Here is a 49,669-nt window from a genome sequence, read left to right on the forward strand (position 1 = left end):
CCGCTGAAGCGCAGCGTGGAAGCGTTGGCCGAAAAATTGTCGAAGCCGGTGAAGTTCTGGCTCTTGCCGCCGGCCGCGAGGTCGGTGTCGGTGACGGTGCCATTGGCATTCGTTCCACTAAACAGCACGTCATCGCGCAGATTGAGCGGATCGACCGCGCCGGAACCGTTGATGATCAGCGTGTTGGGGCCGAGGCCCGTGATATCACCGTCGATCGTGCCGCCGGACAGATCGACGTGGTCTGCGTCGATGCCGCCCTTGATGATGCCGCCGGAAACTGAAACTTGGTCGAAGCCGGCGCCGCCGCTGACGCTGCCGCGGATGGTGCCGCCGGAAACCGTGACGGTGTCGATGCCGGAACCGCCGGCTACGCTGCCCTCGATCGTTCCACCAGAGATGGTGATGATGTCGACCCCATTGCCTCCGTCCACTGAGGCGACACTGCCTCCGCTGATTGTGATATTGTCGTCACCATCATCGCCAAAGATGGTACCCGCTATTGCTCCGCCAAAAATATTAACATGATCCACACCGTCACCGCCGGTGATGGAGCCCAACAATGTCCCATCGGTCATCGTCAATGTGTTACTACCAGTCAGAAATTGGATCGCGTTTTGTCCTTGCGCGGGCGCTATCACAGCCTGTCCGCCTATCGAGACTGTATTGTTGCCACCAAAAAGAAAGAGCTGACCCGTTGATATGTCAACAATACCGGTACCGAAGATAACGGCGCCATCGATTCTTCCGCCGTTAATTTCGAATGTGGGAGTACTAGTAGTTTCGGAGGCGAACAGAACATCACCAACTATCCTTCCCCCACTCATTTGAAAGCTGTAGCTGGAGTCAGAATTACATCCACTGCACAATGGATCGATCTCGACGCCATTGCCGAATCTGTCGCCCTGGATAATCCCGCCCGTCATTGCGAACGAGTTGTGCGCTCCTCCAAACAAGTGAGCCCCATTGAGAATGGTGCCACCGGTCATCTGAAAATCATTAATCTCACCATCAAGCTCCACTCCCTCTTCAAACTCGCTCGCACCGGAAATTGTGCCCCCTGTCATACGAAACAGATTCGATTCAGCGAAACTAAACCACACCGTCCCTGAGATGTTCCCGTCATTCATTTGAAAAATACTATTGCCGAGGGACTCTGAACAGTCATCGCACCCAGCGAATGACACATTCCCGGATATGTTAGCACCTCCTACAACAATCGTGTTGCTGCCCCCAGTGAAGGTGATGGCATCGGCTTGCGTCAGGCCGTCGCCGGAGCGGCCGCCGGTCACCACGCCGGCGGCGCCTATTGTGATGGTCAAGTTCTCGCCGACGATCCCGGCGCCCCCGGCGCCCGCGCTTCCGTTGCTGTTAGCGCCCGCGCCTCCGGTACCGCCATCGCCGCCAGTCACTGCAGCATTGACGGCAAAGACCGTGCTGCCCGAATTTGTGAACAGGAGGCCAACTCCCCCGGTTCCTCCGCTCCCGCCAAATGAATTGATTGCACCGGCCGAACCGCCGTCGCCGCCATCGCCACCGGTCACTGCAGCATTGACGGTAAAAACCGTGCTGCCCGAATTTGTGAACAGGAGGCCAACTCCCCCGGTTCCTCCGTTCCCGCCAAATGAACTGATTGCACCAGTCGAACCGCCGTCGCCGCCATCACCACCGGTCAGCGCGAAATCGAGGGCACCAAGTGAGCCAATGCCAGTGACCACCGCGCCATAACCGCCCGCGCCCCCACCACCCCCGTCGCTACGGCTGAGACCGATGAAACCGCCGCCGCCGTCCCCGCCATCCCCGCCAGGTCTTGGGGCCAAGCAACCATCGCCGCAAATCAACCCAGGCAGGCCAGCCCCGACTGTACCATGCGCGCCACCGCCGCCACCGCCACCGCCACTGAGAGAGGTGGTGGCGTTGCCGCCATCGGTTCCCGCCGGGTCGGCAAAGGTCCCCCCTATGCCTCCCGCCCCTGCGCCGCCGCCCACGTTGCGCCCGTTGCCGCCGTTTCCCCCGGTAGTGCCTGCGCCGCCGCCACCGCCGCCGCCGCCGTTGACGGCGGGGTTTGCTGGGTCGCCGTTATCGCCGGCGCCCGTCGCGCTATCGAAGCCGCCCGCGCCGCCAAACACCATTCCGGCGCTTCCGGCGCCGCCACCCGCAAACGCCGGGGCTGCTGCAAATACGCCGAGCAGGGGAACACCAACAAGGGCCATTATCAGACGCAACAGCACCCTGGTTCGAAGTGAGAGCGAGCGGCGAGCACTCGGCGTTGGGCTGTCAACATTCCGGCTGAGACGCGTCAACTGCTCCCCCCGCTTCCGCGCCCAATCATGGCGCCGATCTCCACAACTCAATTAATTAGGAATGCATGATCTGAGCTAACTAGAAATTTAGGGATGTATGATCTCAGCTTGACCCACTGGCAATCCTTAAATGGACTGACAGAGATCATGATGCGAGAAACCTTGGCCTCTGTTGCTGTTCGGCAACGCCAAGACGGGAAGCTTACCGCCGCGGCCAAACGCCTGCGGCGCGCTACGTCCGCCATCAGCCACGCGATCGACACACTGGAACAACAGCTCGGTTTTTCGCTGTTCGATCGCGCAGCAGTCTCAGTGCGTCCGCCGGCCTTGCGGATATCCGTGACCAGGGCTTCGGCTTCTTTCACGCCACTGCCGTAGTGGACCAGAACCTGCCCGCCCATTCTGGCCGGACTTCGCGAACGATAGGTCTAGGCGTCGTCCAGACCTCGTGAGGCGGACATCGGCACCTGTCGGCACGCAAAACCCACCGATTTGCACGCCATTCTAGGCCATAGCCTTACGCGATACCGATGGTCCTTTATATTCAGCGCTCCACGATTTGATAAGATCAACCTACTTGGAAACGAGTACGAAGGGGCAGACAAGCGCAGCGACGTGGAGCAGAGCAGAAACCGCCGAGACTACGCTATTGCCGCCGCCTCCCCTTACTCCCACTCAATTGTTCAAACAGCATATAACCAGTTGAAATCACTGTTATCTTCCAGCGTCGCGCAGATTCCGTCATCAAGACCATCAAAAAGTCACTATTTTAAAAGGAAAATCGCCACGAGAAATATCGTAAATTTTCGTCAATTATCGGGATCAATCGGACGATTTTTGCCCACTGCCCGACATCATCACCGTTGCGCTGCGCAAAGTACCGTCAGTAGGTCAATCACGCCGCACAAAACAAACTGGCCCTATTTGGGCCGAGATGGAGCGGCAGGCATGGGGCTTCCGTGCCTTCAAATCGTGAAGCCGGCTGGCATACCTGCCTAGAAACCGAAGCAAATCGTCATCGGCATTCCTACTCGAAGGAATAGGTGAAGCCCTCCTTGGAGGCACCGACGGTCACCTTTGTCATTTTTTCGCCCTCGAGCGACCGGTTCAGCACCCCGCGACTCAACTCCGGCAGAAGCGTATTGGTCAGGATGGCATCGATCATCCGCCCGCCGGATTCGATCTCGGTGCAGCGGGCCTTGACTAGATCCATGACACCGTCGCCGATCACCAGTTCCGCGTCGTTGGTTGCACGCAGCCGGCGAGCGATCTTGGCGAACTGGTGACGGGTGATCGCCTCGATCATCGAATCAGAGAGCGGATAGTAGGGAATGGTCACCACGCGGCCGAGAAAGGCGGCAGGGAAGACCTTCAGCAATGGGCTGCGCAAGGCAATGTCCAGATCGTCGAGCCCGGCCCGCAGCGTGCCGTTCCTGGTCCGGTCCATGATGACTTCCGAGCCGACATTCGAGGTGAGCAGGATCAGCGTGTTCTTGAAATCGATGCGCCGGCCCTCGCTGTCGTCCATCATGCCCTTGTCGAAAACCTGGAAGAAGATCTCGTGCACGTCCGGATGCGCCTTCTCGACCTCGTCGAGCAGGATTACCGAATAGGGTTTGCGGCGGACCGCCTCGGTCAGGATTCCGCCCTTGCCATAGCCGACATATCCGGGCGGAGCGCCTTTCAAGGTAGAGACCGTATGGGCCTCCTGGAATTCGGACATGTTGATGGAGATGAGGTTCTGCTCGCCGCCATAGAGTGTTTCGGCCAACGCCAATGCGGTTTCGGTCTTGCCGACGCCCGAGGGGCCGCAGAGCAGGAACACGCCCACCGGCTTTTCCGGCGCGCCGAGGCCGGCGCGGCTGGTCTGCACGCGCTTGGCGATCATCTCCATGGCGTGATCCTGGCCGACCACACGTTCGGACAGGGTAACGGCGAGCCGCAGCGCCTTTTCAGTCTGGCTCGACAGCATCCGCCCCGTCGGGATTCCCGTCCAGTCCTGAACCACCGCCGCCACGGCGTTGCGGTCGACCGACGGCAGGATCAGCGGCGTTTCGCCTTGCGCCTCGGCCAGTTCGGCCATTAGTTCGCGCAGCCGGGCAAGATCGGCGGCTGGATCGAGTGGAGGGGCTTTGGCCGCCGTTGCCTCCAAGTCGGTCTCGGGCAGTTCAGCCTTGGGCGGCTCGGTCTCAATCGCACCTGCTGCCTCGATAGTGGTCTCCTCCGTCTCCACCGCATCTAGCGGCACACCTTCGCCGCGCAGCCGGGCACGCAATTCGAGTATCTCGGCGACCAGGGCTTTTTCCCGGTCCCAACGCAGTTGCGCCGCGGCCAGCGTGACCTCGGTTTCGGCCAGTCCGGTGTCGACGCGTGCCTGGCGCTCGCTCACCTCGATGCCGATCACGGCCTCGCGACCGATGATACCGTGCTCGACCTCCAGCGCCTGGCGGCGACGCATGATGTCTTCGACCTCGGCCGGCGTGGCGTGCTGCGATATGGCGACACGGGCGCAAGCGGTGTCGAGAAGGCTCACCGCCTTGTCGGGCAGTTGCCGCGCCGGGATGTAGCGGTGCGACAGGCCGACCGCCGCCTCGATCGCCTCATCCAATATCTGCACCTTGTGGTGCTGCTCCAGAACGCCGGCCACACCGCGCAACATGAGAACGGCCACCGCCTCGGACGGCTCGTCAATCTTCACCACCTGGAAACGGCGGGTCAGCGCCGGGTCTTTCTCGATGTGCTGCTTGTATTCGGCCCAGGTCGTTGCCGCGATGGTGCGAAGTTCGCCACGCGCCAGCGCGGGTTTCAGGAGATTGGCCGCGTCGCCCGTGCCCGCCGCGCCGCCGGCGCCGATCAAGGTGTGGGCTTCGTCGATGAACAGGATGACCGGCGTTTCTGACGATTGAACCTCATCGATGACGGCCTTCAGCCGCTTTTCGAATTCGCCCTTTACGCTTGCACCCGCCTGCATCAATCCGACATCGAGCATGCGTACGCTGACATCCTGCAGCGTCGGCGGCACATCCCCCTCAGCGATACGCAAGGCAAAGCCCTCGACGACCGCCGTCTTGCCAACCCCGGCCTCCCCGGTCAGGATCGGGTTGTTTTGCCGGCGCCGCATCAGGATATCGATGATCTGCCTGATCTCCGGATCGCGGCCGACGACCGGATCGATCTTGCCGTCGCGGGCGCGCTGGGTCAGGTCGGTGGCGTATTTCGCCAGCGCCGAATCCCCGCCCGGAGCCCGCCTCCGCGTTTCGACTGCGGGAACCACGCTGGCTTCGAGCGAACCTTCCATGACATCGGCGAACCGCGCGATGACCGCGTCGGCATCGATCTTGTCGAACTCGCCGCTGATCTTCGACAGCAGGCTTTCCAGCACCGGCGTCTTCAGGCAGGCAAGGAGAATATGTGCGCTGCGGACTTCCTCGACGCTGAACTCGAGCGTTGCCAGGTTCCAGGCCTCCTGGATGGCATGGAAGATATGGTCGGAAAATTCCTCGATCGACGTTGCGCCATAAGGCAGCTTGTCGACGGCGCGGGTCATATCGGCCGTGAGCCGGCTCGCATCCACTCCCGCATCTGCGATTATCATTTGTACATCCGAGCGGTCGGAAAGCACCAGCTGCTCGATGAAGTGGACGAGTTCGACGTAAGGATTGCCGCGCAGTTTGGCGGTGTCGGCCGCGGCCTTGAAGGCGCGCACCCCGACAGGATTGAGCTTGCCGACGAGTTCCTTGCGTTTGAATGTCTGCGATGACCGGCGCGGTTCCATCGAACGTGCTCCTGCAATCTGCCAGTCGACAACCTGCCACATAAGCGGCCGCTTGACAAAGCATGGGACGGGGGGACCCGATGCCCGGTCAGCCGGCTTCTCGCGTTTGGGGAAAGTCTCGCACCAACGGCCGCACACAACCAACGAATTCGCACGTCGATGCGAAGCATTTCACATACAGGCTCGGCAAATCGCGCCACGGGTTGGGCACTCGTTTAGTTCCTGTTAATTTTTGAGCAGTTGTTGAATTGTGGTAAAGTGCAACGGTGTGATAGCGTAGGGTCACATAAGGTTTGAGGGCCTTCGCTGGGGGTTGGTGTGATTGATCTCGCACTCTGGCTTGCTTCGCTCGACGGTGAGAACCCGTCCGGGGAAGATTTGCGCAACGACCCGGATTTTCATGAGCTGGAGCGCCTGACCGAAGCCCAACTCAAGGTCGTCCACGACGGCAACAACAGGGCCGGCTCGCAAAGCACCATTCCAGTCGACTGGTCCGCTGTGCTGGCAAAGGCGGAGGAATTGCGCGGGCATGGCCGGGACCTGCGCCTGCTCGTCATCGTCACGCGCGCGCTGGCCAATGAAGAAGGGCTGGCCGGGCTCGCGCAGGGGCTGACCCTCATTGCGCGGACCTTCGATCAGCACTGGGAAACCATGCATCCGGCACTGCGGCCCAACGGTTCGCCACGCGATGCGGCCTTGCGCCGTATCAACGCGCTGCTCGACCTCCAGAACGGTCGGGACGGACTGTTGGCGAACCTGCGGGACATGACGTTCTTTGCGCCGCGCACAATCGGCCCGATTCAGGGCAAAGACCTGGAAAAAGGTGCGCTCGACGACCGCGTCATGCTCCAGGAAGCCGCGTTGGGGCTGAATGCGGCGGAAAAGGCCGCGCTGGTCAGTGCGCACGGACAACTCTTGAACCGGGTGCACGCCGGATGTGCGGCACAGATAGATCAAGCCAATGCGGAGATGATCTTGCTGATCGCCGACGCCCGGGCAGCGATTGCGGCACTCGATGCCCTCGAGACCGCCCTCAACGCTCGTCTCGAGGGCGGTGGCGCTCCCGTTCCGGACTTAAAGCGGTTTCTGCAGCGTTTGCTGACGACCCTCGAACGGAATTCGGCAGCCGGCGCGGTGACGAGTGGCGCCGCCAAGCCGCCGATGCCGGCGGAACCGGCAACGCCTGCTCGAAACGGTCATGGAGCCGATGCGATGGCAAGTATGGCAAGCTACGCGGAGCCGAGCACTGGGCTTCCGGACCGGATTTCCTCGCGCGACGACGTCGTGAAGTGCCTCGACCTGGTCGTCGCCTTCTATGACCGCACCGAACCATCGAGCCCAATTCCGCACCTGGCTCGGCGCGTACGCCGGATGGTGCACATGGATTTCGTTGAACTGATGGAAGATCTCGCTCCGTCGGGGCTGAAGGAATTCAGGCTGCTCGCCGGCGTTTCCGATGCCAAGAAGACGGCTCAGAAGGATGAAAGGTAACGACACATGCCAGCCGAAAGCAAAGCCAAGGTCATCGAACGAAATCGCGCGCCGCGAGTGCAGATCGCCTACGATGTGGAAACCTACGGCAGCCCGACAACGATCGAACTGCCGTTTGTCATGGGCGTGATGGCCGACCTTGCCGGTGCATCGCAAACCAAGGAAGCGAAAAAGTCGGTGCAGGACCGCTCTTTTGTCGACACCGACGCGAACCGCTTCCCCAAGTTCATGGAGGCGCTCGGACCCCGCGTTAAGGCCCGGGTGAAGAACACGCTGCCGCAGGCCGAAGGCCAGGAGCGCGACGAGGAACTGGCGCTCGATCTTACATTTTCCAAAATGGGCGATTTCGCGCCGGACAAGATCGCCGAGCAAGTTCCGCAACTGGCCGAGATCCTCAAGATGCGTCGTCAGCTCGAGGAATTGCTCGGCTTCATGGATGGCCGCGTCGATGCTGAAAAGCGCATCGCGCAGCTTCTGAACAACGAACCGCTTCTTGGCAAGATCGCCAGCCAGGCGCTGGCCGACGACGACAAGGTTGGGGAATAAATCATGGCCGAACAGCAAAAAACCGCCGCAGTCGCCGCCGAGGCCGAAGCCATAGACCTTGGAGAATTCAGCGGACTCCTCGAGAAGGATTTCAAGGTCAAGAAGGACGACAGCGAGAAGCTGCAGCAACTCGTGCGCAATCTCGCGCTCGCGGCGCAGTCCCGTTCCGACACCACGACCATCTCGTCCAATGCGATCAAATCGATCAAGTCGCTGATCGCCGGCATCGACAAGATGCTGACGACCCAGGTCAACGAGATCCTGCACGCGCCGGAAGTGCGTGAAATGGAAGGCACATGGCGTGGCCTGTGGTATCTCATCAACAACACCGAAACGGATCAGAAGCTGAAGATCCGGGTGATGAACATTTCCAAGGAGCAGCTGGCCGATACGCTTGAAGACTATGAAGGCCAGATGTGGGACCAGAGCCCGATCTTCAAGAAAGTCTATACGGACGAGTATTCGATGCTTGGCGGCGAGCCGATCGGCTGCGTGATTGGCGCCTACGAATTCTCCAACCACCCGCGCGATGTCGGTCTGCTGCGCAACATCTCCGGCATCTGCGCCTCGGCGCACACGCCGTTTATCGCGGCTGCATCGCCGCGCCTGTTCCGCATGGACAGCTGGCAGGAATTGCCGAACCCGCAAGATCTGCAGCAGATCGTCTCCAACGCGTCCTATGCCTCGTGGCAGTCGCTGCGCGAGAGTGAGGATGCCCGCTACATCGGCCTGACCATGCCCCGCGTTCTGGCGCGGCTGCCCTACGGCACGGACACCGTTCCGGTGAAGGGCTTCACCTTCGAGGAAGAGGTACAAGGCGACCACAACAAATATATCTGGATGAACGCCGCCTTCCCGATGGGCGTCAACATAAACCGCAGCCACAAGCTGTTTGGCTGGGGCACACAGATCCGCGGCGTGGAGAATGGCGGCACGGTGCTCAACCTGCCGGTGCACAGCTTCCCGACCGATGATGGGTCGATAGCGATGAAATGCCCGACCGAAGTCGCCATCGACGACCGGCGCGAGGCCGAACTGGCCAAGCTCGGTCTGATGCCCATCCTGCACCGGAAGAATACCGATCTGGCGGCCTTCATCGGGGCACATTCGCTACAGGACGACGAGACGCGGGCGGGGCGGCTGGTCGACCCCGACGCGCAGTCCAACGAGCGGCTGAGCGCCAACCTGCCCTACCTGTTCCCGGTCTCGCGCTTTGCGCACTACCTCAAGGCCATTGCGCGCGACAAGGTCGGCTCGTTCAAGGAGCGCGCTGAAATGCAGATCTGGTTGACCGAATGGATCAACCGTTACGTGCTGGCCAACCCTGCCTTCGCCGACGACAAGGCGCGCGCCAAGCGTCCGCTTGCCGCTGCGGAGGTCACAGTGGCCAGCGTGGAAGGACGGCCGGGATACTACAATGCCGTCTTCGCTTTGCGCCCGCATTACCAGCTGGAGGGCATCAACGCCTCGCTCCGGCTCGTGTCAGAACTACCGTCCGTGAAGACTTGATTGCAGCAACAACATCCTGGTTTCTTGAACGTGGTGGAGAAAGACAATGCCCACAGCTACGAAGATTGATGGCTTTCTGAAGGTTCCTGATATCAAAGGCCCCAGCACCCGCGACGGCCACGAAGACGAGATCGAAATCCATGGCGTCGACTACAAGATGATCGCACCCTATGACCCGAATTCGATCTCACGCCGTGGCCGCGTGAACATGGGCATGATCAAGTTCACCAAGCACTACGACAAATCCTCGCCCTACCTGAAAAAGGCGTTGTTCGACAACAAGGCCCTTGATGAGGTGGTGTTTTCGGCGCGCCGGACCATCGATGGCGAAAGCAAGGATTATCTGGTCATCACACTGAATGACGCCTTCGTCATGGAATACGACATGTCGCAGGCCGAGGATGAAGAAGACCTGATCCAGGAAGAAGTCAGCTTCGCCTACAAGAAGATCAAGTTCGTCTATGACGGCAACGATGAAGCCGAAATGGATGTCTATGTCGGCAAGTGAGGTTCGGCGGCCCGGCGCGGGCAAGCAGCAGACCACCGGCAGCTTGCGGGCGAAAAGCGAAGCCGTCCAGCCATCGCTTTGGGATCGCTTCGTCAACGACCTGCCGGGTCTGACCTCGGAAATAGACGGGCTGCGCCATGTCCTGCTCGACGAGCTTGGCGCGGACCGCCTCGACACACTCGTTGCCGGCAGTACGCGGGCCATCGACGCCGATGCGGAACTGACACCGGATCAGAAACGCCGTCTGCATCGATTGGCCTTTCAGACCCAGCACCGCGTCGAGATCGAAGGCCGTGGGGTGGTGGTATCGGCCCGAGTGCTCAGGGAAGCGGTGCGGCGTGACATCGAGGCGCTCTTCAACACAGAGCGCTTCGAGGCCACGCCACTTCTTTCCGATCTGGAAAATGAACAGGTTTCGGACAATCCACCTTCGCTCGCCGATTTTCCGGAGGTCCGCCGAAGCGTGGTCAATTATGGCGTGCCTTCCTTCTCGGGCCGCTCGTCCCGCGATTTCGATCGCGACGTGTTGGCGCGTCAGATCCGCACGGTGCTCGCCACCTTCGAGCCTCGCCTGAAGGAAAGCGCAACAAAGGTTACGGTCACGCTCGGCGATAAGACCGTTGGCCTGAAGATCGAGATAGACGCCGTGCTGATCATGACGCCGACGCCCGAACGCATGCGCCTGCGCACCACGATCAATCTCGATAACGGCTTGGCGCGGACCGAAATTAGGGACGCTTGAGATGGATCGGGTCTTCGTCGAATATTACGAGGAGGAACTGACCCATATCCGTGGCCTTGCAGCGGAATTCGCCGACATGCATCCGGCGGTGGCGCGCAACCTTTCCCTCGACACGGTCCCGTGTCCGGACCCATATGTCGAGCGGCTGCTGGACGGCGTCGCCTTCCTCGCCGCGCGCACCCGGCTGAAGGTCGACGCCGAGCGCTCGCGATTTTCACGCAGTGTGCTCGATGTTCTCTATCCGGATCTGGTCACGCCGGCGCCGGCAACGGCGATGGTGGTGCTGAAACCCGGCCAGCAGGTCCAGACCATGCTCGCCGGCCACGTCGTCAAGCGCAACACGCGGCTGGTCTCCAGCCTGCAGCCCGGCCTGTCGACACGCTGTACTTTCTCCACCGCGCAAGAAATGACCCTGTGGCCGATAGCGATCACTTCGGTCAGCTATTTTCAGGATCGCAGTGCGATGGCGATGGCCGGCATAGGGCCGATCGGCGGCGTCGGCGGCGAGGCGGCGCTCCGCATCACGCTGGCCCGAACCGGAAAAGGCAAGCTCGACGAACTGGCGCTCGACCGACTCGACCTCTATTTTGCCGGGCGCACCAAGGCGCCGCTGCTGTTCGACGCGATTTTCGGCGCCTGCACGGCCGCCGGCGCACGACCGGAAGGGAAGACCAACCCGTTGTCGGCCTTGCCGGTACCCGCAATGGTCGGCATCAGCGACGACGAAGCCTTGATGCCGCGCACGCGCCCGACATTCGAAGGGTACCGCCTGCTGCGCGAATACTTCATGATGCCCGAGCGCTTTCACTATGCGCGGGTTTCGGGGCTGCAGCCCGTCGTGCGCAAATGCGCGGCCGGGCTCGAGATCATCTTCCTGTTCAGACGCGCGGTGCCTGAGCTGGCCGATCTGACGCCGGCGGACTTCGAACTTTTCGCGACGCCGATCATCAATCTGTTCGAACGCGAGTGCAATGTCGTCGAAGTCGATGAGCGCAAGACGCGGCAGGTGTTGCATGCGGACCGGACGCGGGCGCGCGACTTCGAAATCTATCGGGTCATCCGCGTCGAGGACGCCGACACGGAAGGCAATGACGCCGAAATCCCCGAACTCTTCAGCCTGGGTCAGAACCGCGGTAGTGGCTGGGTCTATTCAACCGAGCGGCGCCCTCGCCGCGCGACGGAAGAGGAGCGCCGCGACGGCCTGACCCGCACGTCCTACACCGGGGATGACGTTTTCCTGGCCGTATCCCGGCCGCTCGCAAGCCCGGCGACCCGGCCGCTGAAGCGTCTCGACGTCATGGCCCTTTGCACCAATCGTGATCTGCCGATCCTCGATGACAATCCGACCTTGACGCTAGAGGCCGGCGACCCGGTCGAAACCGTAAGGCTTCTTGGCGCGCTGCGTCCGCCGCAGCCAGCTATCCCTGCGGCACTGCCGGCTGGGGCCGACGGTGAATCGCGGGCTGACGATCTCGCCTGGCGGCTGGTGGCGCAGCTCGCGCTCAACTTTCTCAGTCTTGCCAAGGAAGGCCGCGGCATCGACCCCCTGCATGCGCTGCTCGACCTCTATGCCGATCGCGGCGATCCGAGCCTTGCCCGCAATGTGCATTCGATCGTGCGTATCGACTCGCAGCCGGTCATCGAACGTCTGCAAATCGATGGGCCGATGTGCTTCGGACGCGGTACCGAAGTGACGTTGCATGTTGATCAATCGGTCCTGGCCGGCCAAAGTACCTTGCTGCTTTCGGCCTTGCTGGCGCGGCTGTTTGCCCGTCACGCCGGGATAAACGGCTTCGTGCGAACCCGCACGCGGCTGCTGCAGAAGCAGGAGGATGTGCTATGGCCGATGACGCCCGGCAATCGCTACCTGATCTAGACAAGCCCGGCCCGAACAGGGCCGAAGGTTTGTCCGAGACGTTCGACTTTTTCGAACTGCTGCGCCGTCTCGAACAACGGAGCGGTCTGTTCGGCCATTCCGGCCGCCCCGACCGTGAGCCGGCACGGCTCGGCCAGCATGTGCGCCTCGCCTTTTCCGCACGGGACCTGGTTCAATTCCGCGAAGCCAGCGACGGGACGCCGGCCCGGGTCACGGTTGCAAATCTCGGTCTGTTGGGACCCGAGGGTCCAATGCCGCTGCATCTGACGCGCTGGGTGCTCGACCGGCTGTCGCAACGCTGGTTCGCCGGCGCCGACGCACAGCTGACCAGCGACACGACGTTCGTGGACTTCGTCAACATTCTGCAGCACCGTATGATCGCCCTCTACTATCGGGCGTGGGCGGATGCGCATCCGGCCGTACAGGTCGAACGCGCGGTCGGCGGGCGCGTTCGCGCCATGCTTGAAGCCATGGCCGGGATCGGACTTCCCGGCACCCAGGACCCCGATCTCGATACGGTGAAGCTTCGCCAGGCGGCTTCGCTCGCCAATCAGGTCGACGGCCCGGAACGGCTGACGCTGTTCCTGGCGGAAGCGTTCAAGGTGCCGGTACAGATCAAGGAATTCATCGCCGCCTGGATAACAGTACCAACCGGCCTCCAGACCCGTCTTGCAAAGGCCTTTGCAGGGCTCGGCAAGGGGGCGACGATCGGCCCGCGCGTTTTCAGCCGCCAAAGCAGGATTGAACTTCGTGTCGGCCCGTTGGGGTACGAGGAGTTCAAGGCGTTCCTGCCTGGCGGCCAGCGGCTCAAACTGTTCAAGCAGGCCGTTCGCGACATGGTCGGGGAATCGCTCGACGTCGACCTGCGCATCGTGCTTGCGCGTGAAGCCGTACCGCCGCCCCGTGTCGGATCGGTTCAGCTCGGGCGAACCGCCTGGCTTGCGCGACCCGCTGAAAGGGGCGATGCTGACGACATGCGGCTGCGGACAATCGTCGGATGGCGGCCGGAAATGACGGGGGTCGCGGCATGAGTCTGCTGCTGACACTGGAGCAAGGGCCACGCACCCAGGCGGTACGGCAGACCCGGCTGGACGAGGGTGAGCTGGTGATCGGCCGCAGCGCGGACGCGGGTTGGCAGATCAACGATCCCGACATGTTCGTTTCGCGAGCGCATTGCAAGATCTCTGGCGGGCGAGATGGATATTTCGTCACCGACACGTCGAGCAGCGGATTGTTCATAAACGACTCCGACAGCCCGCTTGGTGCCGGTAAGTCGACACGCCTTCAAAGCGGCATGCGGCTGAGACTGGGCGACTACATCGTCCATGTCGACCTGCAAACGCCAGCCACTCAAGCACCCGCAGCCGGCCAGCCGGTTCCTGAACGCGCGCCGCCGGCGTCCCGGGCGCCGGTGAGCATCGGCCGCGATGACTTCTTTTCCGCCAAGGTCGAGGAAGAGCCGCGACTGCCACGTCCGGCCGATCTGCCGAACCCGTTCGAGCAGCCGGTTCCGGGCGCATTCGAACGTGCCAACTCCGACCAGCGCAACTCGCCCGGTTTCGATGACCCGTTCAGCCTCGATCCGGTTTCAACGCCCGTGTCGAAAAATCCCGCCCCTTATCGCGAACCGGGCGGCGCGACGAGCCAGGCGGACCCATTCAGCCTCGACCCGGTGCCGTCCTCAAGCCGCGGAGCCGAAGCCGCTCCTGGAAAGCCGTCCGATTTCAATGATGATTTTGGTTTCGGACCAGCCGCGGCGCCCAGTTCGGCGAACGGCGCCAGTTCGACCGGACAGCGCGAGCGCATCGCCAAACGATCCCAATCCGGCAATCCCTGGGATTTGCCGGTGCAGCCGGCGGATGCCCCTCCTCCACCACGTGTGGGCGCTGCTTCCAAAGCCGCCCGCCCGCCAGCAGCGGCGCAGCCGGAGGAAATGGCGCTTCGCGCCGCGTTCCTGCACGGCATGGGTGTCGAGGAAGCCGATTTTCCCGGACGCGACAGCATCGCGGAAATGGAGAAGTTTGGTCGCGAATACCGGCTGATGATGGAAGGCCTGATGCAGCTTCTGCGCAAGCGGGCCGAGGAAAAGGGAAACGCGCGCGTCGCCCAGACCATGGTCGGGGCCTCCGAAGTCAATCCGCTCAAGTTCCTGCCGACGGTCGATGACGCCATCGTGACGCTCATCGCTGAGCGCAGCCCCGGATTTCTCGCCGGCGAAGCGGCAATCGCCGATGCGGTTCGCGATCTCGCGCAACATCACGTGCGCGCCTGGCGAGGCATACAGGCCGCCTTGCGGCGGATGATCGACCGTTTTGACCCGGCAGCGATCGAGGAAGAGCTGAAATCGAATTCCGCGATCGGCACCCTGCTCTCGGGCGGGCGGGGCGCCAAGCTGTGGGAGCTTTACCAGAAACGCCATCGTGAAATCGCAGAGAGCGCGGAAAAAAGCTTCCTTGGCGAAATCGGCGCTGATTTTCGAGATGCATATGAGGAGGAGTGAGACATGATCGATCGACGTGAATTTGTCGTTGCCCTTGGCGCGACAGGGCTGCTTGCGGCTTGCCAGAGTGGTCCGCCAAAACCATCGGTGATCACCGTCAACATGACCGGCGGCGCCGGCATGAACCCGGGGCCAGGTGGCGGCGACCGGCCGGTGACGGTTCTCGTGATGCGGCTGAAAAGCACCGGCAAATTCAATTCCGCCGACTATTTCGCGCTGCAGGGGGATGCCGGCACGGCGCTGGCAGGCGATCTCATCGGATCCGATCAGATTTCCGTCGGGCCGGGAAAATCCGCATCCAAAACCATCACCGTCGAGCCGGACGCGACGGCGCTGGGCTTCGTTGCACTGATCCGCGAGCCTGGCGGCAGGAACTGGCGGACAACCAAGTCGGTATCGCCTGGATCAAAATTCACGATCAATGTCACGCTTGGCAGCGGCGGCATTTCCGCCTAGCGGCCAGGGCAAGGGGAGCTCTATGCAGAGAGTAGCGGCATGAGCGATGCAAACAGGGTGCTATGGTCCGAAGGGCTTTTCCTGCGGACCCAGCATTTCCAGCAGCAGGATCGCTTCTTCGAGGCGACGGTGCGCGGCGCGTTGCAGGCCGGGCAATTGCATACGTTCGGCTTTCAACAGCTGACGCTGGACCAGGCATCGCTGGAGGCCGGCCAGATTTCGATTCTGTCCGCACGGGGCATCTTTCCGGATGGGACACCTTTTTCCATTCCAGACATGATGGACGCACCGCGCCCCCTGCAGGTCACCCCGGACACGGGCGCCGGGCCGGTGCTGGTCGCCTTGCCGTTGGAGCCTCCCGGCGGTGTCGGCTTCGATCCTGCGCATGCCGCCCCCTCGGGAGCGCGATATCATGGACGGATCGTTTCGGTGCGTGACGCTGTCCAGGGCGGATCAGATCCTGAAGAAATCGAAATCGCCCGTCCGCAAGCGTTGCTGCTGGCGCCCGGCAAGTCGGTCGGTGGCTATACAGCCTTGCCTATAGCTGACCTCAAGGGGGTTCGAGCTGACGGTGGCGTCTCCCTGGACGAGACCTTCCTGCCACCGACATTGGTTACCGGCGCGGTCGCCTGGTATCGGCAATTGCTTCTGGAGGTCGTGACAGGCCTCGATCAGATCGCCGAGGCGCATGGCAAGATGGTCATGGGTGGGCCTGGGCGCAGCGTCGAAGATCTGCTGATGCTCAATCTCGCCAATGCGGCGCGTCCGCGGCTGGCCCACATGCTGGCGCAGGATGTCTTCCATCCGGCCGAGCTTTACCTGGAGCTTGCCGGGCTCGCCGGTTCGATGGCGACATACGGATCGAGCGCACGGCGGTTGGGCGAATTGCCCGCCTACGATCACATGGCGCCAGGTCCCGCCTATTCGGCGCTGGCGGATGCGCTACGCTCGCTCATCCTCAGCCTGCGTTACATCGAGCCGAAATCGCGTGCACTGCCGGTCATGCGGCATTCGACCAATGTCTGGAAAATCCGCATCGACAATCCGAAGCTGCTGGTGGCCAGCCGGATCGTCATCCGGGTTGGTTCGGAGCTGTCGGAGGACGCGCTGCGCAAGATATTCGTCAATCAGGCGACCGTCGGGTCGGCCGACCAGTTCGAGGGCCTGTGGAAATCGCGTTTGCCCGGTATTCCGCTGAAACCGCTTCATTCCCAGCCGCGCGAGATTCCCTACGACGGCGATCGCTTATGCCTCGAACTGGACCAGAAAAGTGAGCACTGGGCGTCGCTGCTCGATGCTCCCGGCTTCGTCATCGGCGTTTCGGGCGTGTTGCCAAGCGAGCCGCAGGTGGACTGTTACTCGGTGAACAGGTGAGTCATGAGCCGCGATGATCCGTTCGGACTGTCGGAGGATCGCGAACGCACTCGCATTCGATTGACCGGCGCGCCGATGCCGCGGCCGATGGCGCCACTCTTGCCCGGCGCCGTGGTGAAACGGTCCCGCACCCATCCGAACGCACTCGTCAACGCATTCGCGCCCCTGCTCGAATTCGCTCCCGAGCTTGAGAGTGCGCTGCCGCCGGACAATCCGGAAGCTTTGCGCACGCGATTGCTCGAAGAACTGGTTCGGGCACGCGACACGGCAATGTCGGGAGGGTCCTCAATGGAGCGGGCGGACCAGGCGGCCTGGGTCGTGGCTGCCTTGCTCGACGACCTGGCTCTGAACACGCCATGGGGCGGCGCCAGCGCTTGGCCGCGGCAGCCGCTCGTGGTCATGCTGCGGGGCGATGTCGATGCCGGCACGCAGTTCTTCACGCGTCTCGACGAACTTGAGCGCCATCCGAACCGGGATCGCGAATTGCTGGAGCTGCAGTATGACTGCATGGCGCTCGGCTTCCGCGGCAAATATCGCGTACCAGGCCGGTCGGGCGACCGCTCGCTCAATGCCGTTCGCGTGGCGGCGGCACGCTTCCTGCGCGATGCCGACGCCGAAGGCGCTCCACTGTCGCCAAACTGGAAAGGCGTGATCGCATCCGACGAGCCGCAGCGCTTCATCGTTCCGATCTGGGTTATGGCGCTCGGCGCGGCGGTTGTCGCCACGGCAATCCATGTCGGGCTCTCGATGGGACTGAGCAGCCAGGCGGTCGAGCTTTCCGCACTTGTTCGCGCGCTGCCGCCGCCCGCGCGCGGCGACATCACCCGCACGTCGCCCAAGGTCGATGCTCCGCCGCCAGAGAAGGTGGATTTTTCGCTGTTGCCGGAATTTCAGGCTGGGGCGCCCGCCGATCTCAAATCTGCCCTCAGCGGCACCGAGAGCGTTTCGCTGGCCAAGCTGATCATTCAGGCCTCCAACCCCGAACTGTTCCAGTCGTCGCGGCCGCAACTGACCGAAGGCTTCGAGCCCCTGATCGGGTCGATCGCCAAGGTGATCCTCGCCAATCAGGAGCTTATCGGAAACATCACCGTGGTCGGTCATACCGACAGCGTTCCCCTGCAAAAGACCAATCCGCTGTCGACCAACCAGCGGCTGTCCGAGGCTCGCGCCCAGACGATCGCCGATATGCTGGTCCAGGACGGAGTGCCACGGGACCGCGTCCATTCCGAGGGCCGCGCGGCCACCGATCCAGTGGCCACCGACAGCACGCGCGAGGGGCGGGCGTTGAACCGCCGCGTCGAGGTGCTCGTCGAAAAGAGGTTGTGAGATGTTCATCCTGCGCTTCCTCTGGGCGGTCCTGACATCGCGCTGGCTGTGGACGCTGATCGGCCTCACGCTGCTTTCACTGGTCATCTGGGTGTTCGGTCCGATCGTCAGGGTCGGTCCCTACCAACCGTTCGCCTCTGACAACGTGCGGATCGTCATCATCGCGCTGCTGGTCATCTTCTGGCTGATCTGGCTGATCGTCGCCCAGCGCCGGGCGATCCGCGCCAACCGCATGTTCGTCGCCGAGATCGCCGCGCCCGTGGTGGAAAAGCCGCTCAGCCCCGGCGAAGAGAATGTCGCCGCCGTCGGTGCCAAATTCGCCGATGTGATGGCCGAACTGAAGCGCCGCAAGCTGGGCGGACGAAAGTTTCTGCGCGAAATGCCATGGTATGTGATCGTCGGGCCGCCGGCCACCGGCAAGACCACGGCCTTGCGGCAGTCCGGACTGAACTTTCCGATCGACCTCACCGACGACCTGCAGGGGGTCGGCGGCACGCGCAACTGCGACTGGTTCTTTTCCGAACACGCTGTTCTGATCGACACCGCCGGCCGCTATGTCCAGCAGGAGAGCCAACCGGATGTGGACGCTGCGGAATGGCTGGGCTTCCTCGACCTTTTGAAGAAGCACCGGGGCCGCCGCGCGCTTAACGGCGTGATCGTCGCGCTTTCGATCGACGTGCTTTCGGAGGGCGATGAAGCCATCAAGGCGCACGGCCGCAAGATCCGCCGCCGGTTGGCCGAACTCAACGACCGGCTCGAAATCCGCCTTCCAGTCTATCTGATGCTGACCAAGGCCGATCTGATCAAGGGTTTCGAGGCTTTCTTCGGCGGCCTGTCCACCGCCTCGCGCGAACAGGTGTGGGGAACGACCTTCGCGCTGGATGCCCGTGTCGATGCCAAGACCGTCGAACGGGAAATCTCGACGCTGGCGACGGAACTCGAGCGGCGGCTGGTGCCGCGCCTGGAGGATGAGGAAAAACTCGCCTCCCGTGCCGAGATCTTCAGGTTTCCCGCCCAACTGGCAAGCCTGTCCGAACCGATCCAGGTGCTGATCGAGGCGATGTTCGGCGAAAGCCGGTATGAAGAGGTCGCCTGGCTGCGCGGGCTCTATCTGACATCGGCGACGCAGGAAGGAGCGCCCATCGACCGGCTGACAGCGGCGCTGTCTTCTTCCTTCGGCCTTCCCCCCCGGCGGGCCCTGCCCGCGCAAAGGGTCGAGAAACGCAGCTTCTTCCTGAAAAACCTGCTCACCGAAGTCATCTTCAAGGAAGCGGGCCTCGGTACGTTCGACCCGCTGGCGCAACGCCGCCGCGCCTGGATCTGGCGGGGTGCGGCGGCTGGATGTGCGGCAGCGGCCCTGTTGGCTGGTGCGGTGTTCACCTGGTCCTATTACGACAACCGCAATGCCATCTCGGCCCAGGCGGGCCAGTTCGAAGCGCTGCAAACGCCGCTGACCTCCGCCGCCGCAACCCCGGCATCGGTGGAGCAGCCCGCCATGGACGGCGCGCTCGATGCGATGGACGCGGTTGCGAATGCCCGGACGGCACCGCCGGGCGCCGCCCAGGACCTGCTGGGGCCATCGGCCTCGGCGGAACTGACGCGGGCACAGACCGACAGCTACGACCACGCCCTGCGCAACATCCTCGAGCCACGCATGGTCGCACTGCTCGAGGCAACTATGTGGCGGCAGATCCGCGACCCGGATTTTATGCTGGGCGCACTGAAGACCTATCGCATGATGACGGGTCTCTCGCAGATGGATGCCGATTTCGCCCAGAACTGGTGGGTGAACAGCCTGCCCGAATTCGCCGCCGCGGCACCATTTCCGACCGCCGATGCCGAACAGCATCAGCTTGCCGCCATCCGCCGGATGACGGTCGACGAAAGCTATGTAGCGCCCGACCAGGCCCTGGTTGCCGAAGCGCTGAAAACGGTGTGCACCATCTCGCTGCCGGCGCGGGCCTACAAGCAGTTGCTGGCCGATCCGGCAGTGGCCGGGCTCAAGGAGTGGATCCCGGCGAATTTCGCCGGGCCCAACGGTGGCAAAGTGTTCGCGCGTCGCTCCGCCAAGACGCTTCGCGTCGGCGTTTCGGGGGCGTTCACCTACGCCGGTTTCCATGATGCCGTTCTCGACCGGGTCGAGGATGTGGCAGCGCAGGCGGCCCTGGATCGGGCAGTCTTCGCTGGCGGCTGCTCCGAGAACTCCGAAACCTCCGTATCGGCACTGTCGGAGGATATCCTGAAGCTCTATTACGACGACTATATCGCGCAGTGGGACAGCTTCCTGCGCGATATGAGGCTGGCGCCGTTGACCGATCTCAATGTCGCCAGTGAGAATCTGAAGGATCTCTCCAGCGCCGATTCAGCATTGAAACGCCTGCTCACCGCAGTCGTTCAGGAGACCGACCTCACCCGGTCCGATGAAGCGCCGGCCGACGACAAGGCTGCGGCCAAGGGCGGCTCGAAACTGCTTGGCAAACTCGGCAAGCTTGGCAAGATCGTGAAAACGGGAGCAAAGCTGCTTCCACGTGCGGGCTCAGCCGACGAAGTAGATCTTACCGGCAATCTGGTGGCCGAGCACTTCAAGCCACTTAAGGGTGCAATCGCCGAGGTCGACGGCCAGCCGCCGGCACTCGACGCCGCAGTGGTGGCTCTGACGGCGCTTTCCAACGTGCTGCAGACGGTCACGGCCAATCCCGACCCCCAGGACGCCATCAAGAAGCAGGGCGGCCTCGCCGAGCTGACGGGGGCGGTCGCCAGGCAAGCGCAGATCCTGCCCGATCCGATCGACGACTGGCTCGGCGGTGTCGCCGGCGACACCAGCGGGTTGACACAAAAGGCGGTCACCTCGGAACTGAACGCCATCTGGCGCGCCGACATCCTGCCCTTCTGCCAGGCGGCGCTGACCGACCGCTACCCCTTCAGCCCCGATAGTGCGGTGGACGTCAACGTCCGTGATTTCGCCCGCCTGTTCGGACCGGCCGGGCTGATCGACGGTTTCATCAACGACCACCTGATCAACTATGTCGACATGACCAGCCAACCATGGAAATGGCGCGCCGATTTCGGCCTCGATGCTTCGGCGCTGGCGGCGTTCGAGCAGGCCAGGCATATCCGCGACGATCTCTTTCCCGGTGGCACCGGGCCGGTGATGAGCTTCACGCTCGAACCGAAGGATCTATCTCCCAACGTCACGCGCGTCACGCTCAATCTCGATGGCCAGAGCCTCGTCTACTACAACAACGCGACGCGGCCGCAACCGATGACCTGGCCCGGCAAGGACGGAACCGGGGTCATCTCACTCGCCTTCCAGCCGATCGACGGATCGCCCGAAATCCTCCTCAACGAGACCGGCAGCTGGGCATGGCTGAGGATGCTGCGCAGCGGCCGTTTCGCCGGCACTTCGCTGACTGATGTCTACAGCCTACGCCTGGGCACGAAGGGAATGTGGGCCGATTTCGAGCTCAAGGCGGCAAGCGTCGAAAACCCCTACAACCTGCAAATGTTCAAGAAATTCTCATGTCCACCGCAGATATGATCCTGCCTGGCTTTTACGGAAAAATGCCCGCTACCGGCGATTTCGTGACGCGGCGGCTGTCGGGCGACTTTGTGCGCCTCTGGGACCGCTGGCTGGCGCAGCATCTGGTCCCGCTGTTTGGCTCGGAATTTTGGCCAAGCACAACCGCGTTGCGCTTCCTGGCTGGCCCGGCTTCCTTCGGCGCGTCGGCAGGCATCATTTTGCAGAGTGCCGACAGAGTTGGCAGACAATTCCCTTTAACCGTCGTCGCGCAGCTGGCCGAAGCTCCCGTTCAGTTGACTGAGGTCGAGGCGTGGTTTGCAAGCATCGAAGAAGCGGCCATCGCCGCCCAACATGGCGAGCTAACGCCCGACGAACTGGATGCCGCACTGGCCGCTTTGCCAGTGCCGACTGTCGAGCTAGGCGAAGAGATCATCAGTGATCTGGTGATGTGGACCGCCCGTTCGGACCTTTTCGACATCGATCCGCAATCGCCGCAAGCGACGCTGGAACACATTTTTGCAGCCAGTTGGGAGACCAGCTGATGCAGATATTGCCGAGACGGTTGAAGGCCCGCTGTTTCACCACTGCGTAAGGATGCGTGGTTTCAAATGTGGATACTGTCCAACCAGACGCCATTTGCCGCCCAGGAAAGCTGGACGCGTGACGAGCGCGGACATGAGGTCTGGCTGATCGCGATCAAGGCGTCGTTCGAGATCGATCCCGATGGCAAACAGCGGCTGTTGAAGGAGCAGACGCCGGTCAATCTGGCGCCCGTCTATGGCGCGGATCCAAATGAGCTTCTCGACGACACGGACCTCAATCTGGAGAAGAAGCACACCGACATCCTGGTCGAAGGGCACGTCTATGCGCCCGGTGGGCGCCCGAGCATCGAGAGTGCCGCCCGCATAAAAATCGGTGACATCGACAAGACGGTGAAAGTAATCGGCGATCGAGTTTTCATGCCGGGCCCGATTTCAGTGCGGATGAGCAGCCCTGAACCTTTCACGAAAATCCCAATCAGCTGGCGGCGAACCTACGGCGGGACGGACATGGAGGCATCGAAGCCGGATTGGGATCAGCGTAATCCGGTCGGCAGAGGGTTCGCTGTCGACCCGCAAAGACTTGTGGGCAAGACCGGTCCGAACTTCGAATATACCGATGCACCCTATCGTGATCACAAGAGCGGCAGGCCAGCCGGATTCGGACCCATTGCGCGCCACTGGCAGCCCCGCATCAAATATGCCGGCACTTATGGTGACGTATGGAAGAAGACGCGGGACCCTCTCCTGCCGGCGGACTTCAGCCGCACCTATTACCAGTGCGCCCCGGAGGATCAGCAGACGAAGGCGCCGCTGATCGGCTATGAAGATGTGCGTCTGGGCAACTTCACAGCCGATGGCTTTTGGCAATTCCTGGTGCCGCGCATCACCTTCAACATCACAACCGAGTTCTACAACCGGCCCGATCGGAGGCACGACGAGACCACCATCCACACGCTGCGCATCAAGCCCGATCTCAGGCAGTTTTCGATTACGTGGATGTCGACATTGCCGGTGCCGTACGACGAGGAGCGGCTGAAAAACACGAACGTCGAGATAAGACCGCGCGTTGGCGTGTCGCCGACAGTTGCAGCGACGGGCGTCTGGCTCGAGGACGACGAATAATGGCGGGCAGCGACACCATCGTCGTGATCGGTGTCGGCGCGCGCACCCCACTTGGCTTCGATGCGGCTTCGAGTGCAGCAGCGGTGCGCGCAGGTCTGTCCGGCATCCAGGATCACCCTTACATGATCGACCGGTTCGGCGAGCGGATGAAGGTCACACGTGATGTCGGTGTAGACGCTGGCTTGACTGGGCCCGATCGTGCCGTCGAGATCGCGGTTTCGCCGGCCCTCGAAGCGTTGCGGCCATTGCTCACGGCTGCCCCAACAACCAAGGTTACGCTGGTCCTCTCAACGGGAGAAGCGAGGCCGGGGCAGTTGGAAGGCTTTGGCGCGCAGGTCGATTCGGGACTGCGGAAACGGCTAGGGCAGTACATCATCTTGGAAGGCGGCGGCTCGACGGCGGGCGGCCACGCTGGCGGCCTGCTGGCAATCTACCATGCCTGCAAGTTGCTCAGGGAAGGCCGCTCCGCGGCGTGCCTTGCCGGCGGAGTCGACACCTATCTGGAACCTGAAACTCTTGAATGGCTTGATGAGAATGAGCAGCTCCATTCCGAAGGCAATATTTACGGTTTCTGCCCGGGCGAGGCTGCCGGTTTCTGTCTGCTAGCAACGATGCGCACGGCGCGAAGCTTGGGGCTTCAGCCTCTGCTCGAGATCGTTGGAACGTCGACCTCCAGCGAAGAAAACCTGATCAAAACCGAAACGGTCGTGCTGGGGGAAGGCTTGGGCGCTGCCTTCTGCGATTTGTTCGCGACCGCGCCGATAGATCCGGTCGACCGCATCATCTGTGACATGAATGGCGAACGCTATCGCGGCAACGAGTATGGCTTTGCGGTGATCCGCAACCCTGGCCGGTTCAAGGACGCTGCCGATTTTGAGACGCCTGCGGATTGTTGGGGCGATGTCGGCGCTGCGTCGGGACCGTTGTTTGTTAGTCTTGTGGCCGAAGCGGAATTGCGCGGCTACCAGAACGGCCCGCTGTCGCTGATCTGGGCAAGTTCCGAGAGCGGCGCCCGGGCAGCGGTGCTGCTCGGCGGACCCAGGAGAGCCGCCTGATGCCTACTCATATTACGGTCAACGGCCTCGGCCTGACTTACAAGGGCTCGATCGGGCTCTCGATAGCCACAATTCCGGACGTCTGCAAGACCCCTAGCCCCGGCGGCCCGATTCCATTGCCGTATCCAAACATCGCAACGCAAAGCACATTGAAGAGTGGCACCACTACCGTCCTGGCAAAGGGCGGCAAGATGATCGCGGTCAAGGGCTCACAATATGGGATGAGCTCGGGCGATGAGCCTGGCACCGTCGGCGGGGTTAAATCAAACGTCTTCAAGAAGGCCACGGATTGGATAACCTATTCCTTCGATGTGAAGATGGACGGCAAGAACGCCTGCCGCCACACCGACAAAAAGTTTCACAATGACAAGAATACCGTGAACTTGGCGGGGGACGTAGATCCACTCATTCCTGCGCCTGACGCACGAGCGATACTCCAGAAAGCATGTTGTGAATGCGATGACGAGGTCAAGCCGGGGCCTTACGATTCATGTGCAACACTAGGTGAAAAGAAACATACCTGTTGCGAGGCAAAACTTACCACCCAGCACGGAGTCGGAGGCGAGCGTGGCTACAACAGAGATGGAACGCCATTCACCAATGGCCCGCGAGCCCGAGTGCCCGGGGAAACCTACGGCGATTTCCGCGGTCGAATTCACGGCACCTGCTGGCCTGATGCTTGTGCTTTGGACACGAACGGAAATCCATGCAAGTTTTACGATTTCAAGTTTGGTTGCGAAAAGGATGTCCCCATATGGGTCAGTAGACAGACAGGCGCAAAGGGACCGCTTGCTAGTGGCATGAGCCGTCCTGATATTGGCCCGAAGCAGAATCGCAAGTATCGCGCTCTCGCAAGTAGACTCGACATGCAGGACACTGAGCCTGAAGCCATCTCAAACAAAGACTGCTGAAACAAATATTCTTTGGGAGTATCAAGTGGAGTTTGATTTTTCAAAACTAACGCAGACGCTGATCAAACGCGGAGTTAGAGAAGAGTCCGTTCGGCCGGTCATGATGTTGTCGTTGTATAGCGAAGTATCGCTTCACAAACTCGGTCCATCCGCTGCGACGGCACTGCGCAGCTATTTCGATCTAATTCCAAACAAAACGCTGCGCTCCGCGCAGCTAGATAACGGAGACGCGGGCAAACTGTCACCCCAAAGAATTGCACGCGATCTCAGACATTTGGACAACCCGTCAAAAGATGAGGATATCATCGGGCTGCTTTACTCCTCAGCAGAGCTAGGGCCTCCCGGAGATTTCGGAATAAACTTCATCGTGGAAGATATAACTGACCCTGATTTCATCAACACGTCGAACTTGCTGCGTTTCGAGTTTCCTGTGTCGCTAGCGGGATCGCCCGAGCAGATGGTTCAAACTGCATTGCGTTTGACAGAGGGTGTACCATTTTCAGTGGGAACCTGTGGCTTCGGTTTCAGCCACTGGCACGGTGATAGATTTGCAGTCGATCAAGTTTATCGCCTCCTTCCACGGTATTTGGGCTTCGACCATTCTTCAAAGACCCCGCGCGAATGGATCAAAGGCCAAACGCCTTCGCCGAACTGGCTGACATTTGTGCATTCGGCACTTTGGGAAGAGCTTGGTGGAATGCAAGCGCTTGAGACTCACGCGCCAGATGCGAAGGTTTCCAAGCTTAAGCACGGTTTTGTGGTACAAGCTGCCAAGGCTCCACCAATTGGTGATGTAAATAGAGGTGGGACAGATCTTGGGGCACTGCCAGGCGTGGCGCGCTTTCTCAAGCCAAAGCGCACCAGGATTCCGTTCTTGAGGGGGGCACAGGTGGAGTTAGATGTATCGGCATGGCTGTCGAGGTTCGACGACCGTGACAATCAACCTTGGGACAATGAGTGAGCATGCCATTCGTAACAACATGGGGAGTTGGTACCGACGAGTGGACAATCGACGTTCAAGTCACAGTTGCATCGGAGGAAGAACTCCAGCGCCATCCACCAACCGCTATTTTGTCCCCGATTGTAGATTTGGCTAATCTTGCGGCTTGTGGAGGCTTAAGTGGAAGCAAGAACGATCCACAATTCGCAGAAGCGCAAATCCTCACTCAGAATATCGTCGCTCAGCGTGTGCAATGGGTACTGAAGGTCAGAGGTGTGGCCCTCAGTATCCTCAAGAACGTGGAAGGTGCTCTCTTATATTTCGATAGCGCGATCGCGCGCGTCCAGTCGGCGTCGATCCAGGCGCCTGCAGCGTATTTGTCTGCGAAGGACCAATTGCCGCAAAGATTCTTTGTGCCTCCGCCGTTTCAATTTGTCGACGACCGTCAAGAATTCCGCAGCCTCGTGGTGGAGATAGCGTTTGAACAAACTCCTCGGGAGCTTATGGATCGCGTCGAAATGGAGGCGTTTGGTATCTGGATATGCGCCGCAAGCGCAGGCTGCTTCTGTGACAATTACTTCCCGCCTCAGATTTGCAAGGTCTACCTTGGTGACCATCGGTACAGCCGTGACAGTCTTATTCTTGGACTAGATGAGATGATCCTTCCTGAGCCAGTCGCTATTGACAGCTTGATAAATACGCTGACGTGGTCACATTACAAAATTACAAAGATCTCAAGCGTAGAGCTTTATGACTAGCATTTTTTATCACTGCAGTCCCTATGCCCCCACTCTCTCACCTTGTCTGCCACCGGAACTCTCGCGCCGAAATCGCCAAAATGATCCTCGAAAGCTTGGCCGAGTTCGGTCGGGTCGAGAGTGAAGAGATTCGCCTCGCGCGCCTCGGGGAAAGTCTCCAGCAGCGCGCCGCCGGCCGCAACTGCAAGCGCTGGGTTGCGCATCTGGTGGATCAGCCAATGCAGGATCGTACGGTCTCCCAGCATGCCGGAACCGCGCACTGCAAGTGCCGCAGTTTCAGGGGCCTTCAGCAAGCCGCCCATCCAGGCGCGGACGTCCTTGTCCGGTCCGATCTTGACGATCGCGCGTAAGGCGGTCAGCGCTTCCGGACCGCCTGACGCCACGACCCTCTTGAGTTCGGCCATTGCGAGGTCGCCCGAGCCGAGTTCCGTCAGCGCCCATGCGGCCCAGGTGCGCGGCTGTTCGTGCTCGTCCTCCAGCCTGCCGACAATGTCTCGCACAAGGTCGGTCCGCTTCAGTTTGCCGGCGAGGTGCAAGCTGTGGGAGCGCACACGCGGATCGGGATCGTGGACCAGTCGCGCTAGCATTTGCTTAGGGTCGACGCCATGTCCAGCGCAAGCAGCAACGCTCAGATAGCGCTTGAAGGCATCAGGCGCACCGATCCAGTCGCGCACTAGCGGCCGAATCGTTTCCGGCGAATGCCACGCCAGTGCGCCCACCGAGCCTCGCACATTGTCGTTGGAAACTTTTCCGAACTCGACAGCCTGGGAGATGCGTTCCTTGTCCGCTTGCTCGATCGCCATCCAAGTGAAGAGGAAGAGTTCACCTTTTTCCGGGAAATCCTCATAAGCCGCGACGATGAACGGCCAAGCGGCCGGTCCAGCGATACGCAGACCATCCAGGTTGGCTTCCAAGCGCCGGTCGATGCCGGCGACGACATGAAGGTCCGGCGGATCATCCTCCATAAGCGTGTCGCGTTGCGCCCAGAAGAACGCGGCCTGCTCGGCGTGCTGTCTGACGACATCCGGTACTATTCGCCGCAGCTCCGGCGCGCCTTCTGGTTTCGGTTTCCCGGTTGCTACCAACATCAGTTGAGGTCGATCGAGCCGCCGCGGATGCGATTGGCGGCGCTCGCCTGGCTGGTGACATAGGTGCCGCGAATGGTGATGCGGCCATCTTTTTCCATGAGGATCGTCGCCTTGCCGCACCGCAGTTCGATGCGCTCTTCGCCGATGATGCGAACGCGCTCGCCGTCGCGCACGATTTGCGGCGCGGCGGTCTTGCGCGCCGGCTCGACTATGCGGCCGACGATAAGCGGCTTGGCGGGATCGCCCTCCTGAAACAGCAAAGCCACCTCGGAGCCGACCATATCGGACGTCAGTCCGGTCAAACTGCGCGCGGGCAAGGCTGTCTCTTCGGGGTTGCCGGGGAATACCACCAGCGGCAACGAGGCGTCATCGAAACCGAGAAAGATACCGATCACCACACCGTCAATGCGTTCGCGAACGTCACTCATCGCTGCCCCTTAATTCTCCGCAATCTTCGAGCCCTTCATCGTGATGTCGCTCGACGCCTTGATGCTGATCTTGCCTGACCCCTTGACCGAAATGTCCTTGCCCTCGATCGCGATCGTGCCGTCTTTCTTCATCATGATCTTGGCCGAGCCCGTTGTGATAAGGATTTCATCACCGGCATCGATGACCAGCTTCTTGCCTATTTTGATCGTGCCATTGCCGGTGACCGAAATGGCACTGTCTTTGCCGACGGAAAGCGAATGCGCGCCGGCCACGGATGTCGAATCGTCCTTGCCCACCGAAGCGGTGCGTCCGCCGCCGACTGTCGAGCCTTGATCCTTCGCGATGCTCTCGGTGTGGCCGCCGCCTATGGACACGCTCTGGTCGGAAGCGATCTGCCAGCTGTCGCTCGCTCCTATGCTGTGGTCCTGCGCCGCCCCAACCGTTACAGACCGGGTCGCGCCGATCGTATTGGCCTGCGGGCCACCCACGGTTCGGGTTTCGGATGCTCCGACCGAATCGACACGCGCTGCGCCAACGCTCACCGTCTGGACGATCGCCACAGTCTGGGTATGATTGGCGCCAATCGTTTCAGTCGAATTCGAACCGATGCTGATCGTCTCGTTCGACCCCACCGTCAGCGAGCGATTGGCGCCCACCGTCTCGGTGTCGTTCGAGCCGATATTTGTCGTCTGGTCGACGCCGACTTTGACCATCTTGTTGTTACCGACGTCCTCGTCCAGGTTGTGGCCGACGGAGTGCTTGGTGTCGTGATCTATGCGGTCGGACTGATCGTGCTGGACCAGCTTGGTGCGGTCGTGCTTGATCAGAAGGTGGTGGTCCTTCTGCGCCTGGAAATTGACCAGTTCGGAACCGGCCTTGTCCTCGAACATCAGCTCGTTGTAGCCGCCGCCGCCTTTGGAGGAGTCCGACTTCCAGCCGGATTGCGTGGCGCTACCGGGCAGGCCGTAAGGCGGCATCTGCGAGGCGTTATAGATCCTGCCGGTGATGATCGGCAGGTCCGGATCGCCTTCAATGAAATCGACGATCACCTCCTGGCCGATGCGCGGGATCTGGATGAAACCCCAGCCGCTGCCGGCCCAGGTCTGCGAGACCCGCACGAAGCAGGAGCTGTTCTGGTCCTTCTTGCCCAGACGGTCCCAATGAAATTGCACCTTCACCCGCGCGTATTTGTCGGTGAATATTTCCTCGCCGGATGGACCGACCACCGTCGCCGTCTGGGGGCCGCGCATGATCGGCCGTGGCGTGATCCGAGGTGGACGATAGGCTAAGGCGGTCGGCGCCAGGCCGAGGATCACCTTGAAGTTCTCGCTGTCGACTTCGGCATGGGCTCTGTAGCCCGGATCGAACAGCCGGTATTCGGCGCTGACCACCAGATACTCCTGGTTCTGATCCTCGCGCGGAAAGCTATCCAGCTTGAACGTGCAGCCCGAATAGAGGCCGCGCACGGTGCCGACAGCGGCGATGCGCTGGTGCACAGCCTGAATTTCCTCGCGCCGGATCGCGGCCAGGCGGTCGCCCCGGCCCGTTTCGAGATGTGCGCCGGGCTGGCGGTAGTTCTCGCCCGCTGCCTCCTTGTGGCTGAACGGCTGGGCCGACTTGGCCATGAGGTCGGCGCCCGGCTTCGTGAAATCATAGTCGGTGTGGGCATAGGCGCCTGGGCGCACCGAACTGCCCGGTATCCATTCGGTGATGTATTCGACATCGCGCCGCGAACCCTGACCTTCAAAATTATAGAGCACTTTCTCGTAGCCTGGCGCAGGCTTCAGCTTGCTCATTGCATCGGCCAGGACAAGCGTGTGCTTGCCGTCATCGTGCTCGAAGAAATACAGGATGCCTTCATGCTCCAGCAGCCGCTGCACGAAATCCAGATCGGTTTCGTCGTACTGCACGCAATATTCGCGCGGGGGATAGGACCCGTGCAGGCGCAAATCGAATTCCGCGATACCGTATTTCTTGAAGATGTCCTTGACGATGTCGACGACGCTCTTGTTCTGGAAAATACGGCAATCGGTGGTGTTGCCGAGAAACCAAAACCACGGCCTCATGACCGCCTCATAGTAGGCCAGCCGATCTTCCAGCCGGCTGAGCCGGAACTCGGAGACGATGCCGCTGAACCAGCGTTTCGGATCGGATTCACCTTCAATCGAGAGCGGCCCACCCAGCATCTTCAACGGATCGATGTCGGAGTCGGTGCTCACGAACCCGACCGTGTAGGCAAAACAACGGCTGATCTCATCGCGTCCGACAAGATGCGTGAAGGTCAACAGCTCGGAGCCAACCGGTGTCCGGACAACGGTGGCACGTTCATTCGGCATGGGTCGAGCCCCCTCCTGGACGCGGCCGCCAATGTGATGGATTTGAAGTTCCCGCTATATTAACGGCATCACGTTCAGGAACTTCTTAAATCCGCCACGCCAGGCCATGTTGAGCCTACCACATGTTTTCCCGCTGGCCAAAGAGGACATGGGGCGACAGAAACCTAAAGCGTATCGCGTTTGATCGGATTCATGCGCCGCGCTTTAGGGATCTTTGTTTCATGCATGTCGTTCTCCCAAACCGAGGTCACTTTTGGGCGACATGCATTAACCAGCCGATTCATCGGCTTGAAACGCTGCTGTCCTGTTTTACCTGCAAGCTGCTAGAATGGTGGAGTATCGATCAACGATCGACGGCGATCTTGGATGTACATCAGTCTGCAAATCAGCAATGTCGACGCCTTGCCCGCTGGTACCTCGACCAGCTACGCGGCGCGTGACCGCAGCTTCGAAATCGGACGCGATGGTTGTGACTGGACCTTGTCGGACCCCGACAAGTTCATCTCGGGCCGGCACTGCGAGGTTCGATACGAGGCCGGCGCGTTCTGGCTGCACGATATCTCGCGCAACGGCACCTTCATCAATGGATCGAGCCAACGCATGACCAACCCCCATCGGCTGGGCGATGGCGACCGGATGCTGATCGGCCGCTATGTCGTCTTGGTGTCGATCGACGAGGAGCGCGCCACGGCAGGCTACCCCAGCCACGGTCCGACGCAGCGAGACATGCCGGTCGCGACAAGCCGGTCGCTGGAATTCGGCGAGGGGCCTTTCTTCGATGCCGCGCAGCAACGGTCCGGCCAACACATTCCAGCGCCGACATTCTCGTCGCCCCCCACCCCCCTGCCCTCGACCGGAAACGAGGTGCTGCGGGAGATCGCGATCGGAGCCGGCATTTCGCCGGAATTGCTTCAATTGCGCGATCCGCACGAAGTTGCCGCCGAAATCGGCGCGGTCCTGCGGGCGGTGGTCGAGGAACTGACGTTGCTGCTGAAAGCACGCGCGGCAGCGAAAATGCTGGCCAAAAGCACACAACGAACGATGATCAGCGCCGCCGACAACAATCCGCTGAAGTTCGTTCCAGGAACCGACGACATCCTCGAAATCATGTTCGCCCGTCGCAGGGCCGGCTATCTTGATGCCAGGCGCAGTATCGAAGATGCATTCCGCGATCTTAAGACGCACGAATTCGCTACCTATGCCGCCATGCAAGCCGCGCTCTCCCGGCTGCTTGACGACCTGTCGCCCGAGGCGATCGGCAGGAAACTCCCGCCTACCTCGTTTACATCAAAGAAGAGCCAAGCCTGGGACGCCTATGTCGCGACATGGCGGACCATGGAGGAGGCACATGAAAACGGCATGCTGGACATCTTCCTGGCGTATTTCAGCGAGGCCTACGCCAAAGCCGACAAGCAAAAATAGGCGATCCCAGGAAACGCTTGGCACGGCAGTCGGCGAAGAAAAGTCTCTCCGAGGCTCGGCATCCGGTTCCAATCGACAATTTCTGAGATTACGATCGCATACGACAGTTCGCCAAGCGGGTAAGACTCATTGACCTGGGGGTCTGCGGCAAATGTCATGCTACGGCGGGATCGCGTTTTCTAGCCAATCCTCCTCCGGACACCGCCAAGGCCGGCCGGGGCTGCCTTTCCTTTACCGGACCAGAAACCGTCTTGCGCCTGTCTCGCCCAATCGCAGGCACCCCGCCTGCACGGACGATCGGCGATGAGCTCGAAGGACGACCCCTTCGGCCCGGCGGGCAAGACCGTCATTCGCGCAAATCCACGGCGCACGCAAAAATCGCCGCCAGCTCCTGAGCGACCCGTCGCGGACGGAGACCAAACCTCTAGGGTCAAGGATTCAACCGTGTTCGATCCTGGTGTCGTGCGGCCGCCGGGCTGGGCATCCGGAACCGTCATCTATCAAGGTCCAGCCTTGGGTGCCGCGGCAGGCACCAGCTCTTCCGCCGCCGCGCCAAAGCCAGCCATCGAGCAGGCGATGCTGCTCGGCGCCGCCGACATCGTCAAATACTCCGCGGCAAACCCTATTCTCGCCGGGGCGGCACCTTTGCTGATGCTGCTCGGGCAGTTCAGGCTCATGCCCGTCGAAAGACAGGCGGAGCCACTGGCAGAACATGTCACCGAGGCGATTGAAAAATTCGACCGGACAGTGGAGAAGTCAGGCGTTGCCGAAGAGGATGCGCGGATTGCGAAATTCGCCCTCTGCGAAACCGTCGACGATCTCATCGGCAACCTACCCTGGCCCAGGAGTGACGACTGGGCGCAACACAGCATGCTGGGGCAGTTCTTTCACACCGAGCGCACCGGCACAGGCTTTTACGAAGCACTGAACAAGATACTGGCCAATCCCGAGACGCACTACGATCTGCTCGAACTGATGCATGCCTGCCTGTCGCTGGGTTTCGAGGGCCAGTATCGAGGCGTGAAGCGCGAAGACAACAATCTCGAGCGCGTTCGACGCGACGTCTACGAGACGCTTCGCTACTTCAGGGCGCATGCGGGTGAAGACATCTCGCCGCACTGGCAGGGCCTGGCGGCGACGATGGCACAGTCATCGGCCCGTTTGCCGCTTTGGGTCGTCGCGGCGGCGGCGGCGGCGCTGCTGGCAGCGGCGTTCTTCGCATTGCGGGTCTTCATCACCAATGAAGGCGACGCCGCCGCGGGTGAATTGCTGGCACTCAACCCATCGACGTCAGTCGCCATCGAGCGCGCCAGCGTGGCGCCGGTGGCCGAGTCGGCGAAAGTCACCCCACCCGCGGCCACCGGGCAGATCGACCGTATTCGTGCAGCGCTAGCCAAGGACGTCGAAGGCGGCGGGCTGACCATCGGCACGAAGGGCGACTTCATCGTGGTGGAAATCAACAATCTGCTGCTGTTCCAGTCCGGCAGGGCCGAGACGAAGCCGGAATTCCAGCCCATTGCCACCGACATCGCCGCGGCTCTGGAGCACGAGCCTGGACCAATCCGGATCGTCGGCCACACGGATAATGTCAAACCGCGAAAGTCGAGCGCCTTCAAATCCAACTTCGACCTTTCCGTCGCCCGGGCGAAGGCCGTGGAAGCGTTGATGGCAGCGAAATTCAGCGATCCCTCGCGACTGACTGTGGATGGCAAGGGCGAGGACGAACCGATCGCCGACAATGCGACGCCGGAAGGCCGCGCCAAGAACCGCCGTGTCGACGTGATGATCCCCAGGGAGGAAACATTGTGAGCACGGTCTGCTGGAAACACCCATGACGCGCTGGCTGCTGCGGATATTCAGCGTGACGGCGCTGGCCGGCTTCGCGGCGGCAGTGTGGTTTGCCGGGCCATTGATCCGCTTCGCCGATATCCGCCCGCTGGGACCTGCGTGGCTGCGCGCCACGATTATTGGTGTGATCGCGGCGACGCTGGTGCTTTTCTACGGGCTGCGTTTCTGGCAAGCGAGGAGGGCGCAAAAAGCACTCGAAACCGTCGTTGCGCACAATGACGACCGCGATGATGATGCGCGAGTGCTCGAAGCCCGCATGAATGAGGCCGTGGCGGCGCTCAAACGGTCCAGCGGCAAGCGCAACTTCCTCTACGAGATCCCCTGGTACGTCGTCATAGGCCCGCCGGGTGCCGGCAAGACAACGGCACTGGTCAATTCGGGTTTGAATTTTCCGCTTGCCGGTTCGGGGGACGCCCAACCGGTGGCTGGCGTTGGCGGAACACGTTCCTGCGACTGGTGGTTCACCGACCAGGCCGTGCTGATCGACACCGCAGGACGCTACACGACGCAGGACTCTAATGCCGAGAGCGACAGGAAGAGCTGGCTCGCCTTCTTGTCGCTGCTCAAGAGATACCGCACCAGACAACCGATAAACGGCGTCATCCTGGCCATCAGCCTTGCCGATCTGATGAGCTTCGACGATCCGCAGCTTGATGCCCACCTCACCGAGATACGCAGCCGGCTGAGGGAAATCCACGAGACGCTGAAAATCCAGTTTCCAGTCTATCTGCTTTTCACCAAGGCCGATCTTGTCTCCGGGTTCATGGATTACTTCGGCGGTATCGACGAGTCACGCAGGCGCAAGGTATGGGGCGCGACATTCCAGACCGCGGAGCGCGACAGGAACATGGCCGCCGGGACCACTGCCGAATTCGATACGCTGGCAAAACGACTGGCGGACGAGATGGCCGACCGCCTCCAGGAAGAGGCTGATCCGGTCACGCGCATCTCCATCTTCGGCTTTCCGGCACAGTTCGGCGCGCTGAGGAGTCGAATTACCAGTTTTGTCGCTAGCCTGTTCGATCCAACCCGCAGCCAGGTGAATGTCAGCCTGCGTGGACTGTATTTTTCGTCAGGCACGCAGGAGGGAACGCCTATCGATCAGGTGCTGGGCGCGATCGGCCGCAATTTGGGCGGCAATTCTCGCCCTCACCTTTCCGGAACTGGCAAAAGCTTCTTTTTGCATGATCTGCTGACGGACGTCATTTTTGCCGAATCCGGATGGGTTTCGTATGACAAATCGGCTGCAAGGCGTGCGGCGATCGCCAGACTTGGCGGCCTCGGCACGATAACGCTGATCGCTGCCGCCGCACTGGGTACGCTCGCCCTGAGCTTTGCGGCCAACCGATCGCTGATAGCCTCCACAACTCTTGCCATGAGCCAGTATCGCGAGACGGCGGCCCCATTGCTCAAGACGGCCACGGTTACCGATGTCGACCTTGAAAACGTCATCGGCCCGCTCGACCAGTTGCGCGATCTGCCGGCCGGGTTCGAAACCGGCGACCTGCCGACACCGATCGAGGAGACGTTCGGCCTCAGTCAGCGTGAGAGACTTCTTTCGGCATCCAAAACGGCCTACCGGCAGGCGCTGGAACGAATGTTCCGATCGCGCCTGCTAATCCAGGCCGAGCGGACGATCCAGTCCAAGATGGCCGATCCCGTCGCGCTCTACGAACCGTTGAAAATCTATCTGATGCTTGGCGGCAAGGCACCGAAGGTCGATGACGCGTTGATCGTTTCCTGGATGAAGCAGGATTGGGAGCAGAACCGATATCCAGGCGAAAACAACCGCGAAGGACGCGAGCAACTCGAAAAGCACCTGCGCGCCATGCTGGCATTGGACGACGCCTACGATCCCGTCTTCGAACTCAACCAGCCGCTTGTTGAAGCCGCTCAACGTTCTCTCGGGCGTATGAGCCTTGCCGATCGAGCTTCGGCTTTGATCAAGTCGGCGACATACGCGGCCGCGCTGGACGATTTTTCCGTATCCCAGAAAGGTGGGCCGGAAGCGCAGCTGCTGTTCGAGTGTATCGATGGCAGCGATCTGTCAGGGCTTCGTGTTCCCGGAATCTACACCCATTCCGGCTTCAACACCTTCTATCTCCGGCAACTTTCGCGCATTGCGCAGATGCTTGTCGACGAGCAGTGGGTTCTCGGCGGCGGCGGCGAACAAGGCGACATCAACCAGCAATTGCTCAAGCTCGGCCCCGAGCTTCTCGATCGCTACGGCAAGGAGTTCGCGGCCTCGTGGAACGGCGTTCTCGACCAGTTGAAATTCAAGGCGATGCTGACGGACAAGCCGCACTACATCACGCTTTCAGCCGCTGCCTCCCCAAGCTCACCGATGAACCAGCTCTTTGCGGCGATCGCCAACGAAACAGCTCTGACGTGGGACCCAGGTGACGGCAATGGTCCCGGCACCGAGATCGAAGCAGGCACAGCTCAGAACCCGCCGCGCAACGCCGCGGATCTGGCCAAGGGCCTGGCCCGCATCGGCATACAAATCGCCACCGGCAAATCGCAAAGCCGCGCCGGCACGGGGGCCGCCGACGCAACGAACCTCAATCCAGGTGCAAACATCGAAGCGCAGTTCAGACCATTCCAGGCCCTGGTGAACGGCCCTGCCGGACACCGCCCAATCGATGCCCTGACCCAGAACTTCAGCGATATCTATCAGAGCCTGCAACTGGCGGCCGAAGTTCCTTCTCAGACGGAGCGCGTCAATTCGAACCTGCAGCTGCAGATAGCCACGCTTCGCGCCAATGTCTCGCGCCTGCCCAAGCAACTCGGCCGGATGGTCAACGCGACGGCGGATGAGTTCGAAGGCAACGTCGCCGAAACCTCGGTGACCAACTTGAACCAGATGCTAGACCAGACGGTCACCGCCCCCTGTGAAGCCGCGATCAACGGCCGTTATCCCTTCGCCGGCGACGCAACCGAGGATGTTGCGATGGCGGATTTCGCGAAATTGTTCGCCCCGGGCGGCTTGCTGGACCGGTTCTTCGCACAAAATCTCGCATCGCTGATCGACATGACCAGCCAGGACTGGAGCTGGAAACAGGATGCGCGCTTTGGACGCGACCTGTCGAAATCGACCCTGAAAGACTTCCAACTGGCCGCGGAAATCCGCCACGCCTTCTTTCCATCGGGCGGTTCGGTGCCTTCGGTCAGCATCACTTTCATACCATTCTCACTGAATGGCGATGCCGATACGGCGATACTCGATGCCGAAGGCCAGATCGTCCAGAGCAATCAGACGGGCAACGCGCCAAGCGTAGTCACCTGGCCGGGCGGTACGGCTTCCGCGTCCGCCAGCCTAAGCCTGACGCCGGAAATGCCAGGCCGCGAATCCGCCATCAAGTTCGAAGGGCCGTGGGCCCTGAAACGGCTTCTGGACAAGGCTGCCGTCACCGGCGACGACAGCAACATGCGAGCACGCTTCGTGATCGGCGGACGCGACGTTACTTATACCCTCCAGACAGGCTCAGGCTCCAACCCCTTCTTCCTCCCCGCGCTTTCCGGGTTCAGCTGTCCCAAGGCGTTTTGAGATGGGATTGATCTGCTGAGCATGGTGCCGATCCGCGGACCACACACGCTCGAACCTTAGTTTTCCTTAGTTTTCGATACTTTAATGTTCGAGCCTGTGGCAAAGTGGCGCGAGCGAGCGTCCAAAGGTGCGCCGCAGAAGGACGCTTGAAAAGCGCTTGGTGGCAAATTGAATACTGTCGCCCTTCCCATTGAAAGCTTCGGCGTGAGCCACAAGGGCTGTGTCCGTGAGCTGAATGAAGACAGCTATCTGGTCGAGCCACAAACTGGCCTCTGGGTGGTAGCCGACGGAATGGGTGGACATGACGCCGGAGAGGTCGCTTCAGCCAGTATCGTCGATCATCTGGCAACGATCGGCATTGCGAGCTCAGCACCCGATCTTCGGGCGCGCTTCGAGGACAGGCTGAGCCGGGCCAATGCCGAGATCCGCGGCATATCCGAATCTCGCGGCATAACCATCGGTTCCACCGTTGCCGCCCTGCTGGCGATGGACGGGCGGTTTGCCTGCCTGTGGGCGGGTGACAGCCGCGTCTATCTAATCCGCAACGCCTCGATCTCGCAGATATCGAGAGACCACACCGAAGTTCAGGAGCTCATCGACCGGGGTATCATCAGCGCAGCCGAAGCGCGCACCTGGCCGCGCCGCAATGTCATCACGCAAGCGATCGGCGTCAGCGACGAGATTGTCATCGATTTCCAGCAGGGCGAAATCATGCCGGGGGATATTTTTGTGTTGAGCACGGATGGGCTGACGGCGCATGTCACCGACGCCGAGATCGAGGCGGCGACGGTGTCGGCGACACCTCAGGCAGCCTGTGAGAACCTGCTCGACATGGTGCTGGCGCGCGGCGGAACGGATAACGTGACGATCGTGCTTGTAAAGATCGGAGACGGGCGCGATGGCCAATCGCCTCGTCCAGATCCGCATAGAGCGGAGGCTTGAGGCTGATGGGCGCCGACGATAAGACGCGAATATCGGGCGGCATGGCCAACACCGCCGTAGGCACGCAACTCAGCGGCATCTACGAGCTCGACGAGCGGATCGCATTCGGTGGCATGGGCGAGGTCTACCGTGGCCATAATATCCAGACCGGTGACCATGTCGCGATCAAGATCGTCTTGCCCGAGTTCGCCCGTGACCAGACGATCTTGTCGCTGTTCCGCAAGGAGGCATTGATCCTCAATCACCTGTCGCATGACGCGGTCGTGCGGTACCACGTCTTCACGATCGATCCCGGGATCGGCCGTCCCTACCTTGCCATGGAATTCGTCGACGGCGAGTCGCTGTTCGACATCATGCGACGTGGCGCGATGCCGACGGCAGATGTGCGCAAGCTCTGCCACCGCCTCGCGTCCGGCCTGAGCGCCGTGCACCAGGCGGGAGCGATACACCGCGACCTCTCCCCGGATAACATCATCCTGCCGGGAGGCCGGGTCGACCGCGCGAAGATCATCGATTTCGGTATCGCCCGGTCGGCGAGCGTGGGCGGTGAGACCCTGATCGGCGGAAAGTTCGCGGGAAAATACAACTACGTTTCACCCGAACAGCTCGGGCTCTACAGCGGCGACGTCAGTGAGCAATCCGACATCTACAGCCTGGGGCTGGTGCTGGTTGCCGCTTTGCGCGGCAAGCCGATCGACATGAGCGGATCGCAATTCGAGGTCATCGAAAAGCGCCGGACCGTGCCTGATCTTTCCGACATCGACGATGATTTTCGTGACATCGTTGAATCCATGCTGCAGCCGGATCCGCAGGACCGACCGGTCAGCATGGCGGAAATCGCCAGGATGACGCGTGACGACAACGAGGGGACAACGCCGCCGACGTCCATCACACCCCGCGATCGGCCGGCTTTGCCGCGAACTAGGGAAACCTTTGCGCCGGAGACCAAGACCCAGGCGCGGCCAACCAATGTCGAGAGGCACGACGCCGCAATCGCAACGGGTCCAGGTGGACAGCCCTTCGTCCAGCACGTGCGGCCCGCGCATTTATCCGAACGGCTGCCTCCGGCGCCCGCCGGCCTGCCGCGCGCGGTCACGGCGCATGTGCCTGGAAAATCCACAAAGACCCGAACCATGGCGATCGCTGCCTTGGCGACGCTGACTGTCGCCTCCGGCGCGGGTCTTTATCTAGGCGGCTTCATGACGCCTGCGACGCCGACGGCCGGCAAGACATCGCTTTCCGGACGGGAGTCATCAAAGCCCGCGCCAGAGCTGTCAAAGCCGCCCCCGGCGGACCCTGCCGCGAACGCCCCCGAGCCGGCAAAGGCCGTTCCGCCCGCGGAGCCGGAGGCTGGCGCACCGCCGGCTGAAAATCAGCAAGATGCGGCGACAGCTCAAAAGCCGCAGCCGGCCAAGCCCGCCGAAGTCCCCTCGCCGATCGAGACACCCCCGAAGCCAGCTACAACGGATGTGCAGCCGCCGCCCGAAAAGGCATCACCGGCAATCCAGCCGGATGCGACGGCCAGCGACAGCCAAACGTCGGCGGCACCACCTGTCACGAGCGCTCCAGCGCCGCCAGCCACCGAGAGCGTCTCGACGCCGCCGGCCAAGCCAGAGGTTGTCGAGAGCCAAAAGCCCGAGCCACAGACCAGCCAGCCGGCACCGCCCAAGGCGACCACGCCGGCGCGGGAACCCACCGCAAGCCAGACGAACGCCGAGAGTCAAAAAGCTGTGTCACCGGAAGCCAAACAGCCCGACCAGTCTGTCGTCGCGTTGAACGTGCCCAAACCAGGGGTTCCCGCGGCCGTCGACGACATCGCGCAACGGGTCTCCTGGGTTCGCGACTTCGGCGGCGGCGACTGTTTCTATGCGACCATGACGTCGGCAACCGACAAGGCCACCGCGATCGAAGGATTTGGAACTGCGGTCCAGCCATTCGAGCGCATGCTGGGCGATTTCCAGGCAAAATTCCATATCGAGCCGGACATCAGCGTCCGCCTCATCGAGCCAAGCCAATGCGAAGTCACCAATTTTCTGCGCTTTCTGGGGCAGACCGCCGCCGACAAGCCGCAGCTTGTTCTCGATCGGACGTCGGTGCCGAACGGTACGCCGATCAGCGGCACGCTGGTGACGCGCGGCGGGCTCGTTTCCAGCGTGCTGCTGATCGATCACAAAGGCATGGTGTTCAATCTCGACGAGCGCATCGTCGTAGAACCGGGCAAGGCCACTTTCAGCATCCCGATTGGTCTCGGCGCGGCCGACATAGCCGCCGGAAAGGCCGTGCCGCAGATCATAATGGTGATCACGGGGTCCCATGATATTCAGGCGGCCGCGTTCTCCACGCCGACGCCCGCCGCGGTGCTGCTCCCCAAAATTCTTGAAGAAATCGAGACCGATGGGTCTCGGTTCTCGGCCACCGCCCAGTATTTCCGGCTCGGCGGATAGCATGGGCGCCCGATGGAACTCCGCCGCTCGCGTTTGCCCCGTTCATCTGCCCACCTGCCCATAGAGCAGCATGATCCGCTTCGAGCCCTGTTTACCCTGAGAGGCCGCATGAGGCTTGCATGCATGGCGGGCGCCGCGCTGCTGGCCATGCTGTCATCCAGCGAAGCACGCGCCGAATTCACGGTCTGCAATCAGACACTCGACGTCGTCAACCTCGCCGTCGGCCAGAAGGTCGACAATGCGGACCAGACCGATGGCTGGTGGACCATCGGCGCCAATCAATGCGTGAACGTCATCCGCGAGGAACTGACGAACCGCTACATCTACATCTATGCCACGGACGTGTTCGGTCATGCGATCCTCACCGGATCGACAGAAATGTGCATCGAGCGGCGACGTTTCTCGATACGCGGCATCGATGAATGCTGGCAGCGCGGCCATATTGCGACGCGATTTCTCGAAGTCGATACGCTCGAACAAATCCGCTGGACCTTCTTCCTGACCGGAAGCAATCCGTGACGCACAATATCGACACGAGCTTCAGGCAGAAAAAGCAGGCGCGCGCCGCCCTTCGCAGGCGCACGCTATGGCGCAGGCTTATCGCCGGCCTCGCGGTGGTTCTCCTGCTTTCGATCGCCGCCGGTTTCTACCTCACCGCGGACTATTGGTCGTTCGGCGACGAAGACGAGGAGTTGCACGCGGTCGAAGGCGCGGACGATGTGCCGGCCGATGCATCCGTCTATGTGCCGGCCATCATCGACCTTGCCGGGGATCCGCTGTGGATCACGCTGGCGCCCGATGCCGGCGCCGCAACGAAAGGCCGAACGATGCCGCGCCCGGCGGAACTCGATCAGGCCGGCGTTTCTCCCCAAATCGAAATTCTGTCCGACGTCATGCTTAGCGCCAGCGAAAAATTCATGACGACGATACCGTCGACGCAGGAGGATTTCGCATTCTTCCAGGCGCAGAGAAAGACCGCTGCCGCGCCATCCGGCGATCTGCAGAACGATCTTGAGCCATCGCCCACCGCAGAGGAACCCGCGGCAGTTCCGGACCAGAAGGCGGACGACGATGATCCCGAAGCCGGCTGGGGCGAGACAATCGATGCGGGCGACGCAGCCCTTCCCGCATTCCAGAAGACCCAGATCGAAAACAACACCAGCGTCGCGGTCGTCACGAATGATTATCAGCGGTTCGAGGCGACCGAGGACACGTTCGTGAAGATCCTCAACGACCGCAGCCTGGACAGTGTTGTGCTTGATGCGCATTTCTCCGCCGATGATGCCAAGCTGGCAGGCGAGGCCCTGAAGACACTTTTCAATCGGGACAGTCTGGAACCGGGTTATGTCGTTGCCATGCGCGGTTTCAGGCCGAGCCGCGGGACGACCACGATGTCCCTCATGCAGGTTTCGATCTACGCCAGGAACGTGTTTGTCGGCACGCTAACGCGCAACGCCGCCGGCGCGTTCGTGTCGGGAGTCGATCCCTGGGTCCGCGAAGACCTGTTCAATTATTCGGGCGCACAGGCGGAAGGCACGCACAAAAGGCAATATCGTCTGCTCGACGCGATCTACTCGACGGCGGCCCGCAACAATGTCCCGACCGGTGTGATCGGCGAAGCGATCATGTATCTCTCGAGAGGACAGGACCTGGACGCCTTTGCAAGCGAGGACCAGCGCCTCGTGCTGATCTATTCGCAAACGCCGCGCGGCAAGGACGAGGGTGCCGGGCGGGTGCTGTATGTGGGCGTCCAGGGCACCGAAAAAAACCTCGATTGTTTCGTCTTCCAGCAGAGCGACGGCCAGTTTGCTTGCGTCACCGGTGACGATCAGGTTCGCTCGCTGACGGTGACCAACGGCATGGTCACGCCGGTCAACGGCGTCATGACTTCGACCTTCGGGCCACGCAAGCATCCAATCCTCGGGATCGTTCGCCTCCACAAGGGCGTCGACTGGGCGGCTCCGGTGGGCACGCCGATCGCAGCGGCCTTCGATGGCGAGATCAGCTTCCAGGGTGATGGAGGCGGCTATGGCAATCTGGTGAAGATTTCACACGGAAACGGACGCGAGACGCGCTATGCGCATATGCAGAAATTTGCAATCGAGGCTGGTGTCGGCACCAAGGTGAAAGCCGGCAATATCATTGGCTACATCGGCACCACCGGCCTTTCGACCGGGCCACACCTGCATTTCGAACTATATCAAAATGGCGTGGCCATAGACCCCTTGGGCACGGTTACCGCGATCGCTTCGGACGATTCCGCTGTCGAAACGCTCACCGACCGCATCGTTCATGTCGAAAGTGGCGGCAGCGCTCGCGCCAAGAACCCGAATTCTTCAGCGACCGGCGCCGGCCAGTTCATAACGAAAACCTGGATCAGGATGATGAACACGTACCGCCCGGAACTTGCGCGCTCGCTGTCGACCGCCGACCTGCTCGCCCTGCGCTACGACGCCACGATCTCGCGTGAGATGGTGCGCAATCTGGCGCGCGAAGGCGAGGCCTATCTTCGGGCGCGCGGTCACCAGATCACGGCCGGACGGCTGTATCTCTGTCATTTCTTGGGAATGGAAGGCGCGCATCAGGTGCTGTCGGCGACAGGTTCGGCGCAACTGAGCGCCGTGCTGGGTTCGGCCGTCATCCAGGCCAACCCGTTTCTCACCGGCAAGACAGCCAGCTATGTGGCGGACTGGGCAGAGAGGAAAATGGGCCAAAAGCTGAGCCGCGTGGCCACCGACGCCAGCCCGCAGACAACAACCACGGAGATCCGCCAGACATCGCCGGAGTTCGAAAAATACAAACAGGCCGTCACGGCCCTCATAGGCTCGATTCAGAATACGCTTTGAACCTGGCCGCGAGTGTTTCAGACTGTTGATGTTCCCCATCCCGATATCACCGGGATGGAACGGGCTTTAGAGCGGTTCACCGTTTCACGGAGACGACGAACCGCTCGCTCTCTTTGTTTTAACGCAATTCCGGACGGAAAACCGTTTCACACGTTTCCTGGAACTGCCCTATTGCGTCTTTATCCGCATTTCCACGCGGCGGTTCATAGGATCGTACGGGTTTGAGCTGCGCGGATTTTTTTCGCCCATGCCGATCGCATTGATGCGCGCGGTCTCAATGCCGCTGGCTGTCAGGAAGGTCGCCACCGATTGCGCTCGTCGTTGCGACAGGCCTTCGTTGTAATGCACGGTGCCGGTGGCGTCGGTGTAGCCTTCGACGACGAAGTTGAACGTGCGCAGCCGATTGTCCTTTAGGGCCTTAGCGAATTCGGTGAGTTCAGCGCGCGCAGTCGTGTCGAGCTCGGCCGAATCCAGCCCGAAATTGACCAGCATGTCGAGGCTGGATTTTCCTGCTGGCGCGTCATTTGCCTTGGTCTTGCTTTTGCACTCCTCCTCGGAGCCGACACAAATTCCTCGCGACTTGCCGAGATCGGCCGCACCGGCAAAAAACTTCACAATGTCTTCTGATTTCTGAACAGGGTCGGCGGAAGCGTGGGTCGAGCAAAACACGACCGCCAACACAAAAGCTGAACTGCTCCACTGCATAGCGGCTCCTCCTGTTTGAGCAATCCGATTTTGATCATCACGATCATACCAAATTCCAAGGCGACTGTCTGTCGACAAAACACCTGGGGTACGACAATGCCGAGAGTTGTCGGCGCGTCACAGGATGAGACTTGACCCGCGCCGCGCGTGAGGCTTGAGTGGCCAAAGCTCCTCGATGAAAGCGTGGCGGTCATGGCCAATGGGCTCCGGTTCAAAACGGCACGGGATCTTTTCATGGCCTGTCCCGCTGTTGGCCGGGACATGAGAGCCCTTCCAACCGACCAGCGCTCGATCGAGTTCTGCCGCGACCTCCTCGCCGGGCGTGTTCCCGAGGAAGCGATTACATTTTGTGCCTACCTGCTTCCCGAGCGGGCCGCGGTCTGGTGGGCTCATGAATGCCTGAGCCACCTGACCGACCTGTTCGATCAGAACGATCACGAGTTGCTCGCGCTTGTCCGCGACTGGGTGGGTGAACCGGACAGCCCGCATCATCGGGCAGCAGTCAGTGCGGCCGCGGCGACACAGCCAACGACGCCGGTCGGCTGGATTGTCCTGGCCGCGGGATGGCGTGACAATGGTTCGGCCAGGGCCGCGACGATGGTATCGGCCCTGCAACCATTTCCTGCCGCCCATGCGGTCAATGCCGGGATTCTGACCGGACTGGCACGTGTCGCGCTCGCCGACAGGTTTGCCGTTCTTTCGGCCTTTGTCGAAATGGGCATCCAGATGGCCGAGATCGAGGCGCTGCGCCAATCAGCGGATGCGTATTAAAGCATTCACCCCGGCACAAATTGGATGGATGCCATCAATGCCCTGCCTTACTTGCAGCCACCTTGAGCCCATTTGGCCAGCGCCACCTTGAAGCGTGTTCCAAGCGGATGCTGCAAGCGCAAAACAGAGACATCGTTGGAGGCGAAATTTTTCGCCTGTTCGCACAGCCGGGTCTCGTTCCACTGATGGCAGCCATCGCAGTGCTTGCCTTCCCATACCGACTTGTCGAGCCCCTCCACCGGACTGAAGCGTGGCTTGCCCTTGATGAGCTCGGCAATGCTCTTGCCGTCGATTTCCGGATCGCCAAAATCGATGGGGTGGTCGAAAAAGATGGGGTCGTCCGAGGCAAGCTTCGGGATCTTTTGACGAAGCACATTGAGTGCGAGTTGGGCGTCGTCACCGGAGCCGGCCGGATTTGCCGTGGCGTTGCGCCCATCCGAGCCACCTTCCGGTTGCGGAGCGCTCGCCTCGCCGACGATCAGCGGCGCGTTGAGATCGATCTTGTGCAGGACGACCTCGGTGGTCAGCGAGACATTGGTCCAGGGGCGCTGTTTGCCGGCGGTTGCCTTGAAGACATCGGCGGTAACGCGGTTCATCGCTTCGGTGATGGAAACATTCGTTTCGCCCATATGCGCGAGCAGCGCCGAAGCAAACGGCGAATGTTCGCCCGACCCGTCATAGGCGACCTGATCAGGACTGGTGGCGAACACGACAAGCGTCCCCGCGCCACCATTCTCGATTGGAATTTCGGCAAGGCCGCTCCTTGCTTCCTTGACGCCGGCGGTCTTTGCCAACACATCGGCAAGCGGATTGTCACGGCAGGCGTCGAGGAAAATCAGCCTTATGCTGGTCTCGCGTGACATCTGCCGCAAGATGAAATCCACGGGTACCGCCTCGAAGTCGAGCGAGGTCTCGTCCTCAAGTGCTGCATCGACCGGAAGAAGGTAGTTGCTGCCTGAAACCTGCAACCCATGGCCGGCATAGAAGAACAGGGCGATGTCGGCGCCGCGAACCTGCTTGGCGAACTGCGCAATCGTCGTCTGGGTCTGCAATTTGGTCAGGTCGAAGCCGGAAACGACTTCAAAGTCCAGGTTCTTCAGGCGTTCGGCCATGGCCTGGGCGTCGCGTACCGGATTGGTCAGCGCCGGGGCATGCTGATACCTGGAGTTGCCAAGGACCAACGCGACATGGCGTTCGGCATTGGCGGCCGACAAAGTCAAAAGCAATGCCAGTGCTGCAAGCCCGATGCCGCGCATAAGGCCACCACAACGGGCGATCAGATCGAAACCCACCGGGACAACGGACCCTTCCTCAGTTGACGAGCTTGGTAGCGGAAAACTCGATCCGCCGATTGAGTGCCTTGTTCTTTGGCGTGTCGTTGGCGGCAACCGGCCGCTCCTCGCCGTAGCCGGTCGCGGCGATCTGCGTGCGAGGAATGCCGGCGGCAACAATGGCCTCGGCAACCGCCTCGGCCCTCCGCTCCGACAAGCGCTTGTTCTCGACAGGCGACCCATCGGAATCGGTATGTCCGGAAACCTCGACCTTCAGGCCCGGGCACTTGCCAACGACACCGACGACCTCCGCAAGTAGCGGGCGGCTTTGGGTATCGAGCCGCGCGCTCGCCGTTCGAAAGTAGATAGCCCCAGTTCGGGAGAGCACCGCAAACCGGTTGAGGCACTCCTCGTCGCTGAAGTTCGTCTTCGCGGCATCGGTGGCGACGGGTCCGACGTCGGCGGTCTTCGCCGCAACAGGCTGGACAGCAGCCGGCTTGCTGCCGTCGGCGGTGAACACGAAATCGAACGACACCGATGCGGTCGGAACAATGTTGGTCACATTGGCCGCCTGCTGGAGTTTGTCGACATTCGGCAACAGCCCGAAGTCCTCCACATGCACGGCGACAGGGGCCTCCGAAGCGACCGACACCATGTTGTCGCTGATCATGGTCACCACGACGTTTGCCTCGAGGTCCTTGTCGACTCCGTGCAGGTTGAGACGAAACGGAAGCACAGTCTTCACACGTCGCTTGGTCGCCAGGTCGGCAAACGCCGCGGGATCCACCTTCGCGGTTAGTTCGGCGGTCGGAAACTTGAATGTCTCGAAGAACAGGAACCGCATGCGGACATTGCGAAGATCGACCCCCGTATCGACCGAATTGAGATCGAAGGTGACTTTGGCATCGCCCGCCGTAGTAAGGCTGCCGGAAATGTTCCTGATCTTGTTGGTTTCGACGATCGTGTTCTTCTTGACCGACTGATAGGTGAGCACCGACGCGGTGGGATCGAGCGTCCAGTTCGCCTGTGCGTTCGCGGTTCCCAGTCCGGGCAAGAGCAACACGGACAGCGCAACGATCAAGCCAAGCGTGTTTATGGTGAGCCAGCGTCTCGACCGTGTTTTCCACCAGAACCCGACGACTTCGAACATGGAACCCCCTGCCCGCGACAACAGACTTCCGTATCGACATCACACCATGCGGTGCGGCCAGAGAGCATAGAACACTTGTTCTCGCTTGGCGAGCATCTCCGCTGACCGTTGTCGGTAGCACGCGATATGTCCGGTTTAGGTAGCACACGATCTGTCCGGTAAGTCTCGACCTTTTAAACGGGGTCAGGATGCGCCGGTCGGAAGCCAATCAAGGTGTGCGAATGATCAAGTTCCGAGACGTATTGAGCCGCTATGAGGCTTTGGAGTTCAACCAGATGGAGGCTGCGCAGTTGCTGGGTCTGAGCGAGCGAACCTTCCGGCGCTGGTGCGGCCGGTATGAAGAGGCTGGGGAGGCCGGCTTGTTGGACCGGCGTCTTGGCAAGGCGTCTGGCAAACGGGTTCCGCTGGACCGGGAGTTTGAGGTCGAGACCCTCTACCGGACGCGCTACAGCGGGTTCACGGCCAAGCATTTCCACGAACTTGTGGTGCGCGATCATCGGTTCAGCTGGAGTTACACCTGGACGAAGGCGTTCCTGCATTCGAAAGGCCTTTTGACCAAGGCATCCAGGCGTGGAGCACACCGGCGCAAGCGGCCGCGCCGACCCTTGCCGGGGATGATGCTGCATCAGGATGGCTCGCGCCACATCTGGCTCGGCGGCCAACCGGCGCTCGACCTCATCGTCACGATGGACGATGCGACGAACACCATCTATTCGGGCTTTCTGACCGAGAAGAAGGGACGGCTTCGACGTTTCGGGCTTTGGAGGAGGTGTTTGGCGGCCATGGTCTGGCGTTGAGCCTCTATACGGATCGAGGCAGCCACTATTTCCATACGCCGCAGGCTGGTGGAAAAATCGACCGGACAAAGCTGACCCAGGTCGGTCGCGCGTTGGCCCACCTTGGCGTCGAGCATATCGCGGCCTATTCGCCGCAGGCACGCGGTCGTTCGGAGCGGGTTTTCCAAACCTTGCAAGACCGGCTGACGAAAGAGCTGGCGTTGGCCGGGATCGCCACCATAGAGGAGGCCAACAGCTTTCTGCGCGACGTTTATATTCCGGCCCACAACAAGCGCTTCGCCGTCAAGCCCGAACAGGAAGGCTCAGCCTTCGTCGCCATTCCCGGCGTCGATCTGGGCGAGATCCTGTGCATTCAGGAGGAGCGCCAGGTCGGCAACGACAATTGCGTCTCGTTCAATCGGCTGAAGCTGCAAATTCCCGAAAGCCCGCTACGGCCCCATTTCGTCAAGGCGACAGTCAAGGTGCGCCGCTATCAGGACGGCGCCTATGCAATCTTCCACGGGCCTCGCTGTCTGGGCCGCTACGACCACAATGGAATAGCCCTACAGACACAAAAAGCCGCTTGAACCCGCTCGGCGGCCAGAAGAACAAAACCAGAAGCAGCGGACAACTCGTGTGCTACCTAAACCGGACAACTTAATTCGCTATCGACAGCATCTCCGCTGACCGTGTGGTGGTGCGGCCCAGGTGATGTGAATTTCAGATCTGTGACAATCGCCGGAGCCATCAGCTAGAAGGCGATCTTCAGTCCGAGCTTGGCGCCGATGGTGGAACTGTCTGAAGACGCCTTGCCACGGACTTCGCCGTTGACGGTGGTCGAGT

The 49,669-nt window shown here is 61.3% G+C and carries 37 protein-coding genes; 29 read left to right on the forward strand and 8 right to left on the reverse strand.

Annotated features, from left to right (window positions below):
* A partial coding sequence (locus tag NKI38_RS26665) for an autotransporter outer membrane beta-barrel domain-containing protein (RefSeq protein WP_502899391.1) occupies positions 1–2,210 on the reverse strand: 2,210 nt, incomplete at its 3' end.
* A 183-nt stretch (positions 2,211–2,393) separates the two neighbouring features.
* Here NKI38_RS26665 and NKI38_RS26670 point away from each other — a divergent pair.
* Positions 2,394–2,678 (forward strand): helix-turn-helix domain-containing protein, encoded by a 285-nt coding sequence (locus NKI38_RS26670; protein WP_502899392.1) that lies wholly within the window; start codon positions 2,394–2,396, stop codon positions 2,676–2,678.
* 649 nt (positions 2,679–3,327) lie between these two features.
* Here NKI38_RS26670 and tssH read toward each other — a convergent pair.
* Positions 3,328–6,075, reverse strand: coding sequence for a type VI secretion system ATPase TssH (tssH, locus tag NKI38_RS26675; RefSeq protein WP_352662874.1), 2,748 nt, complete (start codon positions 6,073–6,075; stop codon positions 3,328–3,330).
* A 318-nt stretch (positions 6,076–6,393) separates the two neighbouring features.
* Here tssH and tssA point away from each other — a divergent pair, with 318 nt between their 5' ends.
* The 18 genes from tssA (at position 6,394) to NKI38_RS26765 (ending at position 27,251) form a co-directional block, all read left to right on the forward strand.
* Positions 6,394–7,566: a type VI secretion system protein TssA gene (gene tssA / locus NKI38_RS26680; RefSeq protein WP_352662877.1), complete on the forward strand. Its 1,173-nt coding sequence runs from the start codon at positions 6,394–6,396 to the stop codon at positions 7,564–7,566.
* 6 nt (positions 7,567–7,572) lie between these two features.
* Positions 7,573–8,112 (forward strand): type VI secretion system contractile sheath small subunit, encoded by a 540-nt coding sequence (gene tssB / locus NKI38_RS26685; RefSeq protein WP_292632739.1) that lies wholly within the window; start codon positions 7,573–7,575, stop codon positions 8,110–8,112.
* Positions 8,113–8,115: 3 nt separating this feature from the next.
* Complete coding sequence (gene tssC / locus NKI38_RS26690) at positions 8,116–9,621, forward strand: type VI secretion system contractile sheath large subunit (RefSeq protein WP_352662880.1); 1,506 nt, start codon at positions 8,116–8,118, stop codon at positions 9,619–9,621.
* 46 nt (positions 9,622–9,667) lie between these two features.
* Positions 9,668–10,129: an Hcp family type VI secretion system effector gene (locus tag NKI38_RS26695; protein WP_352662883.1), complete on the forward strand. Its 462-nt coding sequence runs from the start codon at positions 9,668–9,670 to the stop codon at positions 10,127–10,129.
* Entirely contained in the window at positions 10,116–10,871 is a 756-nt protein-coding gene (gene tssE / locus NKI38_RS26700) for a type VI secretion system baseplate subunit TssE (RefSeq protein ID WP_352662971.1), read from the forward strand. Before NKI38_RS26695 ends, tssE begins: the two co-directional genes overlap by 14 nt.
* Position 10,872: 1 nt before the next feature.
* Complete coding sequence (gene tssF / locus NKI38_RS26705; RefSeq protein ID WP_352662886.1) at positions 10,873–12,747, forward strand: type VI secretion system baseplate subunit TssF; 1,875 nt, start codon at positions 10,873–10,875, stop codon at positions 12,745–12,747.
* Complete coding sequence (tssG, locus tag NKI38_RS26710; RefSeq protein ID WP_352662888.1) at positions 12,711–13,778, forward strand: type VI secretion system baseplate subunit TssG; 1,068 nt, start codon at positions 12,711–12,713, stop codon at positions 13,776–13,778. The genes tssF and tssG overlap by 37 nt, the downstream gene beginning before the upstream one ends.
* Positions 13,775–15,247 carry a type VI secretion system-associated FHA domain protein TagH gene (gene tagH / locus NKI38_RS26715; protein WP_352662891.1) on the forward strand — a complete coding sequence of 491 codons (1,473 nt, stop codon included), beginning with the start codon at positions 13,775–13,777 and terminating at the stop codon, positions 15,245–15,247. The genes tssG and tagH (NKI38_RS26715) overlap by 4 nt, the downstream gene beginning before the upstream one ends.
* Positions 15,248–15,250: 3 nt before the next feature.
* Positions 15,251–15,703 (forward strand): type VI secretion system lipoprotein TssJ, encoded by a 453-nt coding sequence (tssJ, locus tag NKI38_RS26720; RefSeq protein WP_023758852.1) that lies wholly within the window; start codon positions 15,251–15,253, stop codon positions 15,701–15,703.
* Between the two features lie 39 nt (positions 15,704–15,742).
* Entirely contained in the window at positions 15,743–17,077 is a 1,335-nt protein-coding gene (tssK, locus tag NKI38_RS26725; RefSeq protein WP_352662895.1) for a type VI secretion system baseplate subunit TssK, read from the forward strand.
* 3 nt (positions 17,078–17,080) lie between these two features.
* A complete protein-coding gene (gene icmH / locus NKI38_RS26730) occupies positions 17,081–18,403 on the forward strand; it encodes a type IVB secretion system protein IcmH/DotU (RefSeq protein ID WP_352662898.1) in 1,323 nt (440 codons plus the stop codon).
* 1 nt (position 18,404) lies between these two features.
* Positions 18,405–21,941, forward strand: coding sequence for a type VI secretion system membrane subunit TssM (gene tssM, locus NKI38_RS26735; RefSeq protein WP_352662901.1), 3,537 nt, complete (start codon positions 18,405–18,407; stop codon positions 21,939–21,941).
* On the forward strand, positions 21,923–22,465 hold the full coding sequence (tagF, locus tag NKI38_RS26740) for a type VI secretion system-associated protein TagF (protein ID WP_352662904.1): 543 nt from the start codon (positions 21,923–21,925) through the stop codon (positions 22,463–22,465). The genes tssM (NKI38_RS26735) and tagF overlap by 19 nt, the downstream gene beginning before the upstream one ends.
* Positions 22,466–22,531: 66 nt before the next feature.
* Positions 22,532–23,587: a DUF2169 family type VI secretion system accessory protein gene (locus NKI38_RS26745; RefSeq protein WP_352662907.1), complete on the forward strand. Its 1,056-nt coding sequence runs from the start codon at positions 22,532–22,534 to the stop codon at positions 23,585–23,587.
* Complete coding sequence (locus tag NKI38_RS26750; RefSeq protein ID WP_352662910.1) at positions 23,587–24,642, forward strand: beta-ketoacyl synthase N-terminal-like domain-containing protein; 1,056 nt, start codon at positions 23,587–23,589, stop codon at positions 24,640–24,642. Before NKI38_RS26745 ends, NKI38_RS26750 begins: the two co-directional genes overlap by 1 nt.
* On the forward strand, positions 24,642–25,553 hold the full coding sequence (locus tag NKI38_RS26755; protein WP_352662913.1) for a DUF4150 domain-containing protein: 912 nt from the start codon (positions 24,642–24,644) through the stop codon (positions 25,551–25,553). The genes NKI38_RS26750 and NKI38_RS26755 overlap by 1 nt, the downstream gene beginning before the upstream one ends.
* A 25-nt stretch (positions 25,554–25,578) precedes the next feature.
* Entirely contained in the window at positions 25,579–26,514 is a 936-nt protein-coding gene (locus NKI38_RS26760) for a type VI immunity family protein (protein WP_352662916.1), read from the forward strand.
* On the forward strand, positions 26,511–27,251 hold the full coding sequence (locus NKI38_RS26765) for a hypothetical protein (protein ID WP_352662919.1): 741 nt from the start codon (positions 26,511–26,513) through the stop codon (positions 27,249–27,251). The genes NKI38_RS26760 and NKI38_RS26765 overlap by 4 nt, the downstream gene beginning before the upstream one ends.
* Here the strand turns inward: NKI38_RS26765 and NKI38_RS26770 are convergent.
* Genes NKI38_RS26770 through NKI38_RS26780 form a run of 3 tightly spaced genes read right to left on the reverse strand, consistent with a single transcriptional unit; the run spans position 27,248 to position 31,104 of the window.
* Positions 27,248–28,339, reverse strand: a complete 1,092-nt coding sequence (locus NKI38_RS26770) for a HEAT repeat domain-containing protein (RefSeq protein WP_352662922.1) — start codon at positions 28,337–28,339, stop codon at positions 27,248–27,250. The genes NKI38_RS26765 and NKI38_RS26770 overlap by 4 nt on opposite strands.
* On the reverse strand, positions 28,339–28,767 hold the full coding sequence (locus NKI38_RS26775) for a DUF6484 domain-containing protein (protein WP_352662924.1): 429 nt from the start codon (positions 28,765–28,767) through the stop codon (positions 28,339–28,341). The genes NKI38_RS26770 and NKI38_RS26775 overlap by 1 nt, the downstream gene beginning before the upstream one ends.
* A gap of 9 nt (positions 28,768–28,776) precedes the next feature.
* Complete coding sequence (locus tag NKI38_RS26780; protein WP_352662927.1) at positions 28,777–31,104, reverse strand: type VI secretion system Vgr family protein; 2,328 nt, start codon at positions 31,102–31,104, stop codon at positions 28,777–28,779.
* Between the two features lie 366 nt (positions 31,105–31,470).
* Between NKI38_RS26780 and tagH (NKI38_RS26785) the strand changes: the two genes are divergently transcribed.
* The 7 genes from tagH (NKI38_RS26785) to NKI38_RS26815 all read left to right on the forward strand — a co-directional run bounded on the left by tagH (NKI38_RS26785) (position 31,471) and on the right by NKI38_RS26815 (position 44,153).
* A complete protein-coding gene (gene tagH / locus NKI38_RS26785) occupies positions 31,471–32,526 on the forward strand; it encodes a type VI secretion system-associated FHA domain protein TagH (RefSeq protein ID WP_352662930.1) in 1,056 nt (351 codons plus the stop codon).
* A gap of 303 nt (positions 32,527–32,829) precedes the next feature.
* Positions 32,830–34,335 (forward strand): type VI secretion system protein TssL, long form, encoded by a 1,506-nt coding sequence (gene tssL, locus NKI38_RS26790; protein ID WP_352662933.1) that lies wholly within the window; start codon positions 32,830–32,832, stop codon positions 34,333–34,335.
* 22 nt (positions 34,336–34,357) lie between these two features.
* Positions 34,358–37,921: a type VI secretion system membrane subunit TssM gene (tssM, locus tag NKI38_RS26795; protein WP_352662936.1), complete on the forward strand. Its 3,564-nt coding sequence runs from the start codon at positions 34,358–34,360 to the stop codon at positions 37,919–37,921.
* A 168-nt stretch (positions 37,922–38,089) separates the two neighbouring features.
* The gene (locus NKI38_RS26800; RefSeq protein ID WP_352662939.1) at positions 38,090–38,863 is read left to right on the forward strand and encodes a PP2C family protein-serine/threonine phosphatase; all 774 of its coding nucleotides are present in this window, start codon (positions 38,090–38,092) and stop codon (positions 38,861–38,863) included.
* Positions 38,864–38,868: 5 nt separating this feature from the next.
* Positions 38,869–41,307, forward strand: a complete 2,439-nt coding sequence (locus NKI38_RS26805; RefSeq protein ID WP_352662942.1) for a serine/threonine-protein kinase — start codon at positions 38,869–38,871, stop codon at positions 41,305–41,307.
* Between the two features lie 108 nt (positions 41,308–41,415).
* Positions 41,416–41,826: a DUF1036 domain-containing protein gene (locus tag NKI38_RS26810; protein WP_352662944.1), complete on the forward strand. Its 411-nt coding sequence runs from the start codon at positions 41,416–41,418 to the stop codon at positions 41,824–41,826.
* Positions 41,823–44,153: a M23 family metallopeptidase gene (locus tag NKI38_RS26815; RefSeq protein ID WP_352662947.1), complete on the forward strand. Its 2,331-nt coding sequence runs from the start codon at positions 41,823–41,825 to the stop codon at positions 44,151–44,153. Before NKI38_RS26810 ends, NKI38_RS26815 begins: the two co-directional genes overlap by 4 nt.
* A gap of 168 nt (positions 44,154–44,321) precedes the next feature.
* Here the strand turns inward: NKI38_RS26815 and NKI38_RS26820 are convergent, their stop codons facing one another.
* Positions 44,322–44,858: an OmpA family protein gene (locus NKI38_RS26820; RefSeq protein ID WP_352662950.1), complete on the reverse strand. Its 537-nt coding sequence runs from the start codon at positions 44,856–44,858 to the stop codon at positions 44,322–44,324.
* 192 nt (positions 44,859–45,050) lie between these two features.
* Between NKI38_RS26820 and NKI38_RS26825 the strand changes: the two genes are divergently transcribed.
* Positions 45,051–45,629 carry a DUF6931 family protein gene (locus NKI38_RS26825; RefSeq protein ID WP_352662953.1) on the forward strand — a complete coding sequence of 193 codons (579 nt, stop codon included), beginning with the start codon at positions 45,051–45,053 and terminating at the stop codon, positions 45,627–45,629.
* A 47-nt stretch (positions 45,630–45,676) separates the two neighbouring features.
* Here the strand turns inward: NKI38_RS26825 and NKI38_RS26830 are convergent, their stop codons facing one another.
* Both NKI38_RS26830 and NKI38_RS26835 read right to left on the reverse strand, forming a co-directional pair.
* Entirely contained in the window at positions 45,677–46,921 is a 1,245-nt protein-coding gene (locus NKI38_RS26830; protein ID WP_352662956.1) for a caspase family protein, read from the reverse strand.
* Between the two features lie 19 nt (positions 46,922–46,940).
* Entirely contained in the window at positions 46,941–48,050 is a 1,110-nt protein-coding gene (locus NKI38_RS26835; protein WP_352662959.1) for an OmpA family protein, read from the reverse strand.
* Positions 48,051–48,292: 242 nt separating this feature from the next.
* Here NKI38_RS26835 and NKI38_RS26840 point away from each other — a divergent pair, with 242 nt between their 5' ends.
* Together NKI38_RS26840 and NKI38_RS26845 are read left to right on the forward strand one after the other, a co-directional pair.
* On the forward strand, positions 48,293–48,847 hold the full coding sequence (locus NKI38_RS26840) for a helix-turn-helix domain-containing protein (protein WP_352662962.1): 555 nt from the start codon (positions 48,293–48,295) through the stop codon (positions 48,845–48,847).
* A complete protein-coding gene (locus tag NKI38_RS26845; RefSeq protein WP_352662965.1) occupies positions 48,820–49,413 on the forward strand; it encodes a hypothetical protein in 594 nt (197 codons plus the stop codon). The genes NKI38_RS26840 and NKI38_RS26845 overlap by 28 nt, the downstream gene beginning before the upstream one ends.
* Positions 49,414–49,669: the final 256 nt, after the last annotated feature.

The organism is Mesorhizobium sp. M0621, assembly GCF_040320745.1.
Taxonomy (GTDB): Bacteria; Pseudomonadota; Alphaproteobacteria; order Rhizobiales; family Rhizobiaceae; genus Mesorhizobium.

Excerpts from the sequence above, each read along its gene's own strand:
- tssM (WP_352662901.1), top strand. The coding sequence starts at position 18,405 with ATGTTCATCCTGCGCTTCCTCTGGGCGGTCCTGACATCGCGCTGGCTG.
- NKI38_RS26835 (WP_352662959.1), bottom strand. The coding sequence starts at position 48,050 with ATGTTCGAAGTCGTCGGGTTCTGGTGGAAAACACGGTCGAGACGCTGG.
- tagH (WP_352662891.1), top strand. The coding sequence starts at position 13,775 with ATGAGTCTGCTGCTGACACTGGAGCAAGGGCCACGCACCCAGGCGGTA.
- NKI38_RS26755 (WP_352662913.1), top strand. The coding sequence starts at position 24,642 with ATGCCTACTCATATTACGGTCAACGGCCTCGGCCTGACTTACAAGGGC.
- NKI38_RS26810 (WP_352662944.1), top strand. The coding sequence starts at position 41,416 with ATGAGGCTTGCATGCATGGCGGGCGCCGCGCTGCTGGCCATGCTGTCA.
- tagH (WP_352662930.1), top strand. The coding sequence starts at position 31,471 with ATGTACATCAGTCTGCAAATCAGCAATGTCGACGCCTTGCCCGCTGGT.
- tssK (WP_352662895.1), top strand. The coding sequence starts at position 15,743 with ATGAGCGATGCAAACAGGGTGCTATGGTCCGAAGGGCTTTTCCTGCGG.
- NKI38_RS26670 (WP_502899392.1), top strand. The coding sequence starts at position 2,394 with ATGTATGATCTCAGCTTGACCCACTGGCAATCCTTAAATGGACTGACA.
- NKI38_RS26770 (WP_352662922.1), bottom strand. The coding sequence starts at position 28,339 with ATGTTGGTAGCAACCGGGAAACCGAAACCAGAAGGCGCGCCGGAGCTG.
- tssH (WP_352662874.1), bottom strand. The coding sequence starts at position 6,075 with ATGGAACCGCGCCGGTCATCGCAGACATTCAAACGCAAGGAACTCGTC.
- tssG (WP_352662888.1), top strand. The coding sequence starts at position 12,711 with ATGGCCGATGACGCCCGGCAATCGCTACCTGATCTAGACAAGCCCGGC.
- tagF (WP_352662904.1), top strand. The coding sequence starts at position 21,923 with ATGTCCACCGCAGATATGATCCTGCCTGGCTTTTACGGAAAAATGCCC.
- NKI38_RS26745 (WP_352662907.1), top strand. The coding sequence starts at position 22,532 with ATGTGGATACTGTCCAACCAGACGCCATTTGCCGCCCAGGAAAGCTGG.
- icmH (WP_352662898.1), top strand. The coding sequence starts at position 17,081 with ATGAGCCGCGATGATCCGTTCGGACTGTCGGAGGATCGCGAACGCACT.
- NKI38_RS26820 (WP_352662950.1), bottom strand. The coding sequence starts at position 44,858 with ATGCAGTGGAGCAGTTCAGCTTTTGTGTTGGCGGTCGTGTTTTGCTCG.
- NKI38_RS26775 (WP_352662924.1), bottom strand. The coding sequence starts at position 28,767 with ATGAGTGACGTTCGCGAACGCATTGACGGTGTGGTGATCGGTATCTTT.
- tssL (WP_352662933.1), top strand. The coding sequence starts at position 32,830 with ATGAGCTCGAAGGACGACCCCTTCGGCCCGGCGGGCAAGACCGTCATT.
- NKI38_RS26695 (WP_352662883.1), top strand. The coding sequence starts at position 9,668 with ATGCCCACAGCTACGAAGATTGATGGCTTTCTGAAGGTTCCTGATATC.
- tssM (WP_352662936.1), top strand. The coding sequence starts at position 34,358 with ATGACGCGCTGGCTGCTGCGGATATTCAGCGTGACGGCGCTGGCCGGC.
- tssE (WP_352662971.1), top strand. The coding sequence starts at position 10,116 with ATGTCGGCAAGTGAGGTTCGGCGGCCCGGCGCGGGCAAGCAGCAGACC.
- NKI38_RS26805 (WP_352662942.1), top strand. The coding sequence starts at position 38,869 with ATGGGCGCCGACGATAAGACGCGAATATCGGGCGGCATGGCCAACACC.
- tssB (WP_292632739.1), top strand. The coding sequence starts at position 7,573 with ATGCCAGCCGAAAGCAAAGCCAAGGTCATCGAACGAAATCGCGCGCCG.
- NKI38_RS26750 (WP_352662910.1), top strand. The coding sequence starts at position 23,587 with ATGGCGGGCAGCGACACCATCGTCGTGATCGGTGTCGGCGCGCGCACC.
- tssJ (WP_023758852.1), top strand. The coding sequence starts at position 15,251 with ATGATCGATCGACGTGAATTTGTCGTTGCCCTTGGCGCGACAGGGCTG.
- tssF (WP_352662886.1), top strand. The coding sequence starts at position 10,873 with ATGGATCGGGTCTTCGTCGAATATTACGAGGAGGAACTGACCCATATC.
- NKI38_RS26780 (WP_352662927.1), bottom strand. The coding sequence starts at position 31,104 with ATGCCGAATGAACGTGCCACCGTTGTCCGGACACCGGTTGGCTCCGAG.
- NKI38_RS26825 (WP_352662953.1), top strand. The coding sequence starts at position 45,051 with ATGGCCAATGGGCTCCGGTTCAAAACGGCACGGGATCTTTTCATGGCC.
- tssC (WP_352662880.1), top strand. The coding sequence starts at position 8,116 with ATGGCCGAACAGCAAAAAACCGCCGCAGTCGCCGCCGAGGCCGAAGCC.